Source organism: Nocardia sp. NPDC127526 (assembly GCF_042672265.1).
Classification (GTDB): domain Bacteria; phylum Actinomycetota; class Actinomycetes; order Mycobacteriales; family Mycobacteriaceae; genus Nocardia.
Window position 1 is genome coordinate 1 of the sequence record NZ_JBHXVO010000040.1, and the last position, 56,184, is coordinate 56,184.

At 68.0% G+C, this 56,184-nt stretch carries 57 protein-coding genes and 1 tRNA gene; 26 read left to right on the plus strand and 32 right to left on the minus strand.

Annotated elements, in window-relative coordinates; all coding sequences use genetic code 11:
* The first annotated feature begins 200 nt into the window (after positions 1-200).
* Positions 201-665, plus strand: coding sequence for a GatB/YqeY domain-containing protein (locus ACFVIV_RS35715; protein WP_379204197.1), 465 nt, complete (start codon positions 201-203; stop codon positions 663-665).
* Positions 666-714: 49 nt separating this feature from the next.
* Here ACFVIV_RS35715 and ACFVIV_RS35720 read toward each other — a convergent pair whose 3' ends face one another.
* Positions 715-3,072, minus strand: coding sequence for a penicillin-binding protein (locus ACFVIV_RS35720; protein ID WP_379204199.1), 2,358 nt, complete (start codon positions 3,070-3,072; stop codon positions 715-717).
* A 300-nt stretch (positions 3,073-3,372) separates the two neighbouring features.
* Between ACFVIV_RS35720 and ACFVIV_RS35725 the strand changes: the two genes are divergently transcribed.
* Positions 3,373-3,696 (plus strand): WhiB family transcriptional regulator, encoded by a 324-nt coding sequence (locus ACFVIV_RS35725; RefSeq protein ID WP_033089817.1) that lies wholly within the window; start codon positions 3,373-3,375, stop codon positions 3,694-3,696.
* 97 nt (positions 3,697-3,793) lie between these two features.
* Here the strand turns inward: ACFVIV_RS35725 and ACFVIV_RS35730 are convergent, their stop codons facing one another.
* Both ACFVIV_RS35730 and ACFVIV_RS35735 read right to left on the minus strand, forming a co-directional pair.
* A complete protein-coding gene (locus ACFVIV_RS35730; RefSeq protein ID WP_379204201.1) occupies positions 3,794-4,963 on the minus strand; it encodes an ArsA family ATPase in 1,170 nt (389 codons plus the stop codon).
* 2 nt (positions 4,964-4,965) lie between these two features.
* Entirely contained in the window at positions 4,966-5,985 is a 1,020-nt protein-coding gene (locus ACFVIV_RS35735; protein WP_379204203.1) for an ArsA-related P-loop ATPase, read from the minus strand.
* Between the two features lie 140 nt (positions 5,986-6,125).
* On the opposite strand from ACFVIV_RS35735, the gene ACFVIV_RS35740 reads away from it, so the two are divergent.
* The 3 genes from ACFVIV_RS35740 (at position 6,126) to ACFVIV_RS35750 (ending at position 7,725) form a co-directional block, all read left to right on the plus strand.
* Positions 6,126-6,290, plus strand: a complete 165-nt coding sequence (locus ACFVIV_RS35740) for a DUF4177 domain-containing protein (protein ID WP_122190876.1) — start codon at positions 6,126-6,128, stop codon at positions 6,288-6,290.
* Complete coding sequence (locus tag ACFVIV_RS35745; RefSeq protein ID WP_379204205.1) at positions 6,290-6,757, plus strand: RidA family protein; 468 nt, start codon at positions 6,290-6,292, stop codon at positions 6,755-6,757. Before ACFVIV_RS35740 ends, ACFVIV_RS35745 begins: the two co-directional genes overlap by 1 nt.
* Before the next feature lie 161 nt (positions 6,758-6,918).
* Positions 6,919-7,725: an MBL fold metallo-hydrolase gene (locus ACFVIV_RS35750; RefSeq protein ID WP_379204207.1), complete on the plus strand. Its 807-nt coding sequence runs from the start codon at positions 6,919-6,921 to the stop codon at positions 7,723-7,725.
* A gap of 91 nt (positions 7,726-7,816) precedes the next feature.
* On the opposite strand, the gene ACFVIV_RS35755 is transcribed toward ACFVIV_RS35750, so the two are convergent.
* Both ACFVIV_RS35755 and ACFVIV_RS35760 read right to left on the minus strand, forming a co-directional pair.
* Positions 7,817-8,491: a Crp/Fnr family transcriptional regulator gene (locus ACFVIV_RS35755; RefSeq protein WP_019044571.1), complete on the minus strand. Its 675-nt coding sequence runs from the start codon at positions 8,489-8,491 to the stop codon at positions 7,817-7,819.
* Between the two features lie 268 nt (positions 8,492-8,759).
* The gene (locus ACFVIV_RS35760; RefSeq protein WP_084528359.1) at positions 8,760-8,987 is read right to left on the minus strand and encodes a hypothetical protein; all 228 of its coding nucleotides are present in this window, start codon (positions 8,985-8,987) and stop codon (positions 8,760-8,762) included.
* 244 nt (positions 8,988-9,231) lie between these two features.
* Between ACFVIV_RS35760 and nth the strand changes: the two genes are divergently transcribed.
* The 4 genes from nth to ACFVIV_RS35780 are packed head-to-tail and all read left to right on the plus strand — an operon-like array spanning position 9,232 to position 12,477.
* Positions 9,232-9,912: an endonuclease III gene (nth, locus tag ACFVIV_RS35765; RefSeq protein WP_379204289.1), complete on the plus strand. Its 681-nt coding sequence runs from the start codon at positions 9,232-9,234 to the stop codon at positions 9,910-9,912.
* Positions 9,909-10,550: a TlpA family protein disulfide reductase gene (locus ACFVIV_RS35770; protein ID WP_379204210.1), complete on the plus strand. Its 642-nt coding sequence runs from the start codon at positions 9,909-9,911 to the stop codon at positions 10,548-10,550. Before nth ends, ACFVIV_RS35770 begins: the two co-directional genes overlap by 4 nt.
* On the plus strand, positions 10,547-11,287 hold the full coding sequence (locus tag ACFVIV_RS35775; protein WP_379204212.1) for an NUDIX hydrolase: 741 nt from the start codon (positions 10,547-10,549) through the stop codon (positions 11,285-11,287). The genes ACFVIV_RS35770 and ACFVIV_RS35775 overlap by 4 nt, the downstream gene beginning before the upstream one ends.
* The gene (locus ACFVIV_RS35780; RefSeq protein WP_379204214.1) at positions 11,284-12,477 is read left to right on the plus strand and encodes a MarP family serine protease; all 1,194 of its coding nucleotides are present in this window, start codon (positions 11,284-11,286) and stop codon (positions 12,475-12,477) included. Before ACFVIV_RS35775 ends, ACFVIV_RS35780 begins: the two co-directional genes overlap by 4 nt.
* 6 nt (positions 12,478-12,483) lie before the next feature.
* On the opposite strand, the gene ACFVIV_RS35785 is transcribed toward ACFVIV_RS35780, so the two are convergent.
* The 4 genes from ACFVIV_RS35785 to acs form a co-directional block, all read right to left on the minus strand.
* Positions 12,484-13,437: an alpha/beta fold hydrolase gene (locus tag ACFVIV_RS35785; protein WP_379204216.1), complete on the minus strand. Its 954-nt coding sequence runs from the start codon at positions 13,435-13,437 to the stop codon at positions 12,484-12,486.
* A 23-nt stretch (positions 13,438-13,460) separates the two neighbouring features.
* Positions 13,461-13,976 carry a phage holin family protein gene (locus tag ACFVIV_RS35790; RefSeq protein ID WP_379204218.1) on the minus strand — a complete coding sequence of 172 codons (516 nt, stop codon included), beginning with the start codon at positions 13,974-13,976 and terminating at the stop codon, positions 13,461-13,463.
* Positions 13,977-14,016: 40 nt separating this feature from the next.
* Complete coding sequence (gene nhaA / locus ACFVIV_RS35795) at positions 14,017-15,243, minus strand: Na+/H+ antiporter NhaA (RefSeq protein WP_379204220.1); 1,227 nt, start codon at positions 15,241-15,243, stop codon at positions 14,017-14,019.
* A gap of 214 nt (positions 15,244-15,457) precedes the next feature.
* Positions 15,458-17,404, minus strand: a complete 1,947-nt coding sequence (gene acs / locus ACFVIV_RS35800) for an acetate--CoA ligase (protein WP_379204222.1) — start codon at positions 17,402-17,404, stop codon at positions 15,458-15,460.
* Between the two features lie 373 nt (positions 17,405-17,777).
* Between acs and ACFVIV_RS35805 the strand changes: the two genes are divergently transcribed.
* The 5 genes from ACFVIV_RS35805 (at position 17,778) to ACFVIV_RS35825 (ending at position 24,001) form a co-directional block, all read left to right on the plus strand.
* On the plus strand, positions 17,778-19,379 hold the full coding sequence (locus ACFVIV_RS35805) for an ABC transporter substrate-binding protein (protein ID WP_379204224.1): 1,602 nt from the start codon (positions 17,778-17,780) through the stop codon (positions 19,377-19,379).
* A 70-nt stretch (positions 19,380-19,449) separates the two neighbouring features.
* Positions 19,450-20,376 carry an ABC transporter permease gene (locus ACFVIV_RS35810; RefSeq protein WP_379204226.1) on the plus strand — a complete coding sequence of 309 codons (927 nt, stop codon included), beginning with the start codon at positions 19,450-19,452 and terminating at the stop codon, positions 20,374-20,376.
* The gene (locus tag ACFVIV_RS35815; RefSeq protein ID WP_379204228.1) at positions 20,369-21,358 is read left to right on the plus strand and encodes an ABC transporter permease; all 990 of its coding nucleotides are present in this window, start codon (positions 20,369-20,371) and stop codon (positions 21,356-21,358) included. Before ACFVIV_RS35810 ends, ACFVIV_RS35815 begins: the two co-directional genes overlap by 8 nt.
* A gap of 5 nt (positions 21,359-21,363) precedes the next feature.
* Positions 21,364-23,052 (plus strand): ABC transporter ATP-binding protein, encoded by a 1,689-nt coding sequence (locus tag ACFVIV_RS35820; protein ID WP_379204230.1) that lies wholly within the window; start codon positions 21,364-21,366, stop codon positions 23,050-23,052.
* Positions 23,053-23,254: 202 nt separating this feature from the next.
* Entirely contained in the window at positions 23,255-24,001 is a 747-nt protein-coding gene (locus tag ACFVIV_RS35825) for an oxidoreductase (RefSeq protein ID WP_379204232.1), read from the plus strand.
* A gap of 514 nt (positions 24,002-24,515) precedes the next feature.
* Here the strand turns inward: ACFVIV_RS35825 and ACFVIV_RS35830 are convergent.
* On the minus strand, positions 24,516-25,316 hold the full coding sequence (locus ACFVIV_RS35830; protein WP_379204234.1) for an HAD family hydrolase: 801 nt from the start codon (positions 25,314-25,316) through the stop codon (positions 24,516-24,518).
* A 359-nt stretch (positions 25,317-25,675) separates the two neighbouring features.
* Here ACFVIV_RS35830 and ssd point away from each other — a divergent pair, with 359 nt between their 5' ends.
* The 7 genes from ssd to ACFVIV_RS35865 all read left to right on the plus strand — a co-directional run bounded on the left by ssd (position 25,676) and on the right by ACFVIV_RS35865 (position 31,112).
* Complete coding sequence (gene ssd / locus ACFVIV_RS35835) at positions 25,676-26,788, plus strand: septum site-determining protein Ssd (protein WP_379204235.1); 1,113 nt, start codon at positions 25,676-25,678, stop codon at positions 26,786-26,788.
* Complete coding sequence (locus ACFVIV_RS35840) at positions 26,785-27,969, plus strand: TadA family conjugal transfer-associated ATPase (RefSeq protein WP_379204237.1); 1,185 nt, start codon at positions 26,785-26,787, stop codon at positions 27,967-27,969. Before ssd ends, ACFVIV_RS35840 begins: the two co-directional genes overlap by 4 nt.
* A 577-nt stretch (positions 27,970-28,546) precedes the next feature.
* The gene (locus ACFVIV_RS35845; RefSeq protein ID WP_379204239.1) at positions 28,547-29,359 is read left to right on the plus strand and encodes a type II secretion system F family protein; all 813 of its coding nucleotides are present in this window, start codon (positions 28,547-28,549) and stop codon (positions 29,357-29,359) included.
* Between the two features lie 111 nt (positions 29,360-29,470).
* A complete protein-coding gene (locus tag ACFVIV_RS35850) occupies positions 29,471-30,067 on the plus strand; it encodes a type II secretion system F family protein (protein ID WP_379204241.1) in 597 nt (198 codons plus the stop codon).
* A 66-nt stretch (positions 30,068-30,133) separates the two neighbouring features.
* Entirely contained in the window at positions 30,134-30,337 is a 204-nt protein-coding gene (locus tag ACFVIV_RS35855; RefSeq protein ID WP_379204291.1) for a DUF4244 domain-containing protein, read from the plus strand.
* Positions 30,338-30,357: 20 nt separating this feature from the next.
* On the plus strand, positions 30,358-30,672 hold the full coding sequence (locus ACFVIV_RS35860) for a TadE family type IV pilus minor pilin (protein ID WP_379204243.1): 315 nt from the start codon (positions 30,358-30,360) through the stop codon (positions 30,670-30,672).
* 56 nt (positions 30,673-30,728) lie between these two features.
* A complete protein-coding gene (locus ACFVIV_RS35865) occupies positions 30,729-31,112 on the plus strand; it encodes an Rv3654c family TadE-like protein (protein ID WP_379204245.1) in 384 nt (127 codons plus the stop codon).
* Between the two features lie 388 nt (positions 31,113-31,500).
* On the opposite strand, the gene ACFVIV_RS35870 is transcribed toward ACFVIV_RS35865, so the two are convergent.
* Positions 31,501-33,879 (minus strand): DEAD/DEAH box helicase, encoded by a 2,379-nt coding sequence (locus tag ACFVIV_RS35870; RefSeq protein ID WP_379204293.1) that lies wholly within the window; start codon positions 33,877-33,879, stop codon positions 31,501-31,503.
* A gap of 453 nt (positions 33,880-34,332) precedes the next feature.
* Between ACFVIV_RS35870 and ACFVIV_RS35875 the strand changes: the two genes are divergently transcribed.
* The 5 genes from ACFVIV_RS35875 (at position 34,333) to ACFVIV_RS35895 (ending at position 39,699) form a co-directional block, all read left to right on the plus strand.
* Complete coding sequence (locus ACFVIV_RS35875) at positions 34,333-34,539, plus strand: cold-shock protein (RefSeq protein WP_019044597.1); 207 nt, start codon at positions 34,333-34,335, stop codon at positions 34,537-34,539.
* 237 nt (positions 34,540-34,776) lie between these two features.
* Positions 34,777-37,710, plus strand: coding sequence for a type I DNA topoisomerase (topA, locus tag ACFVIV_RS35880; protein WP_379204247.1), 2,934 nt, complete (start codon positions 34,777-34,779; stop codon positions 37,708-37,710).
* Between the two features lie 72 nt (positions 37,711-37,782).
* Entirely contained in the window at positions 37,783-38,286 is a 504-nt protein-coding gene (locus ACFVIV_RS35885) for a DinB family protein (protein ID WP_379204249.1), read from the plus strand.
* Positions 38,287-38,327: 41 nt separating this feature from the next.
* On the plus strand, positions 38,328-39,545 hold the full coding sequence (locus ACFVIV_RS35890) for a DNA polymerase III subunit delta' (protein WP_379204251.1): 1,218 nt from the start codon (positions 38,328-38,330) through the stop codon (positions 39,543-39,545).
* Between the two features lie 78 nt (positions 39,546-39,623).
* Positions 39,624-39,699, plus strand: a tRNA-Thr gene (locus ACFVIV_RS35895).
* A gap of 79 nt (positions 39,700-39,778) precedes the next feature.
* Here the strand turns inward: ACFVIV_RS35895 and xerC are convergent.
* The 21 genes from xerC to ACFVIV_RS36000 all read right to left on the minus strand — a co-directional run bounded on the left by xerC (position 39,779) and on the right by ACFVIV_RS36000 (position 55,792).
* Positions 39,779-41,050, minus strand: coding sequence for a tyrosine recombinase XerC (gene xerC, locus ACFVIV_RS35900; RefSeq protein ID WP_379204253.1), 1,272 nt, complete (start codon positions 41,048-41,050; stop codon positions 39,779-39,781).
* A gap of 50 nt (positions 41,051-41,100) precedes the next feature.
* Positions 41,101-41,331, minus strand: coding sequence for a hypothetical protein (locus ACFVIV_RS35905; RefSeq protein ID WP_379204254.1), 231 nt, complete (start codon positions 41,329-41,331; stop codon positions 41,101-41,103).
* A 22-nt stretch (positions 41,332-41,353) separates the two neighbouring features.
* Complete coding sequence (locus ACFVIV_RS35910; RefSeq protein ID WP_379204256.1) at positions 41,354-42,319, minus strand: hypothetical protein; 966 nt, start codon at positions 42,317-42,319, stop codon at positions 41,354-41,356.
* Positions 42,316-42,732, minus strand: coding sequence for a hypothetical protein (locus ACFVIV_RS35915; RefSeq protein WP_379204258.1), 417 nt, complete (start codon positions 42,730-42,732; stop codon positions 42,316-42,318). The genes ACFVIV_RS35910 and ACFVIV_RS35915 overlap by 4 nt, the downstream gene beginning before the upstream one ends.
* A 38-nt stretch (positions 42,733-42,770) precedes the next feature.
* Positions 42,771-43,757 (minus strand): hypothetical protein, encoded by a 987-nt coding sequence (locus tag ACFVIV_RS35920; RefSeq protein WP_379204260.1) that lies wholly within the window; start codon positions 43,755-43,757, stop codon positions 42,771-42,773.
* Between the two features lie 6 nt (positions 43,758-43,763).
* A complete protein-coding gene (locus ACFVIV_RS35925) occupies positions 43,764-44,216 on the minus strand; it encodes a hypothetical protein (protein ID WP_379204262.1) in 453 nt (150 codons plus the stop codon).
* Between the two features lie 3 nt (positions 44,217-44,219).
* Positions 44,220-44,621, minus strand: coding sequence for a hypothetical protein (locus ACFVIV_RS35930; protein WP_379204264.1), 402 nt, complete (start codon positions 44,619-44,621; stop codon positions 44,220-44,222).
* Positions 44,618-45,100 (minus strand): hypothetical protein, encoded by a 483-nt coding sequence (locus ACFVIV_RS35935; protein ID WP_379204265.1) that lies wholly within the window; start codon positions 45,098-45,100, stop codon positions 44,618-44,620. Before ACFVIV_RS35935 ends, ACFVIV_RS35930 begins: the two co-directional genes overlap by 4 nt.
* Position 45,101: 1 nt before the next feature.
* The gene (locus tag ACFVIV_RS35940) at positions 45,102-47,450 is read right to left on the minus strand and encodes a hypothetical protein (protein ID WP_379204267.1); all 2,349 of its coding nucleotides are present in this window, start codon (positions 47,448-47,450) and stop codon (positions 45,102-45,104) included.
* 37 nt (positions 47,451-47,487) lie between these two features.
* A complete protein-coding gene (locus ACFVIV_RS35945; RefSeq protein ID WP_379204269.1) occupies positions 47,488-47,865 on the minus strand; it encodes a hypothetical protein in 378 nt (125 codons plus the stop codon).
* 6 nt (positions 47,866-47,871) lie between these two features.
* Entirely contained in the window at positions 47,872-48,423 is a 552-nt protein-coding gene (locus ACFVIV_RS35950; RefSeq protein WP_379204270.1) for a hypothetical protein, read from the minus strand.
* 21 nt (positions 48,424-48,444) lie between these two features.
* The gene (locus ACFVIV_RS35955) at positions 48,445-49,074 is read right to left on the minus strand and encodes a hypothetical protein (RefSeq protein WP_379204271.1); all 630 of its coding nucleotides are present in this window, start codon (positions 49,072-49,074) and stop codon (positions 48,445-48,447) included.
* 40 nt (positions 49,075-49,114) lie between these two features.
* Positions 49,115-51,151: a hypothetical protein gene (locus tag ACFVIV_RS35960; protein WP_379204272.1), complete on the minus strand. Its 2,037-nt coding sequence runs from the start codon at positions 51,149-51,151 to the stop codon at positions 49,115-49,117.
* A complete protein-coding gene (locus tag ACFVIV_RS35965; protein ID WP_379204274.1) occupies positions 51,148-52,218 on the minus strand; it encodes a hypothetical protein in 1,071 nt (356 codons plus the stop codon). Before ACFVIV_RS35965 ends, ACFVIV_RS35960 begins: the two co-directional genes overlap by 4 nt.
* On the minus strand, positions 52,215-52,715 hold the full coding sequence (locus ACFVIV_RS35970; RefSeq protein WP_379204276.1) for a hypothetical protein: 501 nt from the start codon (positions 52,713-52,715) through the stop codon (positions 52,215-52,217). Before ACFVIV_RS35970 ends, ACFVIV_RS35965 begins: the two co-directional genes overlap by 4 nt.
* Positions 52,712-53,044, minus strand: coding sequence for a hypothetical protein (locus ACFVIV_RS35975; RefSeq protein ID WP_379204278.1), 333 nt, complete (start codon positions 53,042-53,044; stop codon positions 52,712-52,714). The genes ACFVIV_RS35970 and ACFVIV_RS35975 overlap by 4 nt, the downstream gene beginning before the upstream one ends.
* Positions 53,041-53,304, minus strand: a complete 264-nt coding sequence (locus tag ACFVIV_RS35980) for a hypothetical protein (RefSeq protein WP_379204280.1) — start codon at positions 53,302-53,304, stop codon at positions 53,041-53,043. The genes ACFVIV_RS35975 and ACFVIV_RS35980 overlap by 4 nt, the downstream gene beginning before the upstream one ends.
* A complete protein-coding gene (locus tag ACFVIV_RS35985; protein ID WP_379204282.1) occupies positions 53,301-53,597 on the minus strand; it encodes a hypothetical protein in 297 nt (98 codons plus the stop codon). Before ACFVIV_RS35985 ends, ACFVIV_RS35980 begins: the two co-directional genes overlap by 4 nt.
* A complete protein-coding gene (locus ACFVIV_RS35990; protein WP_379204284.1) occupies positions 53,594-53,746 on the minus strand; it encodes a hypothetical protein in 153 nt (50 codons plus the stop codon). The genes ACFVIV_RS35985 and ACFVIV_RS35990 overlap by 4 nt, the downstream gene beginning before the upstream one ends.
* Before the next feature lie 365 nt (positions 53,747-54,111).
* Positions 54,112-54,807, minus strand: coding sequence for a GntR family transcriptional regulator (locus ACFVIV_RS35995; RefSeq protein ID WP_379204286.1), 696 nt, complete (start codon positions 54,805-54,807; stop codon positions 54,112-54,114).
* Positions 54,808-54,940: 133 nt separating this feature from the next.
* Complete coding sequence (locus ACFVIV_RS36000; RefSeq protein ID WP_379204287.1) at positions 54,941-55,792, minus strand: hypothetical protein; 852 nt, start codon at positions 55,790-55,792, stop codon at positions 54,941-54,943.
* Positions 55,793-56,184 lie beyond the last annotated feature (392 nt).

Consider the following 56,184-nt stretch of genomic DNA (forward strand, 5'->3'; position numbering starts at 1 on the left):
GGGGCGTAAACACCTTTTTATTTGGGGGGGCCCACCCATATCGCTCGGGGGGGGCTCTCGGGGGGGATCCCCCCCCCACCCCCGGGGGTGTGGCGGGGGGGGCGCGCCCCCCACACCCCCGGGGATGGAGCGGGCCTTGCGCCCAACACCCTCGAAAAAGACGTGCGAACTACCGGGGGTTCAGCGGTAGCGTGACCCTCATGTCGGAACTCAAAGAGAAGCTGCGTGCGGACATGACCGCTGCGATGAAGGCAAAGGACGCGCTGCGCCTCGGCACGCTGCGCATGCTGCTGGCCGCGATCCAGAACGCCGAGGTCGCCGGAGCCCAGGCGCGTGAGCTCACCGACGCCGATGTGATCGCCGTGCTCTCCAAAGAAGCCAAGAAGCGCAACGAGGCCGCCGTGGTGTACGAGCAGGCCGGGCGCGGCGAACTCGCCGCCAATGAGCGCGCGGAAGAGGCCGTCATCGAGGAGTACCTGCCGACCCCGCTGACCGAGGCCGAGGTCGCCGATATCGCCGACACCGCTATCGCGGATGTCGCCGAGCAGATCGGTGAGCGCCCGGGCATGAAGCAGATGGGGCAGGTCATGAAGATCGCCACCGCTCTGGCGGCCGGGCGTGCGGACGGCTCGCGCATCTCCGCCGCGGTGAAGGCGCGGCTCTGAACCAGAACGCGAAGAGGCCCCTCATCCGCTGGATGAGGGGCCTCTGTCGCTATCTGGGGATCGGGATGGGGATGGGGATGGGCGGGAGCTGGATTCCGGGCAGGCCGGGGAGGGTCGGCACCGGGGCGGCGGGTTGCGGCGGCGGGATCTGGGTGCCGTCGCTGACGTAGACCGTGATCACCGAGCCGGGGATGGCCGAGCCGTCGGGGGAGATGCTGAGGACGGTTCCCTTGGCCGCGCCGGGGGCGGAGGCGATCGAGACCTGGAAGCCGGCGCCGATGAGCGTGGAGGTGGCCTCGGCTTGCGTCATGCCGATGACGTCGGGGATCTGTGAGTTGTTCGCGCCTCGCACGTACTTGTCGTCCAGCGGCGGCAGGCCCGCGGGCGGGAAGCGATCCAGCACGTTCTTCATGGCGCCCAGCCAGGTGCGCGCCGGTTCGTTACCGCCGAACAGGTTGCCGCTGCCGCAGTTCCGCAGCGGGAACGAGCAGATCTCGCCCGGGGTCGGGCTGTCGCCGTAGATGTAGGCCGCGCCCGCGAAGGAGTTGGTGAACGCCAGGAAGGCCGAGGAGCGGTGGCTCTCGGTGGTTCCCGTCTTGGCGGACAGCGGCGCGTTCCAGCCCACCGCGCGGGCGGCGCCGGCCGCGGTGCCGCTCACGTCGTCCTTGCCGAGGGCATTGGCGAGGGTATTGGCCAGCCCGGGCTCCACGACCTGCTCACAGGCCTGCTGGGTGAGCGGAACCGTCTTGCCGTTGCGGTCCACGACCTCCCGGATCGGGGTGGGCGGGCACCACTTGCCGCCGGAGGCGATGGTGGCCGCCACATTCGACAGCTCCAAGGGGTTGATCGCGACCGGGCCCAGGGTGAACGAACCCAGGTTCTGGTCCTTGATCATGTCGGCCAGGCTCTGATTGCCGTGTCCGGAGGTGCCGGGCTGGGTGTAGGACCGCATGCCCAGGCGCACCGCCATATCCACGGTCGGGGTGACGCCCACCGACTGGATCAGCTTGACGAACGCGGTGTTCGGCGAGGTCGCGAGCGCCTCGGTCACCGACATGGGCGACTTGTAGGCGCCGGCGTTCTTGACGCAGTAGGTCTCGGCGGGGCAACCGGGCGTCCCCGAGTTGCCCATGCCCTTGGCGGCGAAGGAGCCGGGCACGTCCAGCTGCGCGCTGATGCCGAGCCCCTTCTCCATGGCCGCGGCCGTGGTGAAGATCTTGAACACCGACCCGGCGCCGTCGCCGACCATCGAATACGGCTGCGGCTGCACGGTTTCGTTGGCGTCGCCGTTGAGCCCGTAGGTGCGGCTGGAGGCCATGGCCAGCACCGGATGCGAATCCTGGCCCGGGGCCACGATATTCATGACCTGGGCGATATCCGGCAGATTCGGGTCGGCGTTCTGCACGACCGAGGCCTTCACCGCGTCCTGCACCGCCGGATCGAGGGTGGTGCGAATCAGGTACCCGCCCTTGTCGAGCTGATCGCGGCTGATACCGGCATTGGCCAGGTACTGCATGGCGTAATCACAGAAGAACCCGCGGTCCTGGGCGGCGATGCAGCCGCGCGGCAGCCCCTTGGGTTCCGGCAGCACGCCGAGCGGTTCGGCCTTGGCCTTGCGGAATTCCTCGGCCCGGCTGGGGATGTTCTGGATGAGCGTGTCCAGCACCGTGTTCCGCCGCTCCAGCACGCCCTGCGGGTTGGTGTAGGGGTTCAGCTTGGAGCTGGACTGCACCATGCCGGCCAGCATGGCCGACTGCACGATGTTCAGATCCTTGGCGTCGATGCCGAAATAGGTCTGTGCGGCGTCCTGGATGCCGTAGGAGGAGTTGCCGAAGGGCACCAGGTTCAGATACCGGGTGAGGATCTCGTCCTTGGTGAGTTCCTTCTCCAGCGTGAGCGCCATCCGGATCTCGCGGATCTTGCGGGCGGGCGTGGTCTCGATGGCGGCGCGGCGTTCGGCGTCGGTCTTGGCGACCACCAGCAGCAGGTAGTTCTTCACGTACTGCTGGTCGATGGTCGAACCGCCCTGCTGCACTTCGCCACCGGTGGTGTTGGTGAGGAAGGCGCGGAAGGTGCCCTGCCAGTCGACGCCGCCGTGCTCGGCGAAGCGCCGGTCCTCGACGGAGACGATGGCCAGCTTCATATCGTTGGAGATCTTCTCGCTGGGGACCTCGAAGCGGCGCTGCTCGTACAGCCAGGCGAACGGCGTGCCGTTCACATCGACCATGGTCGATACCGCCGGGACCGTGCCCTCCACCAGTTCGGCGGAGACATTGTCGACGGCGTCGGCGGCGCGGTTCGACATATAGCCGAAGCCGCCGGCGAGTGGGAACAGCAGCCCGGCGAGGAGAACGGCGGCCAGGACGCAGCTGCCGGCCAGTCTCGCGAGCGTTCGTGTGATCGGCACGTTCCCTAGCCTAATTGGCCTTCCGGGCAGTCGGCGCCCGCGTGGCTCTGGTGTCAGTTCGTCTCAAAGGTGCCGACTGCCCGGTTTTAGGTGACGAATGCATGGACGGACGTACCAGAAAATCTCGGGACGGTCTTGCGCAAGCCGCACACTCTTACCTAGATTGAGAACCCAGTGTGATAGAGCTAACACTCAAAGTGGAATGTGGTACAGGACGCAGTGGGGTTGGGTAGCTGCGCGCTGTACTCGCGATTCTGGAGCGCCGTGACCCGGTGTTCGGACTGCAAAGGGGCACACCAAATGCACATGACTACCCCGATCGCTCGATTGGACGTGGAGCAGGCCGAAGCGAGAATCGCCTGGGTTTCCCAGGCCCGATGCAAGGAAGTGGATCCCGACCAGCTGTTCGTGCGTGGCGCAGCACAGCGCAAGGCGGCGACCATCTGCCGGCACTGCCCGGTGCTGATGGAGTGCGGGGCTGACGCCCTGGACAACCGAGTCGAGTTCGGTGTGTGGGGCGGCATGACCGAGCGGCAGCGCCGCGCGCTGCTCAAGCAACATCCGGAGGTGACATCCTGGGCCGACTTCTTCCGGGTCCAGCGGTCACAGAAAGTAGCGATGTAACCAAGTATCCCCATAAGCAGAACGGACCGAGCCCGCTTTCGCGGGCTCGGTCCGTTTCTGGGGACAGATCGGGCAAATCGCGCAGATCCGCCGCGTGTCACGCGGATCGCGCCGCGCCCGCCTCGGCCAGCTGATCGCCCACCGCGCGCAGCGCTTCCAGGTCCGCGACCTCGAAGGGCAGCGCGGTGACCGCGGCGATCGGCACGCTGGGATGCGCGCCCGTGAACCGGTGCAGCAGATGCGTTTCGCGCTTGGCGGTCGCCGCCCGGTGCGCGTGAATGCGCAGCACGGCCGCCGCCAGCGCGGCCGGTGTCTCGGATTCGCCGTCGACCGCTGTCTCCGGGGCTAGACGATCGGCCGCGACCTGAGCCTGCTCGGCGGACAGCGAGTTCAACAGCACCGGATGGGTGCGGTTGAGCACCAGACCCGCGAGCGGCATCTTGTCGTGCGAGAGCCGGTCGACGAAGAACGACGCCTCGCGCAGCGCGTCCGGTTCGGCCGCCGCCACCACGATGAAATGGGTGCCCGGCCGCGACAGCATGGCGTAGGTGCGGTCGGCGCGATCCTGGAAGCCGCCGAACATGGATTCCAGCGACTGCAGGAACACCGAGGCGTCCTTGAGCAGCTGCCCGCCCACAATGGTGGAGACGCCGCGCAGCGCCAGGCTCATGGCCCCGGCCACGAACTTCCCGACGCCCCGGCCCGGAGCCATGATGACCCGGATCATCTTGCCGTTCAGGAAGTTCCCCAGGCGCTTGGGCGCGTCCAGGAAGTCCAGCGCATTGCGCGACGGAGGCGTGTCGACCACGATCAGGTCCCACTCGCGCTTGGATGCCAGCTGGCCCAGCTTCTCCATCGCCATGTACTCCTGGGTGCCACCGAAGGAGGACGCGACGGTCTGATAGATCGGATTGGCGAAGATCTGCTCCGCCTTGTCCGGGCTGGTGTGCTCGAGCACCATCTCGTCGAAGGTGCGGCGCATGTTCAGCATCATGGCGAACAGCTCGCCCTTGGCCTCGGGCCCGAGTTCCACCCGCTGCGGCACATTCCCGAGATCGCTGACGCCCAGGGACTGGGCCAGCCGGCGGGCCGGGTCGATGGTGAGAACCACGACCTTGCGGCCCATTTCGGCGGCCCGCAGCGCGATGGCGGCGGCGGTGGTGGTCTTGCCGACGCCGCCGGAGCCGCAGCACACCACGATGCGCGCGGACGGATCGGCGACGATCCGCGAGATGTCCAGCGGGACAGTGCTAGCCGGGACGATCATGGTCAGCGGACCCCCTGTGCGCTCAATACTTCGGCCAGCTCGTAGAGCCCGCCCAGATCCATGCCGTCGGCCAGCGACGGCAGGTACAGCCGGGAGATGTCGACCCGGGCCAGCTCCTCGGCGCTCTCGTCCTGCGCCTGCAGCCGGGTGGAATGCTCGACGGTCTCGGCGACCAGGCCCTGGAAGTCCGCGTCGGACAAGCTGATTCCGGCCTCGGCCAGGCCCGCGCGCAGCGCGTCGGTGTCCAGATCGCCCTCGGCGGCCTTGGCGCGCAGCGACTTCGGCAGATAGCCCTCGCCGGCCCGGTTCACGATGACCGTGCCGATACCCAGGTCGTTGGCGGTGAGCTCGGCAATGGCGTCCGCGGTCTCCTGCACCGGCAGCGCCTCCAGCAGCGTCACCAGGTGGATCATGGTCTGCGGCGAGTGCAGCAGCTTGGACACGCCGTCGGCCTGCGCGGCGATCGGGCCGCCCCCGGCGATCTCGGCCATGGCCTGGGTGACGTCCAGGAAGCTGGCGATGCGGCCGGTGGGCGGTGCGTCGATGACGATTTCGTCGTAGACGGGTTTACCCGACTTGTCGACGCGCACCGCGCATTCCTTGATCTTGCCGGTGAGAATGACGTCCCGCAGACCGGGCGCGATGGTGGTCACGAACTCGATGGCCCCCACCCGCCGCATGGCCCGCCCGGCGAAGCCCAGGTTGTAGAACATGTCGAGGTATTCCAGGAAAGCGTGCTCGACATCCAGGGCCAGCGCGATGACCTCGCCGCCGCCGTCCGCGGTGGCGATCTTGGTTTCGGTGGGCGGCAGCGGCGGCAGATCGAACAGCTGGGCAATGGACTGCCTGCCCTCGACCTCGACCAGCAGCACCTTCCGGCCACCGGCCGCCAGGGCCAGCGCCAATGCGGCCGCGACCGTGGACTTTCCGGTGCCCCCCTTCCCGGAAACGTAATGCAGGCGGGCCTTGTCCGCCCGCTCCGGCCAACCTGCTTCGACCCCCGGCTCAACCGAAACGGGCACTGCTATCGGTACTCCCACGCTCGCGAGCCTATAACTCGTTCCTGATTCCTGCCCAGCACCGAAACGCGACTGTCTGATACACCACTCGTACTTGCGGCCGCTCATTCGCATGTGCGAAGCGCAGGGCAGAATGTCACAGCATGAGTGATGTGACCGTGTGGGAATACGCGACGGTGCCGCTGCTGACGCACGCGACCAAGGCGATCCTGGATCAGTGGGGCGCCGACGGCTGGGAGCTCGTGACGGTGCTGCCCGGCCCGACCGGCGAACAGCATGTCGCGTACCTGAAGCGAGCCAAGAACTGATGGCCGCCGCAACGAACTGGGCCGCGAACCTGGAGAAGCTCGGACTCGAACTGCCGGCCGTCGCGGCCCCGGTGGCCTCCTACATCCCCGCCGTGCGCACCGGCAATCTCGTCTACACCTCCGGCCAGATCCCGGTCGTGAACGGCGAGTTGCCGTTCACCGGCAAGGTCGGGGCCGAGGTGACCACCGAGCGGGCGCAGGAAGCCGCGCAGGTGTGCGCCCTCAATGCGCTGGCCGCCGTGCACGCCCTGGTCGGGCTGGACAATGTGGTGCGGATTGTGAAGGTCGTCGGATTCGTCGCCTCCGCACCGGGATACAACGATCAGCCGGTCGTGATCAACGGCGCCTCCAACCTCCTGGGCGAGGTCTTCGGTGACGCCGGTGTGCACGCCCGCTCCGCCGTGGGCGTCTCGGAACTGCCGAAGAACGTCGCCGTCGAGGTCGAACTCATCGCCGAAGTGCGCTAGCGCGTTCCTACCGGAAGGGTTTGGGGGCAAGCCCCCCAAACCCCCGGGGAATCAACTTGGGGGCCAGCCCCCAGACCCCCGGGAGTTACGTCGGGGCGAGCCCCGAAGCCCGGGGGAATTACGTTGGGGGCCAAAGCCTCCAAACCCCAGAGGACGACAGCATGACCCTCACCCACCCCGCCTATGAGCAGTTGCGGCCGGTCACGCCATCGGCGTCGGTGCTGCTCGCAGACAATCCCAGCGGAATGACGTTGGAGGGAACCAATACCTGGATCCTGCGCGCACCGGGGAGCCCGGACTGCGTGGTGGTCGATCCGGGGCCCAAGGATCGCAAGCACACCGAGGCGATCGTGCGCGAGACCGGCGGGAACATCGCGCTGACCCTCGTCACGCATCATCATCACGACCACACCGGTGGAATCCCGCGCCTGATCGACCAAGCGGGGACGGTGGTGCGCTCGCACGATCCGGAATATCTGCACGGCTCGAATGAGCCGCTGACCCACGGCGAGTCGATCGAGGCGGCCGGGCTGCGGATCACCGTCGTCGCGACACCCGGTCACACCGCGGACTCGGTGAGCTTCCTGGTGGACGGTCCGGATGGCGAGCGTGCCCTGCTCACCGGGGACACCGTGCTCGGCAGCGGGACGACGGTGCTCGAGTCCCGCGACGATGCGCTGGCCGACTATCTGGGCTCCCTGCACACCTTGGTCGAACTCGGCGCCGGCCGGGCGCTGCTGCCCGCGCACGGGCCCGACCATCCCGATGCCGATCCGGTCCTGCGGTACTACCTAGCGCATCGCGAGGAGCGGCTGAACCAGGTGCGCGCGGCCCTCGCGGAACTGGGACCGAACGCCAAGGCGCTGCAGATCGTCGCCAAGGTCTACGCCGACGTGGACAAGCGGCTGTGGCCCGCGGCCCACAGCTCGGTCAAAGCCCAGCTGGCCTATCTGCGTTCACACGGCTGAGCCGCGCGTCCCGCAGGGGCCTGAGAACACGTCGAGACCGGGCCATCACTCCCCGTGAGGCCCGGTCTCTCGCGTCTGTGTCAGCCCGGAGTCAGCGCGCGCGCCGTGCGAGCCGCTCGGAATCCGAGATCAGCACGCTCTTGCCCTCCAGTCGCAGCCAGCCGCGGTGCGCGAAGTCGGCCAGGGCCTTGTTCACGGTCTCGCGGGAGGCGCCGACCAGCTGGGCGATCTCCTCCTGGGTCAGGTCGTGGGTCACGCGCAGCGCGCCCGCTTCCTGAGTGCCGAAGCGCTGAGCCAGCTGCAGCAGCGCCTTGGCGACACGACCCGGAACATCGGTGAAGATCAGGTCGGCCAGGTTGTTGTTGGTGCGGCGCAGGCGGCGGGCGAGCACCCGCAGCAGCTGCTCGGCGATCTCGGGGCGCTGATCGATCCACGCCTTGAGGGCGTCCCGGTCCATGGTGACCGCGCGGACCTCGGTGACGGTGGTGGCCGTCGAGGTGCGCGGACCCGGATCGAAGATCGACAGCTCGCCGAACATGTCCGACGGACCCATGATCGTCAGCAGGTTCTCACGGCCGTCGGGCGAACGGCGGCCGATCTTCACCTTGCCGGAGGTGATGATGTACAGCCGGTCACCGGGCTCACCTTCATTGAAGATGACGTGGCCGCGCGGAAAGTCCACAGGCTGAAGTTGTTTGGCGAGAGCCGCCACCGCGGTGGGCTCTACGCCTTGGAAGATGCCTGCTCTGGCGAGGGCCTCGTCCACGAATGTGCTCCTTATGGGAAATGGCTCTGTCCTGGACCGAAGCGATTCGGCCGACAGTGCAGTCTACTTTGCAATACCGCCGGGTAGTGATAGACACCACGCAGCGAGATCATTCTCCGGCACGCTGTGCTGGTTTTTCGACATGCATAGCCCGATTACGCGACACGCATGTCGACACGCCGCCGACAACCATAAGGAAGATCAGGAACCGTGCCAAAGAGCATTGTCCTGGTTTGTACCAGGTGAGTGTTCAGCAGACCCGGAAAAGTCAACTGGCCTGGGCGACATCCATGCCCTTGGCGGCCGGCCGGGCGCGGCGCGGACGTGCGGCCGCGGCGGGCAGACCCAGTTTCGTGAGGTCACTGACCTCGGCATTCGTGGCTCGATCGAGGTACTGCTGAACCTCCGGGTCCGGCTCGAGGAGCTTCCGAAGCTTGTTCTCGACCCGTTCCATCACCAATGCGAACAGCATCAGCGCTATCGGAAACAGCACCACAGCGAGTCCTTGCATAGGCAGCAGTAAACACGGCGAAGGTCTCAGATGGAACACGGGAGGTGCTCAGCCCGGTTGTCGGGACCGGCTGGTTCCGTAAGGTGGACGCGTGCGTGTCGACAAATCCACCGTGGCCGCGAACGGGTCCGAACCCGGCGGCGTGGCCGTGCCCACCAGCGGCAAAGCAGCCAAGGCGAAGTCGCGCGCCAAGGAGACCAGGCTCGGATTGGTGCGCCGCGCCCGCCGGATGGACCGCACGCTGGCGCAGGCCTTCCCGGACGCGCACTGTGAGCTGGATTTCACCACCCCCCTCGAATTGGCGGTCGCCACAATTCTTTCCGCACAGTGCACCGATGTGCGGGTCAACATGACCACGCCCGCGTTGTTCGCGCGCTATCGCAGCGCCCGCGATTACGCCGAGGCCAACCGCGCCGAGCTGGAGGAATTCATCCGGCCGACGGGTTTCTATCGCAACAAGACCAGCTCGCTGATCGGACTGGGGCAGGCGCTGGTGGAGAAGTACGACGGCGTGCTGCCGCACAAGCTCGAACAACTCGTGGAGCTACCGGGAATCGGGCGCAAGACCGCCAATGTCATTCTCGGCAATGCCTTCGGCGTTCCCGGCATCACCGTCGACACCCATTTCGGCCGGCTGGTGCGGCGCTGGGGCTGGACCGACGAAGAGGATCCGGTGAAGGTCGAGAAGATCGTCGGCGAGCTCATCGAGCGCAAGGACTGGACCATGCTCTCGCACCGGGTGATCTTCCACGGCCGCCGCGTCTGCCATGCCCGCAAGCCCGCGTGCGGCGCCTGCGTGCTGGCCAAGGACTGCCCGTCCTTCGGGACCGGGCCGACCGATCCGGTGACCGCCGCGAAACTGATCAAGGGGCCCGAGACCGAGCATCTGCTCGAACTGGTGGGCCTGTGACGGCAGCGAACAACTGGTGGCGCTGGGCGCTGGCGGGTGTGGTGATCGCCGTGGCCGTGGCCATCGTGGCGGTCAGCGCGCTCGGCGGCGGCGCTGACGAGCGGGCGGGCAGCACCGATCCGGGCGTCACGGCCGAAGCCGTCCCGGCCGCGGATCGCGCCGCGGCGGCGCTCGCCGCCTGCCCGCAACCCACCGGCGCGCCCGTCGGCGACAGCCCGCTGCGCGGGCTCACCCTGGACTGCCTGGCCGACGGCCGCCCCGTCGACCTGGCCGCCGCCCTGGCCGGGAAACCCGCCCTGCTCAATCTGTGGGCGTACTGGTGCGGGCCGTGCGCGGAGGAACTGCCTATGCTGCAACAGTTCTCGCAGCAGGCGGGAGACGCGATCACCGTGCTCACGGTGCACAGCGATCCGGGTATCGCGAAAGGACTGTCTCGGTTGACCGGTCTCGGCATTCACCTACCCGGTGTTGCGGACCCGAATGCTCAGGTACGCAAGGCCGTCGGCGCGCCCGCGGTGCTGCCGATCTCGGTGCTGCTGCGCGCGGACGGCACCGTGGCCAAGGTCGAGGTGCGCGCCTTCACCAGCGTGGACGATATCGCCGGCACCGTCGCCGCCGAGCTGGGAGTGCGGGCGTGAGCGCGGAACCGGCGGAATTCGTACCGGCCCACCCGATTCCGGAATGGCTGCGCGGTATCGCCGAGCACGATCCGGCCGATCCGACCGGGGTGAATCCGGTGCTGCGGCGAACGGCCATGCGCCGCATCGCCGCAGCGGCGTCGCGGCCCCGGCAGGCCTCGGTGCTGGTGCTGTTCGGCGGATCGCCGGACGCCGATCCGGAGGCCCTGGGCGGGCTGCCCGCGGACGCGGACGTGCTGCTGACCCAGCGGGCCGCGACCCTGCGCCAGCACAGCGGCCAGGTCGCCTTTCCGGGCGGCGGGGTGGAGCCCGGCGACGACGGGCCCATCGACACCGCGCTGCGGGAAGCCTGGGAGGAGACCGGGCTCGACCGCGCCGGGGTGGAGCCGTTCGCGGTGCTGCCCAAGATCTTCGTGCCGCCCTCGCGCTTCGATGTGACGCCGGTGGTCGCCTACTGGCGCACGCCCGGCGAGGTCGGGGTGGTGAGCGAGACCGAGGCGGCCCGCGTGGTGCGGGTGCCGATCAAGGATCTGATCGATCCGGCCAACCGTTTCGTGGTGCGGCATCCGCTCGGCTACATGGGCCCGGCCTTCGCGGTCGAGGGCATGCTGGTCTGGGGCTTCACCGCGGGCGTGCTGGCCGGCCTGCTGGCCGTCTCCGGCTGGGAACACGAATGGGACCATCACGATGTGCGTGATCTGCAGGCCTCACTGGCCGCGGTTGGGATGACGTTATGACTGCCTCGGGCTGGCTCGATATCGCGATCGTGCTCCTCGCGCTGCTGGCCGCCACCTCCGGGTGGCGGCAGGGCGCGGTGGCCTCGGCGCTGGCCTTCCTAGGCGTGGTTCTCGGTGCCGTGGCGGGCATTCTCATCGCACCGCACATTCTCATCCACCTGAGCGAGGGCCGCTCCCGGGTGCTGGTCGGCGTGCTGCTGATCGTGGCCCTGGTGATCGTCGGCGAGGTCGCGGGCATGGTGCTGGGCCGCGCGGCCCGCAGCGGTATGCGCGATCCGTTCACCCGCAGCGTGGACAGCGTGGTCGGCGCGGGCCTGCAGGCGGTCGCGGTGCTGGCCACCGCCTGGCTGCTGGCGCTGCCGCTGACCAACTCCTCGCAGCCGGGAATCGCGGCCGCGGTCAAGAACTCCCAGGTGCTGATCAATGTGGACCATGTGGCGCCGGACTGGCTGCGCAAGGTCCCCAATGAGTTCTCCAATCTGCTCAACACCTCCGGCCTGCCGGATGTCATCGGGCCGTTCGGCCGGGTGCCCATCGCCGCGGTGGAGCCGCCGGATCCGAGCGTGCTGCAACTGCCGGTCGCCCAGTCGCTGCAGGGCAGCGTGCTGCGCATCCGCGGTATCGCGCCCAGTTGCCAACGGCAGCTGGAGGGCACGGGTTTCGTGGTCGCGCCGGAGCGCATCATGACCAATGCGCACGTGGTCGCGGGCACCAACAGCGTGAGCGTGGACACCCCGCGCGGTTCCCTAGAGGCCACCGTGGTGCTGTTCGATCCGTTCAAGGATGTCGCGGTGCTCGCGGTGCCCGGGCTGACCGCGGACGTGATTCCGCTGGCCGCCAAGCCCGCTCAGTCGGGGGAGAGCGCCATCGTGCTCGGCTACCCGGGCGGCGGCCGCTATACGGCGAGCGCGGCGCGCGTGCGCGAGACGCTGGACCTCAAGGGGCCCAATATCTATCGCGACGACAATGTGCAGCGCGAGGTGTACACCGTGCGCGGTTCGGTGCGGGCGGGCAACTCCGGCGGGCCGCTGGTGGACACCGACGGCAATGTGCTGGGCGTGGTCTTCGGCGCCGCCGTCACCGACGAGGACACCGGCTATGTGCTGACCCTCGATGAGGTGCGCCCGGAAATCGATGCCGCGCCGGGCGCTTCGGCGCCGGTCGGCACCGGCAGCTGCGTGCTGAGTTAGCCGGGCTCAGCCGGCCAGCAGTTTGGCGAGCTCGGCGGTGACCGCCTCCGGGCTCTCCTGATGGGCGTAGTGCCCGGCGCCGGGAATCGGGACCACCCGGCGCTGCGGCGCGAGATCCGCGCCGCGGCGGATGGTCGAGTACTGGATGTAGTGGTCGTGGGCGCCGTAGAGCGACAGCACCGGAATGCGCACGGGTTCGCGCATGGTCGACATGAAGCGCGTGCCGTCGGGACGCCACTGGCTGCGGAAGGCCCAGCGCTGATATTCCAGGGCGCAGTGCGCGGCGCCCGGAATGCGGATGGCGGTGCGCATGCGCGCCGCGGTGTCGGCGAATTCCGCGGTGGCCGACCAGCGTTCGCCGGCGCGGCGGCGCAGCAGGCGCTCCAGCTCCGCGCCGTCGTCGGCGGTGAGCAGATGCTCCGCATAGCGCGGCAGCTGATAGCGCAGGAAGTTGGGCAGCCAGGCCCGGCGCTGCCTGCGATCGCGCAGCACGGCGCGTTTGAGGGCCACCGGATGCGGTGAGGAGATGAGCCCGATGGAGCGCACCACCCGCGGATGCAATACCGCCGTCGCCCAGCACACCAGGCCGCCTTCGGCATGGCCGACGAGCGTGGCCTCGGTGTGGCCGAGGGCGCGGATCAGGCCGGCGACGTCACCGGCGAGGGTCCAGCCGTCGTAGCCGCGCGGCGGTTTATCGGTGTCGCCGTAGCCGCGCAGATCCACCGCCACCGTGCGATAGCCGCGTTCGGCCAGCCCGGTCAGCTGATGCCGCCACGACCACCAGAAATCGCCGAAACCGTGCAGCAGCACCACCAATGGGCGGTCCGGATCGGCGGACACCGGACCGGAGGGCACGGCCTCGACCACATGGAAGCGAATGCCGTTGGCATGCACGTCCCGATGGGTCCACGGTCCGTCGTAGCGGACGGCGGACGGATCCGGCAGCGAATTCGACGACACGCCGGTGAAGCGTAGTCGAGGACCTAGCGCCGGGACTTGCCGAGTTCCACCGACACGTCCGCGCCGTGGTCGGCGGAGCCGCCGAAACCGCTGGGCAGCACGGTCTTCGCCTCCTTCAGCGATTCGATGGTCTTCTCCGGGGCGCGCAGCTTGCGCACCTTGAGATAGCCGAAGAAGCCCAGCGCGGCCGTGGTCACGATCATCGACAGGAAGACGATGAGGAACGCCAGCCAGCGGTACACCCACACGTCCAGCAGCTCGGCGAGGAAGAAGAAAAAGAAGAACGAGCTGAACAGCAGGACCGTCAGCGCCGCGATGAAGAAGATGCTGCCCTGCAGGCCCTTGCGGATCTCGCCGGTCACCTCCGCCTTGGCGAGTTCCACCTCGGCGCGCACCAGCGTCGACATCTGCTCGGTCGCATCGCGCACCAGGGTACCGATGGTCGCCGAACCATGGGCGTCGACATCGGACAACGGAATCGAGGTGATGGTGCGGGTGCGGCCGAAGTCCTGTCCGTTACCGCCCTGTGTGAAGCTCAATTGCTCGACCCTTCTCCATGTCCCGGTACTGCCCGTGAACTCACTCTTGTTCTAGCAGTGCCCGCTCGTCACGTAGTGCCTGGTGGGCACGGCCCCGACGCAACAGTAGCGCCGAACCGGCCAGGGAAGCCGCCAATGACGTCAGCAACACTGCCGCTTTTGCGAGTTCCGCCGCGGAGCCGTCGCCGACGTCCGCCAGTGCGAGTTCTGCCACCAAGAGGCTAACGGTGAAGCCGATCGCACCGAGTACCGACAGGGCGAACATGTCCCGATAACCGAGATCACCGGGCTTTTCGGCAATACCCAGTCGCACCGCGAGCCAACTGAATCCGAAGATGCCCAGCGTCTTGCCGACCAGCAGGCCCACGATGATCGCCAGCGACAAGCGGTTGGTGAACAGCTGCGAGAACACCTCCGAATCCAGCGGCACGCCGGAGGCGAACAGCGCGAACAGCGGCACGCAGACCGCGGCGGAGATGGGCTGGAAGAAGTGCTCGAGATTGGCGGCGGGCACGCAGTGCTCGTCCTCGTCCGGATCGGGCCGCACGCGGGTGAGCAAGCCGAGGATGACGCCGGCCAGCGTCGGGTGAATTCCGGCCTCGTGCAAGGCGTACCAGGCCACCAGGGCCAGCGGCACGTAGATGAAGGGGCTGCTCCACCGCTTGTGCTGCGCGAAGGACCAGGCCGCGAAGGCAGCCGCTGCGACCAGCAGCCACAGGAAGGCCACGGTGGTGGTGAACAGCACCGCGATCAGGATGATGGCCATCAGGTCGTCGACCACGGCCAGGCTCAGCAGGAAGACGCGCGCACTGGCCGGAATCCGGGAGCCGGTGAGCGCCAGGACGGCCAGCGCGAAGGCGATATCGGTGGCGACCGGAATGGCCCAGCCCCGGTCCATGCCGTCCACGCCCCAGCCGACGCCCATCGCGATCAGCGCCGGCATGAGCACGCCGCCCACGGCCGCGATGATCGGCAGGGCGGCGCGTTTGCGGTCGGCCAGCTCGCCGACCACCAGCTCGCGCTTGAGCTCCAGGCCCGCGACGAAGAAGAAGATGGCGAGCAGGCCGTCCTTGGTCCAGTCGGCCAGGGTGAGGTCCAGATGCAGCGCCGGAATCGCCAGCCGGGTGTCGATCATGGTGGTGTAGCTCGCGCCCCAGGGCGAATTCACCCACAGCACGGCGACGGCGGCCGCGATGAGAAGCAGTGCACCACCGAAGGTTTCGGTTCGCAGATAGCGAGTGAGCTCGGAGCGAACGTGGGAGAACACGGGTGCACCTTTCAGCCGGACGTTCGACAAGACCAGCGGCGTGCGAATCCACCGAGCTTCCGGCCGATGCACTACCGCATGCCGACCAGACTTCCCGGCACACCTTTTGTATTCCTACGCAATCTTAACGGGGTGTCCGGTTCGCCCCGACCGCGGACATGCGAAAACCCCCTCACGACCCGGTCGGGAGGGGGTTTCGGACGGATGTGCCGAATTACGCCTTGCTGGCCCGGATGGCCTCGAAGACGTTCGGATCCACCAGCGTGGAGGTGTCGCCGAGTTCGCGGCCCTCGGCCACATCGCGCAGCAGGCGGCGCATGATCTTGCCCGAGCGGGTCTTGGGCAGCTCCGGCACCACGTGGATCTCGCGCGGCCGGGCGATCGGGCTGATCTCCCGGGAGACCTCGGCCTTGAGCTCGTTGATCAGGTCCGCGCCGGTGTCCTTGGCCTCGGCGGTCAGGATCACGAAGGCCACGATGCCCTGACCGGTGGTGTCGTCGGAGGCGCCGACCACGGCGGCCTCGGCCACCCCGGAGTGGCCGACCAGCGCCGACTCCACCTCGGCGGTGGAAATGCGGTGACCCGACACGTTCATGACGTCGTCGACGCGGCCGAGCACCCACAGGTCCCCGTCCTGGTCGAGCTTCGCGCCGTCACCGGCGAAGTACCAGCCCTGCTCGCCGTAGCGCTCCCAGTAGGTGGACTTGTAGCGGTCCGGATCGCCCCAGATGCCGCGCAGCATGGACGGCCACGGCTGATCGAGCACCAGGTAGCCATTGGCCTCGGTCTCGCCGAGCTCGACCGGCTTGCCCTCCTCGTCCACCACCTTCGCCGAGATGCCGGGCAGCGGGGTCATGGCCGCGCCGGGCTTGGCGGCGGTGACGCCGGGCAGCGGGGAGATCATGATGGCGCCGGTCTCGGTCTGCCACCAGGTGTCCACGATGGGGGTCTTGTTGCCGCCCACCACATCCCGGTACCAGCGCCAGGCCTCCGGGTTGATCGGCTCGCCCACCGAACCCAGCAGCCGCAGCGAGGACAGGTCGTGGGCGGCGGGAATCTCCTTGCCCCACTTCATGAACGTGCGCACCAGCGTCGGGGCGGTGTAATAGATGCTGACGCCGTACTTTTCGACGATCTGCCAGTGCCGGTGCTCGTCGGGGAAATTCGGGGTGCCCTCGTAGACCACTTCGGTGGCGCGGTTGGCGAGCGGGCCGTACACGATGTAGGAGTGCCCGGTGACCCAGCCGATATCGGCGGTGCACCAGTACACGTCCTGCCCCGGCTTGTGATCGAAGACGTAGTGATGGGTGTAGGCGGCCTGGGTCAGGTAGCCGCCGGTGGTGTGCAGGATGCCCTTCGGCTTCCCGGTGGTGCCGGAGGTGTAGAGGATGAACAGCGGGTGCTCGGCGTCGAACGCCTGCGCCTCATGCTGATCGGAGGCATTGGCCACGGTGTCGTGCCACCACAGGTCGCGGCCCTCGGTCATCGGGGTGTCGATATCGGTGCGGCGCACCACGAGCACGTGTTCGACGGTCGAATCACCGTCCGCGGCAAGGGCTTCGTCGACCGCGGCCTTGAGCGGGGCGGGCTTGCCGCGCCGCCACTGGCCGTCGGTGGTGATGACCAGCCGGGCCTCGGCATCGTCCACCCGCTGGCGCAGGGCGCTGGGGGAGAAGCCGGCGAAGACCACGGAGTGCGTCAGGCCCAGCCGCGCGCAGGCGAGCATGGACACGATGGCCTCGGGGACCATCGGCATGTAGATGGCGACGCGGTCGCCCGCGTTCAGGCCCAACTCGGTCAGGTAGTTGGCGGCCTTGGACACCTCGGCCAGCAGATCGCGGTAGGTGATGGCGCGGGAGTCGCCCGGCTCGCCCTCCCAGTGGATGGCCACCTGATCGCCGTGCCCGTCGAGGACGTGGCGGTCGACGCAGTTGTAGGCCACATTGAGCTTGCCGTCGCCGAACCAGCGCGCCACGGGGGCTTCGGACCAGTCCAGCACCTCGGTGAAGGGCCGGTGCCAGTGCAGCCGTCCGGCCTGTTCGGCCCAGAACGCATTCCGATCCGCGGCGGCCCGATCGTAGAGAGACGCATCGGCATTGGCGGAGGCGGCGAACTCAGCGCTCGGTGGATAGGCATCCAGGTGATCGGCGGTTTCGGTCATCTCTCGTCTCTTCTTTCGCATGCGCTTCGGCCGGGGTGGTGACCGCGGCCACGTTTCGACCCTAACGGACTGTGACCTGTGCCGCGCTCGGGTCCCGGCAGGTGGATCCGGGGGTTCACGCACCGAGCCTGATCGGTCGTTCATGATCGAATCGTGAACGTTGCGCGAAGTGTGCAGAGTGTCACCCAAGCACCGCGTTTTGGGTCGCGCGTGTTGCTGTCTTGCTAACAAGCTGAACAAACCCGACGCGATCTGCTGCGAACCGCTGGCTGGATGGCTACTGTCCGATTCACCTAAGACGACCTTTCGGTGCGGACTGGCGGACCCCCGTGCGCACCGACGGGTCCGTCCTTCCTGAAATCGGGAGAATGCGTTGAGAGCAAAGATGATTGCCGCCCTGGCCGCGGCAGCCCTGGCCACGAGCCTCACATTGACGGCCTGCTCCTCGGATAGCGGAGGTGGTTCCGACTTCGTCACGGTGAATGCCGGCGAGCCCCAGAATCCGCTGGTGCCGACCAATGTGAACGAGAATATGGGCGGTCGCGTGGTCGACCGGTTGTGGGCGGGTCTGAAGTACTACGACGCAGACGGCAAGGCCTACAACGAGGTCGCGCAGTCCATCGAGACCACCGACCGGCAGCACTACAAGATCACCCTGAAGCCGGACTGGAAGTTCACCGACGGCACCCCGGTCACCGCCAAGTCGTTCGTCGACGCCTGGAACTACGGCGCCCTCGGCACCAACGGCCAGAAGCAGAACTGGGCCTTCGCCTCGATCGCCGGCTATGACGAGGTCTCGGCCGATCCGCCGACCGCGAAGACCATGTCGGGCCTGAAGGTCGTCGACGACAAGACCTTCACCGTCGACCTGAAGTCGCCCTCCATCGACTTCGAGCTGCAGCTGGGCTTCGCGCCGTTCTACCCGCTGCCGGAGTCGGCCTACAAGGACATGGACGCCTACGGCAACAACCCGATCGGCAACGGTCCCTACAAGTTTGCCGGACCCGACGCCTGGCAGCACAACGTGCAGATCGAGCTGGTGCCCAACCCGGATTACAAGGGTGGCCGCCCGGCCAAGAACAAGGGCCTGCGGTTCGTGATGTACCAGTCCTACGACACCGCTTACGCGGATCTGCTGGCCGGCAACCTCGACGCCCTCGACGTCATCCCCGAGACCGCGCTGACCTCCTACAAGCAGGACCTCGGCGACCGCGCCATCACCAAGCCGATCGCCTACAGCCAGCACATCGGCGTCCAGCCCACCACCCCGCACTTCGCGGGCGAGGAGGGCGTGCTGCGGCGCAAGGCCATCTCCATGGCCATCAACCGGGAACAGATCGCGCAGAACATCTTCCAGGGCACCCGTGTACCCGCCCAGGACTTCACCGCCTTCACCCTCGACGGATTCCGGGAGAACCTGCCCGGTTCCGAGGTGCTGAAGTTCAATCCGGACGAGGCGAAGAAGCTGTGGGCGCAAGCCAATGCCATTTCGCCGTGGTCGGGCAAGTACGAGATCGCCTACAACTCCGACGGCGGTCACCAGGGCTGGATCGAAGCGGTCGCCAACAGCGTGAAGAACACCCTCGGCATCGAGGCCGTCGGCGTGCCCTACCCGACCTTCAAGAACATTCGCGACGAGATCAGCAACAACACCATCGGCAAGGCGTTCCGGTACGGCTGGCAGGGTGACTACCCGTCCATGTTCGAATTCCTGACCGCGCTGTACCTGACCGGTTCGGGCACCAACAACACGCACTACTCCAGCCCGGAATTCGACCGGCTGCTCGCCGCGGCGCAGGCCGCGCCGACCACCGACGCCGCCTACGACCTGGTCGCCCAGGCCCAGCAGGTGCTGTTCAAGGACATGGCCGATATCCCGATCTTCGACTACAACGTCGCGGCCGGGCGCTCGGACAAAGTGAAGGCCGAGGTCACCTGGTCCGGCCTGTTCGATTTCGAGAACATCGAGAAATAGCCGCTCGCGGGGGTCGTGCCCACACACTTTTCGTGTGCGGCACGGCCCCCGCCTGGCATCGGAGTGAAATATGGTTTGGTACGTCATTCGGCGGCTGCTCCAGATGATTCCGGTATTTCTCGGAGCGACGCTGCTGCTCTACACCCTGGTGTTCTTCCTGCCCGGCGATCCCATCCAGGCGCTGGCCGGTGAACGGCAGATGACCCCGGCGGTCGAGGCCGCCCTGCGGGCTCGGTATCACCTGGATCAGCCCTTCTTCATTCAGTATTGGGAGTACCTGAAGGGCATTGTGACCCTCGATTTCGGTACATCGTTCTCCGGTCGCCCGGTGCGCGACGAGCTGGCGCGGGCCTTCCCGATCACCATCAAACTGGCCCTCATGGCCGTCGTCATCGAGACGGTGTTCGGCGTGGGCTTCGGCCTCATCGCCGGACTGCGCAAGGGCAAGTGGTTCGACTCGACCCTGCTGGTGGTCAGCCTGGTCATCATTGCCGTCCCCATCTTCGTGGTCGGCTTCCTCGCCCAGTTCCTGCTGGGCGTCAAGTGGGGGATCGCACCGGTGACGGTCGGCGGCAATGCCGACTACGCCGACCTGCTGGTGCCCGCCTTCGTACTCGGCTCGCTGTCGTTCGCCTATGTGCTGCGGCTGACCCGGAATTCGGTGGCGGAGAACATGAGTGCGGACTACGTCCGCACCGCCACCGCCAAGGGACTGAGCCGGCGGCGCGTCATCGTGGTGCACATCCTGCGCAACTCGATGATCCCGGTGGTCACCTTCGTCGGCGCCGACCTCGGCTACCTCATGGGCGGCGCGGTCGTCACCGAGGGCATCTTCAACATCCCCGGCGTCGGCGGGACGCTGTACCAGGCGATCACCCGCGGCGAACCGCCCACGGTGGTGGCCTTCGTGACGGTGATCATCGTGATCCTGCTGATCTCGAACGTCATCGTCGACCTGCTGTACGCCGCACTCGACCCGAGGATCCGCTATGCCTGAACCAACGGCGATATCCGTCACGAAGAGTCCGGACCGCGACCAGGATCGGGAACTGCGGCCGGGGCAGGAGCACTTCGTCGCGCCACCGGACGAAGTGGAGGTGCTGGCCACCGACCGGCTGGACGAAACCGCCCCGCCCACCAGCGTGTGGGGCGAAGCCTGGAAACAGTTGCGGCGCAATCCGATCTTCATCGCCGCCGCACTGCTGATCGCGCTGGTGCTGCTGGTCGTCGCCTGGCCGAGCCTGTTCACCGGTCAGGATCCGCGGTTCTGCAGCGGTGATTTCAGCATGGATCCACCCGGCGGCGGGCACCCGTTCGGGTACGACAAACAGGGCTGTGACATCTATGCCCGCACCATCTACGGCGCCCGGGCCTCGGTGATCTGCGGTGTCGGCGCGACCATCCTGTTCGTGCTGATCGGCGGCACGCTGGGAGCCATCGCCGGCTACTTCGGCGGGCTGCTGGACTCCCTGCTGTCCAGGCTCGCCGAGATCGTCTACGCGCTGCCGCTCATGCTTATCGCCATCGCGCTCATGACGGTGCTGGAGACCCGCACCGTCTGGACGGTCATGATCATCCTCGCCTCGTTCAGCTGGCCGCAGGCCCAGCGCATTGCGCGCGGTGCGGTGATTCAAGCCAAGAACAGCGAATATGTCACGGCGGCAAAGGCATTGGGAGTCTCGCGGTTCCGGACCCTGGTGCGCCACGTGCTGCCCAACGCGGCCAGCCCGCTGATCGTGGTCAGCACCATCTCGCTCGGGGTCTTCATCGTCACCGAGGCCACGCTGTCCTACCTCGGCGTCGGCCTGTCCCGCGATGTCGTGTCCTGGGGCGCGGATATCGCCGCCAACCAGAAGGAGATTCGCACCTCCGCCATCCTGTTCTATCCCGCAACGGCATTGGCGCTGACCGTGCTCAGCTTCATCATGCTGGGCGACGCCATGCGCGACGCCCTGGATCCCAAGGCCAGGAAGAGGTGACGGCCATGGATAAGCCACTGCTCGAAGTCCGTGATCTCAACGTGTGTTTCACCTCCGAGGGCAAACAGACCCCGGCGGTGCGCGGCGTGGATCTGACGGTGTACCCCGGCCAGACCGTGGCCATCGTCGGCGAATCCGGCTCCGGGAAATCGACCACGGCCCACGCCGTCGTCGACCTGCTGCCCGGTACCGGCAAGATCACCTCCGGATCCATCTGCTTCGACGGCAAGGATCTGGCCAAGGCATCCCAGCACGAGATCGTCTCGGTGCGCGGGCGCGGCATCGGGTTCGTGCCACAGGACCCCATGTCGAATCTGAACCCGGTGTGGAAGGTCGGGTTCCAGATTCAGGAAACCTTGGAGGCCAATGGGATTGCCAAGGGGCACGCCGCCAGGAAGCGCACCATCGAACTGCTCGAAGAGGCGGGCATGTCCGATGCGGCGCGGCGGGTCAACCAGTATCCGCACGAGTTCTCCGGCGGTATGCGCCAGCGCGCGCTCATCGCCATGGGCCTGTCCTGCCGGCCGAAACTGCTCATTGCCGACGAGCCCACCTCGGCGCTCGACGTCACCGTGCAACGGCAGATCCTCGACCACCTGGATGAGCTCACCAACGAACTCGGCACCGCCGTCCTGCTCATCACCCACGATCTGGGCCTGGCGGCCGAACGCGCCGAGCACCTGGTGGTGATGTACCGCGGCAAGGTCGTGGAATCCGGTCCGGCACTGCAGATTCTGCGCGACCCGCAGCATCTGTACACCAAGAAGCTGGTGAACTCCGCGCCTTCGCTGGCCTCCCAGCGGCTGTCCTCGGTCCGCAAGCGCGCCGAGGTGCGCGAACAGGCCGAGCGCATGGCCGGGCAGCTCGCCGAGACCGATACCGGATTCACCGAGACGCCCGACGATGTGGTGATCGCCGACAAGCTCACCCGGGTGTTCCAGGTGCGCGGCAGCACCCCGTGGAAGTCCACCCCGCTCAAGGCCGTGGACGACGTGTCCTTCCGGGTGCGGCGCGGCACCACCACCGCCATCGTCGGCGAATCCGGCTCCGGCAAATCGACTGTGGCGCAAATGGTGCTGGGCCTGCTGGAGCCGACCTCCGGCCGGGTGAACTTCGACGGCCAAGAGGTGGCGAAGCTGAAAGGCAAGGCCGCCTTGGCCTTCCGGCGACGAGTGCAACCGGTGTTCCAGGATCCCTACGGCTCCCTGGATCCCATGTACTCGATCTACCGCACCATCGAGGAACCGCTGCGCACCCACGGCATCGGCACCACCAAGGAACGCGAGGCCACCGTCCGGGATCTGCTGGACAAGGTGTCGCTGCCCGCCTCGGTCATGCGCCGCTACCCCAACGAGCTGTCCGGCGGTCAGCGCCAGCGCGTCGCCATCGCGCGGGCCCTGGCCCTGCAGCCCGAGGTGGTGGTGTGCGACGAGGCGGTCTCCGCCCTCGACGTGCTGGTGCAGGCCCAGATCCTCACCCTGCTCAACGAGCTGCAAGCCGAGTTGGGCCTGTCCTACCTGTTCATCACCCACGACCTGGCCGTGGTCCGCCAGATCGCCGACAACGTCGTGGTCATGCAACAGGGCAAAGTAGTCGAAGCCGCCGCCACCACCGAGGTCTTCGACAACCCCCAGCAGGACTACACCCGCAAACTGCTCGACGCCATCCCCGGCCGCGACCTGCTCGCCTCCTGAGGATCGCCGCCCGCCGCGCCGGTCCTCTCACACCGCGCGCGGCGGGCGGTGGTCGGCTCGTGCGGTGGTCGGCTCGTACGATGGGCCGGTGGTCGGCTCGCTCGTGCGGTGGGCCGGTGGTCGGCTCGTGTGGCGGGTGGCAACCGCACCGTATGGCGGTCGGCGGCTGTCCCCACCCCCTGGCTCGGTAGCCTCCTATTTCGTGACCGACCCGCTACAGCCCCTCGTCGACCTGCCCGGCGTCCGCGAAGCCGCCGCCAAGGCCCGCGACGCCCTCGCCGAAGTGCACCGGCACAAGACGAACCGCCGCGGCTGGCCGACCACCGCCGCCGAGGCCGCCGTCCGCGCGGCCCGCTCCTCCGCGGCCATCGAGGGCGGCACCATCGACATCCCCGCCGACGGCGTGGTCGAAGACCCCATCCTCGCCGGCGCCCTCCGCGTCGGCCAGGCCCTCGACGGCGAGGCCCTCACCAACCTCGTCACCGTCTGGCAGCGCGCCCCCCTCCAGGCCCTCGCCCGCCTCCACCTCCTCGCCGCCGCCGACCTCGTCGACGACGAACAACAACTGGGCCGCCCCCGCAATGTCCCCGGCGTAGCCGAACGCCTGGACCTCCTGGCCCAAACCGTGGTCGCGACAAAGGCCCCCGCCCCCGTAATCGCCGCCATAGTCCACGGCGAACTCCTCGCCCTCCGCCCCTTCGGCACCGCCGACGGCATAGTCGCCCGAGCCGCCTCCCGCCTGGTCTCCGTATCCAGCGGCCTCGACCCCCACAGCCTCGGCGTCCCCGAAGTCTTCTGGCTCCGCCGCCGCCAGCCCTACCTCGACGCCGCCGCCGCCTTCGGCATGGGCACCCCGGAAGGCGTGGGCGGCTGGGTGATCTTCACCTGCGGCGCCCTGGAAGACGGCGCCCGCGAAGCCAAATCCATCGCCGACGCAGCGGCCGGGTAAATACCCCTGGACGAACGGGGGTTTGGGGGCGGAGCCCCCAAGGGGGTCGTTGGGGGTTCGGGGGCGAAGCCCCTGAGAGTTACGAGAGTTGTACTCATCAAAGCGGGCGGCGTTGTCGCGTAATGCGACCTCACCGCCCGCTAGCACGGACTACCCGGTTACCAAGCGTGCTTTTCGGGTTGTGTCTACGGCCTCGGCGAGCTCTCCACGTTCCGCCGGTTCATCCCCGCGATCTACGCGAGGCCCTTGCCGTCGAATCCGCGGATAACGCAGGCCCACAACACTCATGCCCTTGTCGCGGCGTGCTCCGCGTGGGTGCCTGGTGTCCGTGCTGGGAAGGGTGGGTCGGGAGATGGGATCTTCTCTTCCGATCCGATCTTGGCCTTCCGTCCTTCCGTGAATCCATTGTTACTCTGTGACCGCCCCCACATCAAGAGCTGGGGAAACTTTCAAATATCCGGCGTGTTCGCGTGATTTTGCATCCGCGCGTTTCGCCGGTGAGAGCGGCGGTGCATCACCGCTTGCGGCGTAGCAGGCGATAGCTCAACGCCCCCGCCGCCACCGCCCCCAACCCCACCGCCACGCTCGCCGCGACCGTCGTGGTCGAGGGCTGCGGCAACCGCGCCCACAGCGACACCGGGTTGGAGAAGGCGAGTATCGGCCACCCGCGCGCGACCGCCTCCCGGCGCAGCGCCCGGTCCGGATTCACCACCGTCGGATGCCCGACCGCGCTCAGCATGGGCAGATCGGTGACCGAGTCCGAGTACGCGTAGCAGCGCGCGAGCTCGTATCCCTCGCGCGCGGCGAGCTTCTGGATCGCCTCGACCTTGCCCTCGCCGTAGCAGTAGAACTCGACTTCGCCTGCGTACTTGTTGTTTTCGATGACCATGCGGGTGGCGGCGAAGTGATCGGCGCCCAGCGCGGCCGCGATCGGCGCCACCACCTCCTCGCCCGAAGCCGACACGATGACCACGTCGTGGCCCCGAATCCGGTGGTCCGCAATGAGATCCGCGGCTTCGGCGTAGATGAGCGGGTCCACGATGTCGTGCAGCGTCTCGTTCACCACCGAGCGCACCTGGTCCACATCCCAGCCCGCGCACATCTTGGTGAGGTGTTCGCGCATGCGATCCATCTGGTCGTGATCGGCGCCGGAGAGCAGGAACAGGAAGTGCGCGTAACTGCTTTCGAGCACCGCGCGCCGGCTCAGCAGGCCCTGGTCCATCAGCGGCTTGCTGAACACGAAGGCGCTGGACCTCGCGATCACCGTCTTGTCGAGATCGAAGAAGGCGGCGACTCGTCCGCGTTCGGCCGTCATGGGCTCCAGAATATGTTTCGCCGGCCGGGGAGGTGTGTCATGGGGCAATTGCCCGAGTTAGCCAGCCGGAAACCGGGTCGGGTCGGCGGGAAAAAGACTCGCCCGGCGGACTTGCAAACGTGCCAGGGCTTGGGTGTAGTATCGCAGATACCTGGACATGGTCCAGGCGCGTTCAGCCCGACCCCCCGGGGCTGAACCCGACGGCCCCAGCCTCCTCCCCCCCCGGCTGGGGCCGTCCTCTATTTCCGGACAGTTCCGGCACACTCCACTCCCCGCTTTTTTATCCACAGGTCGCGTGTTGTCCACACTCGCCGCGGAGCCGCTGTTGCCGGTCCGGTCGGAGGGCGAGGCTGACCTGTATGAACTCCGATGCCACCGGCCCGGCCCGGGCCCTCGCCCTGCTCTCCGATCCCCGGTTGCGTGATGAGGTGCGCCGTATCGCGGCGGCGGCCGACCGTCCCCTCGATGAAGGCGTCCCACCCCCGGGCCGGCATGCCTGGACCACCGCCGCCGCGGTCATCCTGGACACCCCCGCGGCCCTGGCCTGTGCGAATGCCGATCACCCGCGCCGTGCCGGAATTCTCCTGGTGACCGCGGGTGAACCGGGTTTGCTCGACTGGCAGGCGGCCACCGCCGCGGGCGCCGAGCAGGTGCTCGCCCTGCCCACCGCGGCCGATGCCCTGATAGCCGCGTTCGCCGCCTGTGACCAGCGCGGACGCGGTGACGGCGCGGTGGTCGCGGTGGCCGGCGCCTGCGGCCGCTCGGGCGCTTCCACGCTGGCCTCGGCCGTAGCTCTCACGGCCGCCGGGCATTTCCGCGAACGCACCCTGCTGGTGGATGCCGCCCCGTTCGGCGGCGGGCTCGATCTGCTGCTGGGGATGGAGAACACGCCGGGCCTGCGCTGGCCCGACCTCGTCATCGAGGACGGGCGGGTCGCCGCGGCCGCCCTGCACGAGGCGCTGCCCGCATCCGGCGGGGTATCCCTGCTCTCCTGCGGAAGAGGCGCCCGCGCAATGGAACTCGCGCCCGCCGCGGTGCGCGCCGTGGTCGAGGCGGGTCGATCCGCCGGGGATCTCGTGGTCTGCGATCTGTCCGGCGAACGCGGCCCGCACGCCGATCGAATCCTGGATGCGGCGGATGCCGTCATCCTGGTGGTCCCCGCCCGCTTCCGTGCGGTGGCGGCCGCCGAATCCGTTGCGGCGCACACGGTCGCTCGAAATCCCAATGTGCACTTGATCGTTCGCGGCCCGGCTCCCGGCGGCCTGCGCGGTGACGAGGTGGCTCGGGTGCTGGGGCTCCCGCTGCTCGCCTCGGTCCCGCCCCAGCCGCGCCTGTCCGAACGCCTGGAGCACACCGGCCTCACCGTCCGCCGCCGCGGCCCGCTCCGCCTCGCCGCGGAAGCCGTACTCACCGCACTGAGCTCGGCCGACGAGCCGCGCACACGGGTATCCGCCGCGGCGGTACGGCGATGAGCGGCCTGGTGACGGCCGAGCTCCTGGAGCGGGTGCGGGAACGGCTGGCCGACGGTGCGCAGGATCCGGAGCCCGCGCAGGTGGCCGCGGCCATCCGCGCCGAAGCCGGTGGCGTACTGGGCGATACCGATCTGCTGCGCGCGCTGCGCTTGTTGCAGACCGAGATGACCGGCGCCGGTGTACTGGAGCCGCTACTGCACGATCCGGAGGTCGCCGACGTCCTCGTGACGGCTCCCGACGCGGTCTGGGTGGACCGCGGTCACGGCCTGCGCCGCACCTCGGTGCGCTTCCCCGACGAGGCCGCGGTCCGCCGCCTGGCGCAGCGCCTGGCCCTGTCCGCGGGCCGTCGCCTCGACGACGCCCAACCCTGGGTCGACGGCCGCCTCTCCGGAACCGAAGCAGCCCTGGGCAATTCGTTCGGCGTCCGCCTGCACGCAATCCTCGCGCCCATCGCACACGGCGGCACCTGCCTGTCCCTGCGCGTCCTGCGCCCCGCCTCCCAGGGCTTGGATGCACTGGCCGCCGCAGGTGCGGTCACGGCCGAAGCGAAAGTATTGCTGGAGCGCATAATCCGCGCCCGCCTGGCCTTCCTGGTGGTGGGCGGCACCGGTGCGGGCAAAACAACCCTGTTGTCCGGACTTCTCGCCAAAGTCGATGCGGCCGAACGCGTTATCTGCGTCGAGGACGCCGCCGAGCTCGCTCCGCCCCATCCCCATGTGGTGCGGCTGGTCGCCCGCCCCGCGAACGTCGAAGGCGCCGGCGCGGTAACGGTCCGGGATCTCGTCCGCCAAGCCCTCCGCATGCGCCCCGACCGCATTGTGGTGGGGGAGGTGCGCGGCGCCGAAGTGGTCGACCTGCTGACGGCCCTGAACACGGGCCACGACGGCGGGGCCGGAACCGTACACGCGAACTCGCCTCGAGAGGTTCCCGCCCGCCTGGAAGCCCTTGCGTCCCTGGGCGGAATGAGCCGCACAGCCCTGCACAGCCAACTAGCCGCGGCCATTCAGATAGTCCTCCACGTCCACCGCCACCCCGACGGCGTCCGCACCCTCCGCGAAATCGGCCTGGTGACCCGCGCCGCCACCGAAGTCCGCATCACCCCCGCCTGGACCGCCGACGGCCGCCCGGCCCCCGCATCCGGCCTCCTCGCCGCTCTCCTCGACGAAAGGACAACCCGATGAAGCCCCCACTCTGCCCGGACGACCCACATCAGATCCCCTGCTGCCCACCCGAAGCCGCCTGCCGCCCTTCCGCTCAGCCCTGCACCAGCCTCTTCGGCTGGCGTCGCCCCAACCCCTCATCACCCCGCCCCGGTTGGCGAAACATCTGCGCAGGTCCCGCCCTCGAACCGACAAATTCCGCCAACCAGACACCAGATTCGTCAAGTGACGTAAGTCACCCTATGTTCATACAACTGCAATCACATCCGCACAAAACCGAATTTCACCCCAACTCCCGGGTCTCCCTGGCCAAACCGACCGACAAAGCCAGGCCGTCTGGTCCCCCTGTCCGCCAAGCGTCCAGCACGCCAGCCGGTTTCGGGAGCCGGCACGACCGGGAAAGCAAGTCTCGCCCCGGCTGCACTGAATTGCCTGTTCGTCATGTGCCCTGTGCGGCAGGTGAACTCGAGAGGTGCCGGACTCGTCGAGCGGCCGGGTCGGCGCAGGGGGAGGGGCCGAGTGCGTGCTGGGCGCCGGTGTGCGGGGGTGAGGCGGATCGTGAGATCGACGCGCGTGCCCCCGAGGCGGGTCGGGGGCAATGACATCGGCGCTGGGGCATTCGGAATCGATTCTCGGCTGTCTGGCTCTTGCCCTGTTGGTGGCGCCGGACCCGGCCGCCCGGCGGCGTTTCGCGCGGGTGTTCGGGCCGGCTCGGCGTAGGCGAAAGCCTTGGACGTACTGGTCGATTCGGTCGGGTGCGGTGGTCTTACCGCTCGTCCTCCTGCTGGTCGGTATCGGCCCGCTGATCGCGGCGACGCTCGTTGCGGGGACGGCTGGACTGCGGTGGCGGCGGCGGACGCTCGAGCGGCGCCGGTCGGCGGAGATCTCGCGACTACTGGACGGGTTGGAGGCGGTAATCGGAGAATTGCGGGTCGGTGCGCATCCGAGTGCCGCGGCCGCGACCGCCGCGCGGGAGACGGGTGGTGAGGTGGCTTGCGCCTTCGCAGCGAGCGCCGCGCGCAGTCGGCTCGGCGGGTCCGGGGCCGAGGGGCTGCGCAGGCCGGGAACGGTTGTCTCGCAGGAGCTGTCACGAATCGCGGACGCTTGGCTGGTGGCCGAACGGCACGGTCTGGCGCTGGCGGAACTGCTGTCGGCGGCTCGGGTGGACCTGGTGGGACGTCGGCGATTTCGCGACCGCACGCAAGCCGGGCTGGCCGGTGCTCGGGCCACGGCTGCGGTTCTGGCCGTGCTCCCAGTGCTCGGCATCGGACTGGGGCAGCTGATGGGCGCGGCTCCGCTGCATGTGCTGTTCGCCTCTTCGGTGGGCACATGGCTCCTGCCCTTGGGTGTGGCCCTGGCCTGCACGGGTCTGCTGTGGACCGACGCGATCACCGAAAAGGTCCTGCGATGACCAGAAGGTCCCGCGAGGAGCCATGTTCAGGTCGCTGGGCGAGTCATGTGGCGAGTCGGCTGTGCCGGGGCGATAAGGCCGGTGTGCGGAAGCGGTTCGGAAGGAGCGGCGGTGAGTGGATTCTCGGCGGCCGTGGCGTTGGTCGCGCTGGCGCTGCTGCTCTGGCCGGGGCGCGTGGCCGGTCGGCGGCGGTTGCGGTTGCTTGCGGCGCCCACCGGCGGTGCGAGGGTTCGGATCGGCGGGGAGATCGTCGATCCGCTCGGTGCGGCGGGGACGTTCGATCTGTTCGCGGCTTGTCTGCGGGCGGGGTTGCCGGCGTCGGCCGCGGCGGGTGCGGTGGCCGCGGGTGCGCCGGAGCCGTTGCGGACGGTATTGCGGCGGGCGGCGGATCTGCTTGCGCTGGGAGCGGATCCGGTCACGGCGTGGGAGCAGGCGGGGGCCGGGTGTGCGGATGAGGGGGTGGGGGCACTGGTGCGGATGGCGCGGCGGTCGGCTCGGTCGGGGGCCGGATTGGCCGGGGCGGTGGCGGAATTGGCGGAGCGGCGGCGGGGTGCGGTGGAGGATGCGGCGGCCGCGCGGGCGGAGCGGGCCGGTGTGTTGATCGGGGGACCGCTTGGTTTGTGCTTTCTGCCCGCTTTCGTATGCCTGGGGATCGTGCCGGTGGTGATCGGCTTGGCCGGGCGGGTGCTGGGCGGGGGATTGCTGTGAATACGACTGTGCCGGTGCGGAACCGCCGCATCGGATTCGAGGAAGGGGAGTCTCGTGGGATCGACGGTGCGGAACCTCGGCTGGGGACTGCGGCGGCGGCTGCTGACCGCGGCGGTGGGCGAGGACGGGATGAGTACGGCGGAGTACGCGATCGGGACGATTGCCGCGGCGGCCTTCGGGGCCGTGCTGTACGCGGTGGTCACCGGCGACAGCATTGTGAATGCCTTGACCAAGATCATCGACAAGGCCTTGAAGACCCAGGTCGGGTGAGCGGCCGGGACGAGCGCGGCATGGCGACCGTCGAGGCCGCGCTCGCACTGGCGGCACTGGTCGCGGCGCTCGTGCTCTGTGCGGGTGCGCTCTTGGCGGCGGTCGCGCAGGCGCGTTGTGTCGACGCCGCCCGGGAGGCGGCGCGGCTGGCCGCCCGGGGCGATGACACGAGAGCCGTGTCCACGGCCCGGCGGGTAGCCCCGCCGCGGGCAGAGATCGCGGTGCGCGCCGACGGAGACCTGGTGGTGGCGGTGGTGAGCGTCCGCTCGCCGCTGCTACCGCTGACCCTGCGCGCCGAGGCCGTGGCTGCCCGGGAACCCGAGGCGGAGCGATGAGAACTCGCGGTGCGGCGATGAGTGCCGGAGGCGGATCGGCGAATCGGTGTGGGCCGATGAGCCGGCATCGGACCGCGGCCCGGCGCGATGGGGGCGATGCCGGGGGTGTGACGGTGGCCGCATGCCTGGCCGTTCTCGCGGTGCTGGCGGTGACGCTGCCGGCGGCGCAGGTCGGAGTGGCGATGGCGGGGCGTCACCGGGCGCAGGCTGCGGCGGATCTCGCGGCATTGGCCGCGGCTCACCACCTGTCCGGCGGCACGGCGGCGGGCTGTGCGCGGGCCGAGGAGATCGCCGCTCGAATGGCACTGCGGGTGACCGGGTGTGTGGTGGCGGACTGGGATGTGACGGTCACCGTCGAGGCGCGAATGGCGCTCGGTCCGCTCGGCACTCGAGTGGTGCGCGCGATGGCTCGGGCCGGACCGATCGACGATGCGGAGTAGTAGAGGAGAGTAGTAGTTGGCGTAATGGCAATGACAGCCACTATCTCGTACCGAGCGGTTGGTTAGAAATTGGATGGCGCGGGCCACATCAACGGTCGATCGATACCTGAATTGGATGAAAGTCCCGGCCGAAAGGATTGGGTACCGATCACTTTCCAATTCGTTCCGGAAGTCGCATTCGAATGAATTCGCAGGTAAATGCGTAATCGACATTATCGAACGGAGCAACCATCCAGTTAACAGGATCACATCCCTTTTTATTCGGGTATGCGCTACGCCCTGCAGGACTCGCGACGGGCCTCTCGAGGCCACCTCCGATACCGTTCAGCTGCCGAGCTCCGACCGCCCGGTCGGATAGAGCTTCGGCCTCGCTCCGGCGACGGCGCGATCACGGTTCGGTGTGACCGCCGTCACCATTGCCGAGCTCGGCCAGCACCGCCCGCAGCAGGCGGGCCGCACCCGCCTTGTCCAGCGGATTATTGCCGTTTCCGCACTTCGGGGACTGCACGCAGGACGGACAGCCGACCGCGCAGGCGCAGGATTCGATGGCCGCGCGGGTGGCCGCCAGCCAGTGCCGCAGCCGCGCGAACCCGCGTTCGGCGAAGCCGGCCCCACCCGGATGCCCGTCGTAGACGAAGACGGTGGGCAGCCCGGTATCCGGGTGCTCGGCCGTCGACACGCCGCCGATATCCCAGCGATCGCACGTCGCGACCAGCGGCAACAGGCCGATGGCCGCGTGTTCGGCGGCATGCAGCGCCCCGGCCGCCTGCCGTGCGTCGATGCCCGCGCGCGCCAACAACTCCGGCGTGACGGTGTAGAGCACGGCCCGGGTGGGCAGCGTCTGCTCCGGCATGTCGAGGGGCACCATATCGAGCACCTCGCCGCTGGGCAGCCGCCGCAGATACCCCACGACCTGCCGTGTGACCAGCACGTTCGCCAAAGCCGTTGTGACCGAGCCGTGCTCGCGCTCGGCGGTGGTGGCCTCGATCTCGATGGAGGTGAGCGCCCGTGCGCTGGTGGTCCAGCCCGGCGTCTCGGCGTGCACCAGCGCCACGCCTTCCTCCAGGTCCAGCTCGTCGACCACGTAGCTCTCGCCCTGGTGCAGGTGCACCGCCCCCGGATGCAGGGTGGCCGGGGCGCGCCCGGCGTCGGTGGTGCCCAGCATGCGCCCGGTCTCCGCGTCGACCACCGCAATGGCGCTGCCGATACCGCCGCGCACGTCCACCGCATCGTGCGGATGCGCGTCCGCGGTGACGAACCAGCGCGCCGATCCATCGCGCGCGGCGCCGGCCCGCCGCCGGATCACACCCTGTCTCGCCAGGTCGGACAGCAGTTCCCAGGCCCGGAATTCGAGCACTTCGGCATCGGTGAGCGGCTGTTCCATGGCCGCGCACAACAGGTGCGGGCCGAGCACGTACGGGTTGTGCGGATCGGTGATGGTGGCTTCCAGCGGCCGCCCGAGCAGCGCCTCCGGATGATGCACCAGGTAGGTGTCCAGCGGGTCGTCACGGGCGATGAGCAGCACCAACGACCCCTGGGTGCGCCGTCCGGCCCGTCCGGCCTGCTGCCAGAAGGAGGCCACCGTCCCCGGATAGCCCACCACCACGACGGCATCCAGCCCGGCGATGTCCACGCCGAGCTCGAGCGCATTGGTGGTCGCCGCGCCCAGCAAAGACCCCTCCGACAGTGCGTTTTCCAGCGCGCGCCGGTCCTCGGCGAGGTATCCGGCCCGGTAGGCCGCCACCCGCTCGGGCAGCGCCGGGTCGACATCGGCCAGCATGCGCCGCGTGTCCATGGCAATGAGTTCGGCGCCGCGCCGGGACCGCACGAAGGTGAGCGTGCGCGCCCCCTCCGCCACCAGTTCGGCCATGACCTGGGCCGCCTCGGCCCCGGCGGTCCGGCGCAGTGGCGCACCGTTCTCCCCGGTCAGGCCCGCGCCGATGAGCGGCGGCTCCCAGAGCGCCACGGTCCGCGACCCCTGCGGCGAGCCGTCCTCGGTGACCGCGGTACACGGCGCGCCGATGAGCCGGGAGGCCGTGTCGGCGGGTTCGGCGGTGGTCGCCGAGCACAGCACGAATACCGGATCCGCCCCGTACCGCGCGGCGATTCGCCGGAGCCGGCGCAGCACCAGCGCCACATGCGATCCGAAAACCCCGCGGTAGGTATGGCATTCATCGACCACGACGTATTTCAATTGCCGCAGCAGCCGTCCCCACCGTTCGTGACCGCGCAACATGCCCAGATGCAGCATGTCCGGATTGGTGAAAACCCACCGCGCGTTCGATCGCACCCATTGCCTGATCTCGGCGGGCGTATCGCCGTCATAAGGGGCCGGATGAATGCTGCGCAGCGCATCCGCCCCGGTCAGCTCGGTTGCCACGCGCAATTGATCGGCCCCGAGCGCCTTGGTCGGCGAAAGATACAGCGCGGTGGCCCGCGGATCCGCCTGCAATGCGGTGAGCACGGGCAGTTGATAGGCGAGCGATTTCCCGGAGGCGGTGCCGGTCGAGATCACCACGTGCTGCCCGGAAAAGGCCAGGTCGGCGGCGCGGCTCTGATGAATCCAGGGCGCCTCCACCCCGGTGGCGTGCACCGCAGCTATCACGTCCGGGGATATCCATTCGGGCCATTTCGTGACCTGAGCAGCACGTGGCGGTAGCTCCGTGACATGGGTGAGGCGGGGGTCACCGCCATCCGCCCCGGTTAGGACACGATTCAGCAACGATCTACCGTAGGAGTGGGGGCTTTCCGCGCCCACGCGGCTCATGGAGTCGGCTGCTTTCATCGGTGCGGCGCCGCGACACGCGCCGGGGGTGCGAAACGTGTGTATGTCCTGTCCTCTACCTGCCATTTCACTACAGAGTAGCGGCCTGGCTCACACCCGGTTTGCCAGATGCTCGCTCTGTTATCTGGAAGCAAACCAACTTCAAGTACGGATTTGGGCATTATGCCCCTCACCTGCGCATTCGCAAGATCAACTTTTTTGCAAATTGTGGGTAACTCAGCTGTTGAATTGCGCGAAGACATGGTTCACTGGTTCCTGGTCGCAAGCTTCTGTGTTCGAGGGAACGGATCCAAAGTCCAAACCATCAGCAGGATCGATGTTGCGAACGGTGTACTAGAGGCTTTCCTGCAGGGGGAACAGAGTACAGCGCTCGGAACGGACCCGGTGGACGAACCTACTTGTCCGCCGTTCCGGTATGGAAAGAGAAGGAACAGAATGGCACAGGGAACTGTGAAGTGGTTCAACGCGGAGAAGGGGTTCGGCTTCATCGCGCCCGAGGACGGCTCCGCTGACGTCTTCGTCCACTACTCCGAGATCCAGGGGACGGGCTTCCGCACCCTCGAGGAGAACCAGAAGGTCGAGTTCGAGGTCGGCCAGGGCACCAAGGGCCCGCAGGCCACCGGTGTTCGCGCGCTCAGCTGAGCGGGCCTACCCACAGGGTTCCGTCCCCCATCGCCTCCGGCGGTGGGGGACGACCCATATCTGGACCCATTACACTCGATCACGACCCGGGGCCATATCGTCGCTGCAACACGAGTGCGGCCAATGCAGACGGTATAAACGTTCCTGGCAGCGATATCTAGTCGCAGCCGCATGCCCCAGCCGCGTTTCGCGCGCACACCAGCGCCGCGCGGATCGACAGGAAAGGTGTGTTCGCCGGTGGCAACACGAGACCGCGGTGCAGCGCCGAACTCCCAGGCAGCGCCCGACCAGGGCCGTTCCCTGCGTCGTCTCGTCATCGTCGAGTCGCCGACCAAGGCCAAGAAGATCGCCCCCTACTTGGGACGCGGTTATGTGGTCGAGGCGTCTGTCGGACATATCCGGGACCTGCCGCGCGGCGCGGCGGATGTGCCGGCCAAATACAAAGGACAGCAGTGGGCGCGGCTCGGCGTCGACGTCGACAATGATTTCGAGCCCATCTATGTGGTGAGCCCGGATAAGAAGGCGAAGGTCAGCGAGCTCAAGAGCCTGCTCGCCGATGCCGACGAGCTCTATCTCGCCACCGACCCCGACCGCGAGGGCGAGGCCATCGCCTGGCATCTGCTGGAGACGCTGAAGCCGAAGGTGCCGGTCCGGCGCATGGTGTTCCACGAGATCACCGAATCGGCCATCCGGGCCGCGGCCGCCGATACCCGCGAGCTGGATCAGGATCTGGTGGACGCGCAGGAGACGCGGCGCATTCTGGACCGGCTCTACGGCTACGAAGTGTCGCCGGTGCTGTGGAAGAAGGTCATGCCGCGGCTGTCGGCGGGCCGGGTGCAGTCGGTGGCGACGCGCGTGATCGTGCAGCGCGAGCGGGAGCGCATGGCGTTCCGGTCCGCGGAGTACTGGGATATCGCGGCGAAGCTGGATGCCGGCGATCAGGGCGAGGGCAATCCGCGGGTCTTCGGGGCGCGGTTGGTGACCGTCGACGGGTCGCGGGTGGCGCAGGGCCGGGATTTCGGTTCCGATGGGCAGCTGAAGTCCGCGGGCGTGACCGTGCTGGACGAGGCGTACGCGCGGCGGCTGGCGGAATCGCTGCACGGGGTGGATCTGGCGGTCTCCTCGGTGGAGTCCAAGCCGTACACCCGGAAGCCGTACGCGCCGTTCATGACGTCGACCTTGCAGCAGGAGGCGGCGCGCAAGCTGCGCTTCACCTCCGAGCGCACCATGCGGGTGGCGCAGCGGCTGTACGAGAACGGCTACATCACCTATATGCGTACCGACTCGACCACGCTGTCGGAGTCGGCCATCGCGGCGGCGCGGGCGCAGGCCACCCAGCTCTACGGTGCGGAGTATGTGAGCCCGACGCCGCGGCAGTACACCCGCAAGGTCAAGAACGCGCAGGAGGCGCACGAGGCGATCCGTCCCTCGGGCGACACCTTCCAGACGCCGGGTCAGCTGCACGCGCGCCTGGACAATGACGAATTCCGTTTGTACGAGCTGATCTGGCAGCGCACGGTGGCCTCGCAGATGGCGGATGCGCGCGGCACCACCATGACGGTGCGGATCACCGGTGTGGCGAATACCGGTGAGGAGTGCGTGTTCTCGGCGTCCGGCCGGACCATCACCTTCGCGGGCTTCCTGAAGGCCTATGTCGAGAGTGTGGACGAGGAGGCGGGCGGCCAGTCCGACGACGCCGAATCGCGGCTGCCGGCGCTGTCGGAGGGGCAGGGCGTGACCGCGGTCGAGCTGCTGCCGGACGGGCACACCACCAATCCGCCGGCGCGCTTCACCGAAGCTTCGTTGATCAAGACGCTGGAAGAGCTCGGCATCGGGCGTCCGTCGACCTACTCCTCGATCATCAAGACGATTCTGGATCGCGGGTACGTGTACAAGCGCGGTAGTGCGCTGGTGCCGTCCTGGGTGGCGTTCGCGGTGGTCGGGCTGCTGGAGGCGCACTTCGGGCGGCTGGTGGACTTCGACTTCACCGCGGCCATGGAAGATGATCTGGACGCCATTGCCGGCGGGCGCGAGCAGCGCGGAAACTGGTTGTCCTCCTTCTATTTCGGCGGCGATCACGGGGCCGAGGGCTCGGTCGCGCGCTCGGGCGGCCTGAAAAGGATGGTGGGCGAACGGCTCGACGGCATCGATGCGCGAGAAGTCAACTCCATCAAGCTTTTCAGCGACGACGAGGGTCGCGATGTGGTGGTGCGGGTCGGCAAGTTCGGGCCGTATCTGGAGCGCATGGTCATCAATCCCGATGACCCGGACGGGGATCCGGTCTCGCAGCGCGCCAATCTGCCCGATGATCTGCCGCCGGACGAGCTGACCCCGGAGGTCGCGGAGAAGCTGTTCGCGACGCCGCAGGAGGGTCGCTCGCTGGGCGTGGATCCCGAGAGCGGCAATGAAATCGTCGCCAAGGAAGGGCGTTTCGGCCCGTACGTCACCGAGGTGCTGCCCGCGCCGCCGGAGGAGGACGGGGCCAAGAAGGGTGCGAAGAAGGCGGATGCGTCCAAGCCGCGCACCGGCTCGCTGTTCAAATCCATGAGCCTGGACAGCATTACGCTCGACGACGCGCTCAAGCTGCTGTCGCTGCCGCGCGTGGTGGGCGTGGATCCGGAGTCCAATGCCGAGATCACCGCGCAGAACGGCCGGTACGGGCCGTATCTGAAGAAGGGCACCGATTCGCGGTCGCTGACCAGTGAGGACCAGATCTTCACGGTCACGCTGGAGGAGGCGCTCAAGATCTACGCCGAGCCCAAGCGGCGCGGCGGGCAGGCGGCCAGTGCGCCGCCGCTGCGCGAGCTGGGCGTGGATCCGGTGTCGGAGAAGCCGATGGTGATCAAGGACGGCCGGTTCGGGCCGTATGTCACCGATGGCGAGACCAATGCCAGCCTGCGCAAGGGCGATGAGGTGGAGTCCATCACCGATGCGCGCGCCTCGGAGCTGCTGGCGGATCGGCGGGCCCGCGGTCCGGTGAAGAAGGCGGCCAAGAAGACCGCCGCCAAGAAGGCGCCGGCGAAGAAAACCGCCGCCAAGAAGGCCGCGGCCAAGACCACCACCAAGGTGGTCAAGAAGGCCGCGGCGAAGAAGGCGGCGGCCAAGACGGCCGATGGCGTCACCACCAAGAAGGCTGCGGCCGCCAAGAAGACAGCGGCCTCGCAGTCCTGATCAACGGCTATTTCCTGTCGGTGTCCTGCCGTAGCGTGTGTGCCGTAACACGCACCAGCGGAAGGACATTCGATGGCCGTCGCCCAGGATCGTCAGGACCTGATCGCCATACTCGCCGAACAGCGTGACATCTTCAAGATCACACTGCGTGGGCTCGAGGACGCCGATGCGCGCCAGCGCACCACGGTCAGTGAACTGACACTCGGCGGGTTGCTGCATCACCTCGTCTCGACCGAACGGCATTGGACCACCGTCATCGTCGAACGCGACGAGCAGGCGGAATTCGATCTGTCCGAGATGGATTCGCAGTATCGGATGGGCCCGGACGAGACCCTCGCGGGGCTGCTGGCCGAATGGGATGCGGTGGGCGAGCGAACCGCCGCGCTCATTCGCGAGCTGGAGAGCCTGGACGAGTCCATTCCGATTCCGACCGCCCCGTGGCAGCCGGAGTTGACCTGGCAGACGGCCCGGCACATCCTCCTGCACATCCTGCGGGAGATCTCGCACCACTCCGGGCACGCCGACATCATTCGCGAAGCCCTGGACGGCGCGAACACCACCTACCAGCGCGCCTAGCGGTTCCTGCGCTGTCGGCCCCGGCCGCTAGGGTGTACGACGTGGCGGGTGTCTTCGATCGGCTGGTCGGCCAGGATGCGGTCGAGTCCGAACTGACCGCTGCCGCGGTGGCGGCGCGGGGCGGCGCCGAGGCCTCGTCCTCGGCCATGACGCATTCCTGGTTGTTCACCGGACCGCCCGGATCGGGCCGTTCGGTCGCCGCGCTGTGCTTCGCGGCGGCCCTGCAGTGCACCGATCCGGAGCGCCCGGGCTGCGGGCGCTGTCACGCCTGCACCACCACCATGGCCGGCACCCACGGCGATGTGCGCCGCGTGGTGCCCGAGGGGCTGAGCATCGGCACCAAGGAGATGCGCGAGATCGTCCAGGTCGCCTCCCGCCGCCCGAGCACCGGCCGCTGGCAGGTCGTGGTGGTCGAGGATGCCGACCGCCTGACCGAGGCCGCCGGCAATGTCCTGCTCAAGGTGGTCGAGGAACCGCCGGCCCGCACCGTCTTCCTGCTCTGCGCGCCCTCGGTGGACCCGGAGGACATCTCCATCACCCTGCGATCCCGTTGCCGCCACGTGCATTTGGCGACCCCCTCGGTCGACTCCATCGCCCGGGTCCTGCGCGAGCGCGACCGCCTCGACGCCGACACCGCCGCCTGGGCGGCGTCGGTGAGCGGCGGCCACGTCGGCCGCGCCCGCCGCCTGGCCACCGACGACTCCGCCCGCGCCCGCCGCAAACGCGCCCTGGCCCTGGTCGCCGCCACCGCCCGCCCGGCCGCCGCCTACACCGCCGCCGACGAGCTGGTGAAATCCGCCGACGACGAGGCCAAACAAGTCAGCGCCGAACGCGACGAGAAGGAACGCGACGAACTCGCGACCGCCCTGGGCGCGGGCGGCACCGGCAAGGGCGCGGCCTCCGCCACCCGCGGTTCCGCCGGGGCTCTCAAAGAACTGGAAAAGCGCCAGAAATCCCGCGCCACCCGCACCGGCCGCGATGCCCTGGACCGCGCGCTGATCGATGTCGCCGGCCTCTACCGCGACGCCTTGGCCGTCCGCTTCGGCGCGGCCACGGCCGATTCCCGCTCCGGCGTCACCCTCACCCACCCCGATATGTCCGACCAGATCCGCGAACTGGCCACCGACATCCGCCCCGAGGGCCTGCTCCGCTCCATCCAAGCCGTCCTCGACTGCCGCGAAGCCCTCGAAACAAACGTCAAGCCCCGCTTCGCCGTAGCCGCCATGGTCGCCACCCTCATGGCGGCCCGCTCCGCCTGACCGCACCCGTCGTGACCGCGACCACGCGTTTTCGCGATCCGGGCAGCGAGACGATAGACTGCGACCGCCGAAAGGCACGCCGCCTTAGCTCAGTCGGTAGAGCGCTTCACTCGTAATGAAAAGGTCGGGGGTTCGATTCCCCCAGGCGGCTCCATACAGGCAGGTGGTGAGCAGGTACCGCTCTCCGCCTGCTGTCGTTTCGGGGTCTGAATCCCACCTATGTCCCAACAAAGTCATTCGGCGCTCACAGCTCGGTGCAGCGCGTCAGCTGCTGCAGGGTGGACTCGGCCGCGCGCCATGTAGCGCCGCTGGGTCATGGACGGGTCGGCGTGGCCGAGGACATCGGCGGTAACCCGGGCGGACAGGCCGGCGTCATCGAGGATCGTGGCGACCGCGCCGCGGAAGCTGTGGGCGGTGATGTCGTCGGGGATGGCCAGGGCCTCGCGCACGCGCTGCCACTGGTGCTGCACGTTGTTCGGATCGCGCAGCGTCCAGTTCTCGGAGGGGAAGACCAGATCGTATTGGGGCGGTTTGGCTGGCGGATGCTTGCGCTTCCGGGCCTCCAGCACCGCCTTCCTCTGGGTGAGCATCACGATGGCGAAGTCCGGCAAGGCGATTCGGCCCTTGCGGTTCTTCGGATCGTTCTCGATCTCCTGGCGTGCGAGCCCGACTTCGGTGATTCTGACCACTTTTCCGCTGGTCCGTAGGGTCTTGCCCTTGAGGTCGATGTCGGACCACAAAAGGGCGAGAATCTGGCTGCGCCGCAGGCCGGTGCCGGCGAGCAGAGTGATCCAGTCGGTCAGGTCTGCGGCGTCGCAGAAGTCGGCGACGGTCGGCGGGGTGTAGGACTTGATCGGCTTCGTCCGTTCGCGTTCCTTCTTCATGAGCTTGCGAGGGCAGGGCAGGCTTGAGGTTCTGACCGCGGTGAGAATGAAGCGGAGCTCGTCGACGGTGATATCGCGGGCGCCACCGGTCCGGCCCTTGGGCTCGAGGTTCTCCGGCAGCTCGACCTCGCGGACGGGGTTCACGGTGAGCGGGGTTTTTCGGACCGCGTACTTGAACATCCCGGACAGAACGGAGCGGGCAGTGTCCATGGAGCCGGGGCCCTGCGCCTTTCCGACTTGGATCAGGAACTTCTCCGCGGCGGCGGTGGTGACCTCGTGCAGGCGGAGATCTCCGAATGCGTTGTTGAACATGGCCGCGACGTCGTCGTAGCGCTCCAGTGTGCTCATGGCACGTTCCAGCGCGACCAGGTGGTTGCGGTAGTGCTCCCACAACTTGCGGACGGTGATCGAGTCCGTCAGTTCTCCCTCAACTGTGATGCGGATCTCGCGGGCGGCCGCGAGGACTGCTTCGGTGGCACGAGAACCGTTGCGGTCCGGCACCTTCCGCCCGCGGGAATCCAGTTTGAGCGGTGATACTCGGGCGATATCGCGCCGTTTGCCCGAGCCGTCGCGAACCAGGACACGGGCCTGGAAGTGACCGGGCGCTATTTCGGTGAGCATCACCGCGCCCGGCACTCCGATCGGTCGCGGCGGTCGGCCTCGGCCCATGGCTATCTGCCGTCCTGCTGGTCGACCTGGGCGTCGATGGCGGCGTCCAGTTCGTCCAGGTCCCACAGCAGGTTCTTGCCGACGCGGCGTGGCATGGGCAGCCATGGGTGCTCGGCGCGTTGGCGATGCCAGCGCCGCAGCACTTCCGGGTGTCGGTGGATGTGCGCTGCCGCATCCTTGGTGCTCGCCCAGCGGCGAATGTGCACGGTGCCGCTGATGTCGGATGTGGTCACCGTTGCTCCTTTCTCGAATCGATCAGTGGCGCAGCGAGTTCGAGCCGGCCACTACTCGGCCTGAGTCCAAGGTGTCGTCTTGGCCGGTCTTGTCGGTTGTGGTTTCGGTGTTGTCGGGTTGGGCGACGATTTTGGCGACCGTCGAGTGGTGGAGACCAAATGCGTCGCCGACGATCCGGGTGGATCGCACAGTGCGGTACATGGCACGGATGCTGCTGTCGCGGTCGCTGTCGGCGGGCTTGTCGACGGCTGCCGCCTTCGCGTCGGCTGTCTGGGGTGTGGTGTCGCCGGTGGTGGCGACGGCGTCGGGTGTGGGTTTCCTGGTGTCGGGTTGGGTGTCGACTACGGCGGGCTTGGCGGCGCGGGCGTCGCCTGTGGTGTCGGCGGGGTCCGGATCGGGTTGTGCTGGAGTGGATTCGGACAGTAGGGCGAATCCGCAGATAACCATGAATCCGTCGATGGCGAGCGGGCCGACATGGGCGCCAACGGTGTCGTAGCCCCAGGACAGCAGCACGTGGTAGACGTGGCCGTAGCTGATGATGGCCGAGCCGAGGGCGACGGTGCCCGCACCTGCGTATCGGGCCAGTTTCCACCACATACCAGGGAGCCAGCGCACTCTCAGCAAGACTTCGACGGACAGCATGAGCACGATCGGCCAGACCGCGGACCCGATCTGGGGTGCGATGCCGGGACTCCAGCCGTCGGGTTGGGTGTCGGCTGGCAGCCAGGTGTAGAGCCAGTTCGCCAGCACCGACAGCACGGCACCGAAGCCGAATCCGAGCCAGGCGACAGTCCGGCCTCCGGTGGGCGACAGTGGGTGTCGGATGTGTTGTCGGGTGGAGCGACGCTGCCGCCCAGGCGGCACCGGTTCGGCGTCGGTCTCGGGCACGGTGGGGGCGACGCTGTCGAGGGTGTCGGCCGGTATGCCGTTGTGGTGCACGGCGTCGTTGCCGTGCACCACATGCGAACCGGCTCCGTTGCCGGTCACCCCTCACCTCGATCCGGTGTGGTGATGGGGGTGTAGACGGCGGTGTAGAGGCGGGCGCGTTCGTCGGCGGGGTCGGTGCCGGTGTAGGTAACCGACAGGGTGGCGCCGATGTCGAAGCCGGTCGCGCCGGCCTTGGTCATGGCGGCGCCGATGGCGCGTTCCATGCGTGAGGTCGGGTACAGGTTCCGCAGTCCCGCGGGGGTATCGAGGGTGATGAACAGCTGCATCACGGTGTTGCCTTGCTTGTCCTTTTGGACCTCGCCGGGGGCGCCGTTGAATTTCAGTCGTGGCTGTTCACCGATTTCGGTGATGCGGCCGTAGATGGTGGTGCCGGGGGCGATGTTCTTGCCGAACGCGCTGGGGGGTTTGGCGGCGGCCTGTTTGAAGCGCTGCCCGTAGTCGATGCCGGTCATGATGGGTTCCTCCTTGGGGATCTATCGGGGAAAGGTGTTCAGCGGCTGCGGGTTACCTGCCGCTGTGGGGACAGGGGTTGGCGGTAGTGGCGGTCGAGGTAGGGCACCCGCTGCAGGGCCTCGATCGGGTGGCCGGCGTCGAGGTGGTCGGTGAGGTCCTTGCCCGCGGCGGCCTGCAGAATCCGGATCTCGCCGACGTGGCCGTGCAGGGTGTCGGCGACCTTGGCGGCGTGGCGGTAGCCGGGTCGGTCGCGGTCGGCGACCACGATCACCCGCCCGGCGCCGTGCAGCCATTGCGCGTGATCGCGGGTCCAGCTGCCGGCGCCCATGGCGTTGCTGGTGGCGACCAGTCCGGCCTCGAACGCGCGTTGGACGTCCTTCTCGCCCTCGCACACGAAGATCTCCCGGCCGCGTCCCACGGCGTTGACGACTTCCGGAAGCCGGAATGGGATGGGTGCGAAAGCGCCTGATTCCCAGCTGGTTCCGGTCCAGCGGCGTTGCGGGAAGTTCTTCTTGTGCCCATGCTCGTGCGGGATGTGCTCGCGGGTGATCGCGCCCTCGATGCGTCCGTCGGGCCAGCGGTAGACGTAGGTTTCGATCACCTCCGGCGGCCCGATCGGCTCACCCAGCTGCGGGCGGTGCGGGATCGGGAACTGCGCGTACTCGATCGCCTTGTCCACCAGCGAGACTCGCGCCGGCGGCGGCTGCTGCTGGCGTGGCGCGGGCCGCTGGTAGGGGCGGTGCGGGTCGCGTTGGGGCAGTTGGTCCCACATGTCGCGCACTTGCAGGTTCAGTCGGGCCAGGACGTCCTGGTCGTCGCAGCCGGCGAAACATCGCACGATGGTTTTGCCCTGGGCGGGGTCGTAGCGGACACCGAGCGACGGGTTGTGGTGCTGGCCGTCGGCCTCGTGGACTGGGCACAGGTAGACCGTCCAGCGGGTGCCGGTGCGGCCTGGCCCCATGGTGGCCGCCAGAGCGGCGGTTATGAGTTGCCACGAACGGCCCTGCGATGCTTGGGGTTCCATGGCGGGTCACCGTTCGCGTTCGATCGGAGCGCGGTCGCGGTCGGCACCGAATTTCGGGATTGGCGTGCCGGGCGCGCACCGGTAGGTGTCGGGTGCGTTGCGTTCGTAGTCGACGGCGAAGGTGTTGCCGGACAGTTCTTGTGCCTGCTCGATGCTGCGCCACTGCACCGCGGTGAGCTGGTCCTGGCCTATTTCGTCGCGGTAGTAGCGTGCCCAGTCGAGGTGCTGCCGTGCTCCGTTGGCGTCGCGGGTCCAGGAGGTGTAGGCGATCCGCAGGTAGTGCCACTCCTGCTGGTGTGGGCCCTGCGACCAGGCGGTATCGAGCCGGTCGATGCCGCGGTGGTACTGCTCGATCTCCTGGCTGGTCGCGTCGAGGTGTTCGGCGTGGTAGACCTCGTCGATCAGCCGGACACGTTCGGCGAAGTCGGCGCGCATGGCTTCCTCGTGTTCGGGTTGCATCGTTCACCGCCCCCGCTCGTATCCGGGGTGGTGCTGGGTGTGATCGACGGGTGCGCGGGTGTGGTCGAGGCAGGCGAGGTCGCGGGCTTGGTGCAGGCTGCGGTACTGGACGTCGGTCAGCCCGAACTCGCGGCCGTAGAGCTCGCGCCGGCGTTCGACGTCGGCGACGAACCGGCGCATGTCCTTGGGGCGCTGCTGCCAGTCGTCGTAGGAGGCGGACAGGAACGCCCAGTGCTCGGCGTACGGGCCGCCGAACCAGCGTTCGTCGTATTCGGCGGTGTCGCGGTAGATCCGATCCAGCTCGGCGTCGGTGATATCGCTGCGGTAGGCGTTGCGGGCCAGCTGGGCCTGGGCGAAGAACTCGGCCCGCATGGCTTCTTCGTGCTCGGCGTGTATCGTGCTCACCGGTCCCGCTCGATCGCCGGCTGCGGCGTCGCATCGGTCTGCGAACCCGTTGTGCTGGAATGCTGCTGGTCCCGGGTGGGGGCCGAGAGTGACGGCGGCCAGGTGCCGTTGCCGGTCAGCTCGCGGGCCTGCAGGGCGGTGCGCCAGTCGATGGGCAGCATGGTCGGGTCGCGGTGGTCGGTGATCTGGTTGTGGATCAGGTGCATCAGCCGCGGCGTCTGCTGCCAGTTCCGGACGGCGTTGTCCAGCCGCTCCCACGGGCCGGTCACTCCGGGCGGGCTGGCCCACCGCCGCACGATCGGGGTTATCCGGGCGAGGAGTTCGGTTCGGTTGTCGTCGAATTGGAGCCGCTCGGCGATCTTGCGGGCGTTGTGGACCGTGGCGTAGTCGGCGCGCATCTCCGCTTCCAGCGGGAACGCGCCCCGTTCGGTGTAGTAGCGCGGCTGGGTCGGATCGGTGGGGTCGTGGAAGGCGTTCATGTCACCGGCTCCGCTCGATCGGCGGGCGCGGCGTTTCGGGTGGGTTGCCGTGATCGGTGGTGGTCTCGCGGGGCGTCGTGTCGGTGCGGGGCTGCTGTTTCCGGCGCTCGTCGAGGGCGGTCAAGACGTCCTGGCGTTGACCATCGATCGGGTGGAACTTGATCCTGCCGGGCTGTGTCGAGTCGGCGAGGTCGACGCTGAGTCCTTGGCCGCCGACTTCCATCGTCGATACGCGCTGGCGGGCCCAGTCGAGTGCCTCGGCCTCGGAGTCGAAATGCTGCTGGATCGGCCGCTGCGATTCCGGCAACTCCTCCACGGTGACGCCCTGTGCGCGGGCCAGTGACCAGACGTCGCGGCGGTAGATCTGCACCGCGAAACGCGGCGTGAATTCGGTGTTGTGCTGGTTGTGCCCGTTGGCCTTCCGCTCGGCGTCGCGGCGGGCCTTGCTGCCGAAGCGCTGCTGCTCGGGGGTGGCCTGGGCGAGTTTCTGCACGGCCTGATCGCGTTCGGTCCGGAACTTGTCGCGTTCGACTCCGGTCTGAATCACCTTCTCGCGCAGGTCTTTCAGCTCGGCGGCCTGGCGGTTGGTGGTGTTGCGCAAGGCCTGGGCGTCGGCTTCGGCGGCCTCGCGGGCCCGCTGCTGCTCGTCACGGTCACGCGTGACGGCGTCCAGGCCCCGCTGGAGCACACCCACGTCACGGGCCAGGGTGTCGCGGTCGCCTCGGAGCTCGGTGAGCTGGGCCTCGATGTCGGCCAGGCGCTGCTCTGCGATGTTCGACGCTCCCGGTTCCGGGCCGGCGGCCGGTGCCGGGGTGGGCCCGCGGTCGCGGCGGAGCCCGTCACGGTAGGTGGTCAGCTCGTCGGCGACGATCCCGGGAGGGCCGTCGACGTGGTAGAGCAGGCCGGGTGTGTCGTGTGCGGAGATGCCCACTGCCAGGTGGTGGGAGTTGCGGCAGTGCGGCGACTGAGCGCGGCGCTGCGCCCATTCCGCGGCGGCGGACTCGGTCGGGTGCAAGCCGATCTCATTGTGTGCGTAGCCGTCGCGGTCACGGGTTTGCATCCGGACCTCGAACCGCGAATTGTCGGCGGCAGTGGCGAATTCGCGGTTGATCTCTTCATCGGTCAGTCCGGCGTCGCGGGCCCGTCGGGCGGCCTTGTTGCGGGCGGCGTCGAGTGAGTCGCGGACCGCGGGGTCGATGTCCGGCGTGCGCCATGACCAATCCGCTTGTGCGCGGCGGATAGCCTGCACCGCCGCGACCCGCTCGTCCGCGCCCTCGCGGCCTTGACCGGTCTCCGCCGGGCGCGGATCCGGTCCGGGCGGCTGCGCCGGCGCGGCGTGGTCGCGGGCGGGGACGGTCGGGCGGCCCAGGTGGTGGGCGCGGTCCCATTCGTGGACCTCGTCGGTGACCATGCCCAGCGGCCCGACCGCGGCCTGAGCGGTGTGGGCCGGGTCGCGGCGATCCCACACCACGGCGGTGAACTCGTCGCCGCGGCGGCTGCTGGACCGGTAGAAGCCGAGCTGCTGGCGGGTCCAGGCGTAGGCGTCGGCGACGCTGGCGAAGGTGGTGCCGGTGCGCGGCCGATCGGCATGCGGCGTCGATGCCAGCTGCGCCTCGTCCCGGTGGCCGATCAGCGCGCTGGGGCCGACGGTGGCTACGAAATGCTTGCTGTCGAGGGTGTTGGGGTCGCGGCGTCCGGATTCCAGGGCGGCGATGCGCCGGCGTAGATCCTCGGTGTCGGCGGCCAGGTGTTTCGGGTCGCTGCGGTAGGCCAGCTGCGCCCGCTCCACCGCGACCGCTTGCGCGGCGGCCTGATGGCGCGCGAACACCCGCTGCTCTGACCGTGCCGCGATCTCCCGGAACTCCGGTGCCGTGCGCGGATTGGTCTCGGTGAACACGTGCTGCACGCGGATGCGGGGGCTGTCGTCGAGATCGTTGAGCGCCTGCACGACCTGCCCGCGCTGCTCGGTGCTGAGCGCGGACTCGTGCACGGTCGACTCGATCCCGAACCGCATCCCCTCCAGCTGCTGGAGCACCGCCTCGTTGACGTGGTAGTCGTCGCGGTCGGCGCCGGCCGCCAATCGGGCGTCCCACAGCCGGTTGCGCGCGGCCTGGTATTCGTGGACGCAGCGGGTGAACCAGACTTCGGCGATGCGCTGCGCCCCGATCTCGGCCTCCAGGTGCGCGGCCAGCTGCTTGCGCTGGGCTCGGGTCAGCTTGATCGGCTTGTCCCCGGAATCTGTGCGCCGCAACAGATGCCGCTGATACCAGGTGTGGGCGGTATCGAGGATCTGCCGCAGGGTGCGGCCGGACTGGCGGGTGATCTCATCCATCTCGGACTTCTCGGACATGAGTGGTGTATTCCTTTCAGGGATAAAGGGATTGGGCTTATCGGGTGCGGTCGATCGGGGTGCGCTGCTCACGCTGCTGGAGTTGCTGCCAGCGCTGTTCGGCGGCGGCGTCGGTGAGCTTGAGCCGGGTCGCGAACTTGCCGCGGGTGCGCGAGACCGTCGCGGCGGCGGAATACAGTTCGCGGTCAGCGTCTTGCAGGTCCCACATGACCTCCTCGGTCACCTGGACCGGATCGATCGGGTCCCCCAGGTCGTCGACGGCCAGCGCCTCGGGCTTCTGATGCAGGCGGCCGTAGTCGAGCTTGATCTGGGCCATCTCCCGGCGCAGCTCAGCGATACGCTCGGTGACCTCGTAGAGCCGGTCGTACAGCTCGGAGGGGGCGGGCATGATCCAGTCGGGATGGTTCTTGGGCATCGGTGATCACTCCTTGCTGATGGTGGGGTTGGTGTCGTCGGGGGTGTTGTCGTCGGGACCCAGCCCGAGTAGTTGCTTGCTGAAGCGCCAGTCGGTGAGTGACTGCTCGTCGGTGTGGCACAGGATCGCCACGGTCTGCTCGTAGGCGGCCAGGGCGCGGCAGCGGGCGATGACCTCGCGCAAGCCGGTGGCGATGGGGTCGTCCGGCGCTAGGCCGTCTTCGGGGACCGGATCGAGGTCGAGCATTCGATACGGGCGCGGGGTGGCGTCTTCGAGCTCGGCCAAGCGTCGGCCCTGCTCGGACACGGGCAGCGGGGTGCGGATGATGGCTTGCGCGAGCAGGTACCACATGCCGCGCAGCAGCCCGGCCTGCCAGCGCTCGCTGTCGCTGGTCTCGTCGCGTTCGAGCAGTCCGAGCGTGCGCGCGTGTTCCTGGCAGGCGATCCGGGAGGCGTTGGCGCAGTACAGCACTGCCAGGGAATCGAGCCAGTCACCGATTTCGTCGGTGGGTGCCGGGTTCTGTTCGGTTGCGGTGGACGGGATTCGGTCGGAGTTCATGGGGGATATTCCTTTCGTGGTTCAGGCGCGGGCGGTGCGGCGGGCTTCGCGTCGGGCGCGGGATTGGTCCAGGCGTGCGATGGCGGCGCTGAAGGTGCGGCAGATGCCGCAGGTGAGGGCGGCGAGGGCGCGGCCGATGGCGGTGGTGACGGTGATGAAGGTCTGCGGCAGGGGTGGGCGCAGGGCGGCGTGCCACCACAGGTAGGCGATCCAGCCCAGCCCGTAGACCGTCAGTGGGAGGGCGACTACGCCGGGCTGTCCCCAGCCGGCGAGCAGTACGACCGCGATCACCAGCAGGGAGCCGCCGAGACCGGCGCGCAGCAACCGCGGCCGCAACCCTGCCGGGCCGGCCGGCGCGGCCTCGGTGTCGAGGTGCTCGTCGGAGGTGACCAGTCGCAGAACGGGTTTGGCCGACGGCGTCTGCTCGACGGGCGCGTCCTGGCCGAGCAGGAAGCTGGGGCCGTCGACGGCTTCGGTGGCGGCGGTGAGGAAGGCGCTGGCTTCATCGCCGAGGACGTCGCCGAGCTGGTCGTCGGGGATGCCGGCGACTGCCTCGTCGAGCTCGTTCGGGTCGCTGGGGCCGCGCCGGCGCTTGTGCTGGTGGTCGTGGTCGTCATCGTCGTGGTGGTCGTCGCTGCGGATGATGCGCATAACGGTTGTGCTCCAATCGATTTCGGTGATGAATGGGTGGTCAGGCGGCGGTGGCCGCGGTGTCGCCGTCGGCGGCGGTGCGGTGGCGTGCGGCCTCGGCGGCGGGGGTGCCGGGCAGCGGGGACAGTTGGGTGAGGTCGATGCGGACGACGCGGCCGAACCAGGCGTGGCCGGCCTTGGCGTAGACGAATTCGCCGGGGCAGAAGCGGCGGACGCGGTCGGGATCGACCAGCCAGCGTTCACCGACCTGCACCTGGCCCTCGTCGCCGGTGCGCTGCCCCCGGATCAAATGCCGCGACGGCAGCATGGTGCGGACGGATCCGAAGTGTTTACACAGCTCCCCGACGTTTTCGCAGTAGCCGAGAATCAACCCGCCCGCGAGGGCCTTCAACAGCCGATCCAGGACCCACTTGTCGGGGGCCAGAGACTCGGGGGACTGACCCGACAGCACCAGCGCAACGCCTTGCGAGCTGCCGCGTTCGGCGATCTCCTCCAGCCCCAGCGATCCCTTCCTTGTGGTCAACGCGGAGGCTTCATCCAGGTAGAGGGTCGTCGAGCGGCGCAGGTGCTTTTTCGTGCGGCCGGCGCGCTGCATCACCAGCCGCAGCGTGGCCGCGACCTGGGCGCGGGCGGCGTCCTTGTCCAGGGCGGGCACGGTCATGAACAGCACGGTCAGGTTGTCGATGTTCTTGCCGTCGTCGAACACCATCCGGCCGTCGTGGTCTTTGAGCAGCTCGAACAGGTTGGTGCACTTGATGAGCGCGTCGTCGATCTGCGGGACCTTCTCCGCCTGCAACGCCTTGACCTGGCGCACCACGTCGGGGGCGTCACCCCACGCCTTCTTGATCTCATTGGGGTTCATCCGGTCGAGGAACTCGGTGCTGCTGTTGATCTCGCCGTGCGGGGCGCCGAGCACCAGGTCGACGACGCGGCGGCGCATCTCGTCGAAATGCTGGCCCTCGCTGGTGGAAGCCTCCCCTGCATTGAGCAGGTCGCCGATGATGGCGCGCTTGTCGCGGATAGGCAGGTTGCGCCACAACTCGAGCCGGTCCATCTCCGGCACCAGGGCGATCTCCTCGCGTGGAATACCCAGCGCGACAGCGATGGCCAGCATCTCGCGACCGAGCACTCGGTCGTCCTCGCCGCCCTTGCAGGTGATCATCACCAGTCGCGGTTTCGGGTGCCGGACACTCATGCCGGGCACGTCCTTCCACCGCTGCCAGGCATGCCACTCGTAGATGAACGTGGCGATGGCGTGGCGTTTGATCAGCTCGGTCTTGCCGCTGCGGGTGGTCGCGATGATGCCCTGATGACGTTTGATCTCGTTGTGGGGCACCATCAGCCAGTGCTGATGCCGCGCGGTCAGCTCCCGCCACAATCCCCGCGGGCGCGCATCGTGGTGATCGGCCAGGGTGCCCAGCACGACGGCGAACCCGGCGCTGTAGGGGGCGCCGAGCTTCGCGGCCCGCGCCGCCGCCGCGAACTTGCGGGCGGCGAACGCTTCCTGCACCCGCTCGGTACGGCCGAGGGATTTCAACCCGACGGTGTTGGTCTTGAGCACGAACTGCGCCCACCACCAGGTGGCGGCCAGCATCGCGATCGGCGCACCCACCGCCAGCATCATCGGCAGCCCGGCCAAGTCCCCGCCGGCGACCTGACCGGCGCCGTCGAAGAACAACACCACCGGGGTCGACAGGGAGCCGCCGGCCAGCATCGACGCGACTGGCAGCAGGAACGCGGCAATGGCGAAGTTCCGCAGCCGGTGTGGCTCCAACGGCCAGTTGTAGGCGACGGCCACGACCATGATCAGCATCGCGACCAGCACCAGCCCTGCGGTCAGCGCCGTGCCCGCGACATGCGTGGCCTGCGTCAAGTCCACGCCCTGCCAGCTGGGCACGGTGATTTCCGGTGCGCCGGGTGGTGCCTGCGGCCCGAGCTGGTCGAACCCGGTCCCAGAGGGCGGGGCAGCGGTGGTGGTCGGGATTGTTGTGGTTGTCCCGAAGGGGTTGAAGATCGCCGGCGGGCTGGCGGGGTCGCAGTCCTGTGGGGTGATGATCGGTGTGCATTGGTTGCTCATGAGGCTTCCCTGTTGGCGTGGGTCTGCTGCTCGCGCTCGGCTTTTGCGAGGGCTTTGCGTTCGGCGCGGCGGGCCAGATAGGTGCTCCAGTCGTCGTCGAGGTCGCGGGTCTCGAAATCGATGTCGATGGCGGCGATCTCCGGCGGGAGTCGTTTGACGGCGGCCTTGACGCCGTCCGTGACGTAGGTGGTGCGGCACAGATACAGCAGCCCCACCAGCTCGGTGACCTGCCGGAACGGCGGCACGGTGCGGGTAGCGCGCATCGCTCCCTGCAAGGCGATGTCCATGTCCGTCGGGCCCTTGCGGGTCAGCTCGACTTCCACTGCCCACCACTGCAATTCGCCGTGAACCTTGCGCAGCACCCACCCGTCATGGACATGCGCTCGATCGCGGCGAGGTTCGCGGCTGGAGCTGAACTCCGCCACCTCCCGCGAAGCCGCAGCGATCTCCTCCGCACGGTGGCGCAGCTGGCGTTCGGACACCCAGCGATGCGGGTCGGAGCCGACCAACATGATCCGGGCCTGGGCGACGGCCCGGTCGTGGTTGGCCCATCGCGTCGATGGCGTCCAGTCCTTCGGTTTCCAGCCCAGACGCGGTGCCGCGGCTTCCTTCTTCGGGATCACCCACGCCCGGCCTGGCCCCACCCGGGTCAGCGGGTACAACGAGCCGTTGCGGATCAGCGGCCGCAGGATGTCGTAGGCGGTGCTCAGCTCGACATCGAGGAAGTGCGCGATCAGGTCCACCTGCATGCCGTGCATGTCCGCGGTACCGTCCAGCACTTGGCTCTGCCGGGCCGTAATCGTGGCGCTGTGCGCGGCCGGCAGCATCCGACCCATCGACCCGTACGGCACACCGAGAAGCTCGGCGACCTCCGCCTTGGTCAACCCTTGCGCCCGCAGGACGGCGGCCTCACCCAAGCAGTTCTCCACCTTGCTCAGCGGAATCCCGAGTGTCCGTGCGATGTCGGTGTAGCTGTAGTCGAGATCGCGCAGACCGCCGATGATCTCCGAGCGGTGCCGCAACTCCAGGCGCGTATACCTGTCCCTCTTCTTGTGGTGGGTGCTCATCGGGTGCGCTCCCTCCGATGCGGCGGGTCGATAGGGCGGGCCTCGATCTCGCACAGCCGCCGCTCCAGCTCGTCCGCGGGTATCCGGTGCACCCAGCTCGGCAAGGACGGGACCTGCGGCGCCGGTGTCCGGGTCCGCTCGCTGTGGCGGGCGGCGATGTCGCGGCGGGCCTGCACGATCACCGCGGCCATCTCCTCGGCCGCGCCGGCATCCGGGGCGCGGCGAGGTTTCACCCCGCACTTCGGGCAGCGCCGTGCCGCGCCTCCCTCGCGCTTGAGCTGCCGCTCGCGGCTGCGAGTGCCGTGCCAGGTACGGGCCAGCTCCCACCCGATCCCGTTGTCGCGCAACACCTCCAACAGCCGCGCACCCCGGCCGGCGCGATGCTCGGTCAGGCGCGCGTCGAGGTCGGTGGTCCACCCGGTGTAGTGGCGGGCATGCCGGAACGGTCGATCGAAATGCAGCAGATAGACGGTGCCGGGAACGTTCTTGCGCGTCATCGGCTCCGCTCCCTGCCCTGAGAGCGCTGCTGGCTGGCATGGCGGGCCTGAATATCGCTGCGCGCCTTGGTGATCTCGGCGAACAGCCGATCGTGGGTTTCATGCCATCGTGTCCACGTCTCGCTTTGGTCCGCCCAGACTGATCCGGCGGTGGAATCCCAATGACGAAGGTTGTTTTTCTCCGCCTCGTCGTTCCCGTAATCCTTCGTGGCGGCGACCTGGGTCGCGGCGTGCAGCATGTCCGTTAGCACGCCGTCGACCACGTTCAACCTGTCGCGCTCGGCGTCCAGCGCCGCCAGCTCCCTGCGGATTTCGTCGGCGGTGCTCATCGCTCCTCCAGGACCAGCACGAACAGGTCGGAGGACAGACGGGCGGCATCGATCGTCAGCGTCCGCATCGGCGTGGACACCACACCGCTGGCAGACTCCTTCCGCACCACCGTGCACACCACGGCGCAGCGCGGACGGCCCTTCGCGTCGGTCCACGGCTCGCCGATCTCTTCCACCCGCAGCGTGCGGATATCGCTGCGACCTGGTAGCGCGTCCCGATACCACTGGCCCACCCGGACGGTGCGATCTCGGCCGCTCATTGCGCCACCCCCGGGACGGCCGGGGCCTGGCGGTTCACGTGAACGCAGTCGATGCGGTCGACTTCCTCAGCGCGGCAGACGTTCACGCTCGGCGGCATGGTCGGGGTCTGCTGTTCCAACTGGATTCCGACCACGATCCCGGCGGCGAACAACACCAGGCCGAAGAAGACGGGCAGTCTCCAGCGCAACGGCATGCTTTGAAAGCCGCTCTGCAGCAGTCCGTTTGCGTCGTACTCGGCGCGGTTGTAGGCGGACAACCCGCTGTTCCGTCGCGCGTATTCGTGGCTGTTCATCGCCGGCCTCGCAGCCAGCCATGCCGCGGGCGCACCAGGACGTAGATGCCGATCAGGAACAGCGGCACCAGGACGACCTCGGGGGCCACGATCAGCGCGTACATCATCGACATTGCGACGAACACGAAAAAAGCGGTGCGGGCTCTCATGCCGCACCGCCCGGACCGAGGGGCCGCACCAGAGCAAGAACCTGGTTGCGGTCCACCTTGATTAGCCGCGGTCCGACCTGGAATCCCTCCAGAAGGCCGGCCTCCACCCACCGACGGATGGTGTTTGGGTGAACACCCCCAGCCAGCTGGGCGGCGTCACGCAGACTGATCAATCCCCTGCGCTCGCCGACCGAAGTGTGTCGCTTGCTCATGAATCCCGCTCCTTCAGTGCGTAGTGGCTGTGTATACACAAGCAGCGTATACGCACGTGTGTATACGCACAAGGTTTGTGTATACACAGGGCGGTAGGCAAAAGAAGAGGGCCTGATCAGTTGCCTGACCAGGCCCTCCCTGTCGAATTTGGGTTAGCCGCTATGGATTGTCCGCTCAGACTCGGGGTTGGTGAGCGTCATCCGAAATGAAAACGCCTGGTAGCGACCTCGTGGATAGGACACGTCCGAGATCATCAAGACGCGCTCGTCATTGCCCAGGAAGCGTTGGTGAATCGTGACTACGAGGTCGCCGGTTGGGACTCTGAGCCAGGCTCCATGTAGCTCGCTAGGAACTCGTTCGGCGAGAGTCTCTTCCAAGAATGTCGCGTCCGGGGTCTCCTGGTCTGGAAGGTGGTAGGTGTCGGAGATTGAGATGGGTTGGCCGCCTTCGGTTGCGCGGGTTACGACATGGACCAGCTCGCCTCCAGCATCGATTCCAAAGTCGCTGGCCAAGTCATCGGTCGCGCGAATCCGTTCGATCTCCCGCTCCACACTGATCGGGCGTTCCGACTCGGTCGCGAACGTGGTTTCTGGGCTCTCCATCTGGCGTTCGGGAGCGAGGCGAGTCAGGTTCGGGCGCTCGACGACGTAGGTGCCGCGGCGTTCCACCTTCTGGACGAGTCCCCACCGATGGAGTTGGTCGACTGCCTTGCGGACGACGATTTCTGATACTTCGTGGTCGCGGGCAATGTCGGCATAGCTTGGCAGCCAGGTCTTGGGTGCGATCGCGCCTGTGCGAATCTCACGTGCGAACTTGTTCGCGATCTGGACGTACTTCGGCTCCGTCATTGGCTCGGATATCCCTTCCGGTCATGTAGCGAACTCGCCGCACACCTATCTGCGTATACGCACATGCTCACGGTACACGGAACCTGGCCGAGCCAGGTCTGGGGTCCCATACGGCCATTCGGGGGAGTGGTCGTTACCTTCGACGAACCCAGTGCTGAGCCTGATCCTGCAGGTTCCACCAAGAGACGAATGCAGCATCCTGGCTGTTCAGAACCCACTCGGCGGCGAGCAACTCGAAAAACTCGTCGGTCGCAGTCTTACCGCCCTTCGGCTCCCCGATATAGATCAACTGTTCGCCGCCGGACTCCGCAAACTGGGTGAGGGCATTTACTGCCATAGGGTCACCCCATCCGGGCGGCCAGCACATAAACAGCACACGGTGGGATTCCTCGCCTGAGTTGCGCGCTGCTGTCAGCTCCTCCAACCCTCCGACCGGGTGCCAAACTGCGCGCTCGCCAGCTGTGAGTGGGAATGAGATGTTCTCCGTGCTGTCGGGGGGCTCTGAATCGAAAGCTAGGACGTCAAGTCCTTGCTGGCTGAGCAGATTGGCCCAATAGCCGCGTCCTGCAGCATTTTCGAGCAATCCTTGGCCTTCGCAGACCCCCGCGATCCAACTCAGTGTTTCGGGGGATGGGATGGCATACGCATAGGTCGCTTGGAGTGCCGTTTGGGCGTAGGCGAACCGGGCGCTGCCCTTAGGCCGGCCTCCGTTCACCTCACGGCGGTTGTTCCGCTCGGCTGGCCCGGAGCTGACGAACGGGGCGACGATATCCCAGTAGGGGTTGGTGCTCTCACCTCCGGTCATGTAGTGCAGGAAGCGCAGATCGAAGGCCCGGTCGACATCGTCATCACCAGTCCCAGGAAGGCCAGGCGCGGTCTCCAGGTAGTCGGCCACTTTCGGGTACTCGGCACGGAGCCGCTGTTCGTCACCAAGGAGAGCTACCAACTCCTCGCGACGATCCGGCGAGAGCACGAATCCGGTCATGATTTTCATTCTGCCCGTACTGCTTTCGCTGATGGGCCGAATGCGTAACACCTCATGGGTCGATAAGGTCAGGTGCCCTGTTCCCGCGGCGTCGGCCCTCTGTTTGTGGTCTTCGCCCAGAGGGGTACGGCGCCCAGCCGGACTACCCGCACTGAGCGCGCCCTGGCGTGCGAACCCGACGCCGCAGGCGGCGGACATCCCAACGTGCCCAGCTCTATCAACGCAAGATCCGTCACGAACCCTCTCTTTGTGGTCACTCTGTTTGTGGTCTTCGTTCTTGTGGTTTCGGCTCTCAACTCCTCAGCTTCTTGGTCACTTCCTTGAACTGTTTGATGGTGGCTCCCGCTTGCACGACCCCAACTCTCTGCAGCGAAGCGGTAGAGAGTTGGGGT

Bases quoted from the DNA above. Each gene is read 5' to 3' on its own strand.
- ACFVIV_RS35715 (WP_379204197.1), top strand. From the start codon at position 201: ATGTCGGAACTCAAAGAGAAGCTGCGTGCGGACATGACCGCTGCGATG.
- ACFVIV_RS35725 (WP_033089817.1), top strand. From the start codon at position 3,373: ATGCACATGACTACCCCGATCGCTCGATTGGACGTGGAGCAGGCCGAA.
- ACFVIV_RS35730 (WP_379204201.1), bottom strand. From the start codon at position 4,963: ATGATCGTCCCGGCTAGCACTGTCCCGCTGGACATCTCGCGGATCGTC.
- ACFVIV_RS35740 (WP_122190876.1), top strand. From the start codon at position 6,126: ATGAGTGATGTGACCGTGTGGGAATACGCGACGGTGCCGCTGCTGACG.
- ACFVIV_RS35745 (WP_379204205.1), top strand. From the start codon at position 6,290: ATGGCCGCCGCAACGAACTGGGCCGCGAACCTGGAGAAGCTCGGACTC.
- ACFVIV_RS35750 (WP_379204207.1), top strand. From the start codon at position 6,919: ATGACCCTCACCCACCCCGCCTATGAGCAGTTGCGGCCGGTCACGCCA.
- nth (WP_379204289.1), top strand. From the start codon at position 9,232: ATGGACCGCACGCTGGCGCAGGCCTTCCCGGACGCGCACTGTGAGCTG.
- ACFVIV_RS35780 (WP_379204214.1), top strand. From the start codon at position 11,284: ATGACTGCCTCGGGCTGGCTCGATATCGCGATCGTGCTCCTCGCGCTG.
- acs (WP_379204222.1), bottom strand. From the start codon at position 17,404: ATGACCGAAACCGCCGATCACCTGGATGCCTATCCACCGAGCGCTGAG.
- ACFVIV_RS35810 (WP_379204226.1), top strand. From the start codon at position 19,450: ATGGTTTGGTACGTCATTCGGCGGCTGCTCCAGATGATTCCGGTATTT.
- ACFVIV_RS35815 (WP_379204228.1), top strand. From the start codon at position 20,369: ATGCCTGAACCAACGGCGATATCCGTCACGAAGAGTCCGGACCGCGAC.
- ACFVIV_RS35820 (WP_379204230.1), top strand. From the start codon at position 21,364: ATGGATAAGCCACTGCTCGAAGTCCGTGATCTCAACGTGTGTTTCACC.
- ACFVIV_RS35830 (WP_379204234.1), bottom strand. From the start codon at position 25,316: ATGACGGCCGAACGCGGACGAGTCGCCGCCTTCTTCGATCTCGACAAG.
- ssd (WP_379204235.1), top strand. From the start codon at position 25,676: ATGAACTCCGATGCCACCGGCCCGGCCCGGGCCCTCGCCCTGCTCTCC.
- ACFVIV_RS35840 (WP_379204237.1), top strand. From the start codon at position 26,785: ATGAGCGGCCTGGTGACGGCCGAGCTCCTGGAGCGGGTGCGGGAACGG.
- ACFVIV_RS35845 (WP_379204239.1), top strand. From the start codon at position 28,547: ATGACATCGGCGCTGGGGCATTCGGAATCGATTCTCGGCTGTCTGGCT.
- ACFVIV_RS35860 (WP_379204243.1), top strand. From the start codon at position 30,358: ATGGCGACCGTCGAGGCCGCGCTCGCACTGGCGGCACTGGTCGCGGCG.
- ACFVIV_RS35865 (WP_379204245.1), top strand. From the start codon at position 30,729: ATGAGCCGGCATCGGACCGCGGCCCGGCGCGATGGGGGCGATGCCGGG.
- ACFVIV_RS35870 (WP_379204293.1), bottom strand. From the start codon at position 33,879: ATGAGCCGCGTGGGCGCGGAAAGCCCCCACTCCTACGGTAGATCGTTG.
- ACFVIV_RS35875 (WP_019044597.1), top strand. From the start codon at position 34,333: ATGGCACAGGGAACTGTGAAGTGGTTCAACGCGGAGAAGGGGTTCGGC.
- ACFVIV_RS35885 (WP_379204249.1), top strand. From the start codon at position 37,783: ATGGCCGTCGCCCAGGATCGTCAGGACCTGATCGCCATACTCGCCGAA.
- xerC (WP_379204253.1), bottom strand. From the start codon at position 41,050: ATGCTCACCGAAATAGCGCCCGGTCACTTCCAGGCCCGTGTCCTGGTT.
- ACFVIV_RS35915 (WP_379204258.1), bottom strand. From the start codon at position 42,732: ATGACCGGCATCGACTACGGGCAGCGCTTCAAACAGGCCGCCGCCAAA.
- ACFVIV_RS35920 (WP_379204260.1), bottom strand. From the start codon at position 43,757: ATGGAACCCCAAGCATCGCAGGGCCGTTCGTGGCAACTCATAACCGCC.
- ACFVIV_RS35925 (WP_379204262.1), bottom strand. From the start codon at position 44,216: ATGCAACCCGAACACGAGGAAGCCATGCGCGCCGACTTCGCCGAACGT.
- ACFVIV_RS35935 (WP_379204265.1), bottom strand. From the start codon at position 45,100: ATGAACGCCTTCCACGACCCCACCGATCCGACCCAGCCGCGCTACTAC.
- ACFVIV_RS35940 (WP_379204267.1), bottom strand. From the start codon at position 47,450: ATGTCCGAGAAGTCCGAGATGGATGAGATCACCCGCCAGTCCGGCCGC.
- ACFVIV_RS35945 (WP_379204269.1), bottom strand. From the start codon at position 47,865: ATGCCCAAGAACCATCCCGACTGGATCATGCCCGCCCCCTCCGAGCTG.
- ACFVIV_RS35950 (WP_379204270.1), bottom strand. From the start codon at position 48,423: ATGAACTCCGACCGAATCCCGTCCACCGCAACCGAACAGAACCCGGCA.
- ACFVIV_RS35955 (WP_379204271.1), bottom strand. From the start codon at position 49,074: ATGCGCATCATCCGCAGCGACGACCACCACGACGATGACGACCACGAC.
- ACFVIV_RS35960 (WP_379204272.1), bottom strand. From the start codon at position 51,151: ATGAGCAACCAATGCACACCGATCATCACCCCACAGGACTGCGACCCC.
- ACFVIV_RS35965 (WP_379204274.1), bottom strand. From the start codon at position 52,218: ATGAGCACCCACCACAAGAAGAGGGACAGGTATACGCGCCTGGAGTTG.
- ACFVIV_RS35970 (WP_379204276.1), bottom strand. From the start codon at position 52,715: ATGACGCGCAAGAACGTTCCCGGCACCGTCTATCTGCTGCATTTCGAT.
- ACFVIV_RS35975 (WP_379204278.1), bottom strand. From the start codon at position 53,044: ATGAGCACCGCCGACGAAATCCGCAGGGAGCTGGCGGCGCTGGACGCC.
- ACFVIV_RS35980 (WP_379204280.1), bottom strand. From the start codon at position 53,304: ATGAGCGGCCGAGATCGCACCGTCCGGGTGGGCCAGTGGTATCGGGAC.
- ACFVIV_RS35985 (WP_379204282.1), bottom strand. From the start codon at position 53,597: ATGAACAGCCACGAATACGCGCGACGGAACAGCGGGTTGTCCGCCTAC.
- ACFVIV_RS35990 (WP_379204284.1), bottom strand. From the start codon at position 53,746: ATGAGAGCCCGCACCGCTTTTTTCGTGTTCGTCGCAATGTCGATGATG.
- ACFVIV_RS35995 (WP_379204286.1), bottom strand. From the start codon at position 54,807: ATGACGGAGCCGAAGTACGTCCAGATCGCGAACAAGTTCGCACGTGAG.
- ACFVIV_RS36000 (WP_379204287.1), bottom strand. From the start codon at position 55,792: ATGACCGGATTCGTGCTCTCGCCGGATCGTCGCGAGGAGTTGGTAGCT.